This is a genomic window from Nonomuraea sp. NPDC002799 (assembly GCF_053592075.1).
This window is the reverse complement of record NZ_JBSFVA010000005.1, coordinates 1984-59654: the sequence shown is the minus strand read 5'-3', so window position 1 is coordinate 59654 and position 57671 is coordinate 1984. Positions and strand designations below refer to the sequence as shown.

At 70.5% G+C, this 57671-nt stretch carries 53 protein-coding genes and 1 pseudogene (1 of these 54 running past the window's edge); 15 read left to right on the top strand and 39 right to left on the bottom strand.

Going from position 1 to position 57671, the window contains the following annotated elements; genetic code table 11:
• The 5 genes in view from tal to pgl are tightly spaced (at most 58 nt apart) and all read left to right on the top strand, a layout consistent with a single transcriptional unit that may run on beyond the window.
• On the top strand, nt 1-867 hold the 3' portion of the coding sequence (tal, locus tag ACWD0F_RS11760) for a transaldolase (protein WP_449874384.1). Its footprint begins 225 nt before the window's first position; 867 of the gene's 1092 nt are visible here — the last part of the coding sequence; its start codon lies beyond the left edge, outside the window; it ends in the stop codon at nt 865-867.
• Nucleotides 867-2480 carry a glucose-6-phosphate isomerase gene (locus ACWD0F_RS11755; RefSeq protein WP_449875018.1) on the top strand — a complete coding sequence of 538 codons (1614 nt, stop codon included), beginning with the start codon at nt 867-869 and terminating at the stop codon, nt 2478-2480. The genes tal and ACWD0F_RS11755 overlap by 1 nt, the downstream gene beginning before the upstream one ends.
• A gap of 37 nt (nt 2481-2517) precedes the next feature.
• Entirely contained in the window at nt 2518-4083 is a 1566-nt protein-coding gene (zwf, locus tag ACWD0F_RS11750) for a glucose-6-phosphate dehydrogenase (protein ID WP_449875016.1), read from the top strand.
• A gap of 58 nt (nt 4084-4141) precedes the next feature.
• Entirely contained in the window at nt 4142-5056 is a 915-nt protein-coding gene (opcA, locus tag ACWD0F_RS11745; RefSeq protein ID WP_449874382.1) for a glucose-6-phosphate dehydrogenase assembly protein OpcA, read from the top strand.
• Nucleotides 5057-5088: 32 nt separating this feature from the next.
• Complete coding sequence (gene pgl / locus ACWD0F_RS11740) at nt 5089-5862, top strand: 6-phosphogluconolactonase (RefSeq protein WP_449875014.1); 774 nt, start codon at nt 5089-5091, stop codon at nt 5860-5862.
• A gap of 3 nt (nt 5863-5865) precedes the next feature.
• On the opposite strand, the gene ACWD0F_RS11735 is transcribed toward pgl, so the two are convergent.
• From ACWD0F_RS11735 to add, 4 genes are all read right to left on the bottom strand, one after another.
• Nucleotides 5866-6414 carry a hypothetical protein gene (locus tag ACWD0F_RS11735; protein ID WP_449874380.1) on the bottom strand — a complete coding sequence of 183 codons (549 nt, stop codon included), beginning with the start codon at nt 6412-6414 and terminating at the stop codon, nt 5866-5868.
• Between the two features lie 31 nt (nt 6415-6445).
• Nucleotides 6446-8548, bottom strand: coding sequence for a hypothetical protein (locus tag ACWD0F_RS11730; protein ID WP_449874378.1), 2103 nt, complete (start codon nt 8546-8548; stop codon nt 6446-6448).
• Entirely contained in the window at nt 8545-8796 is a 252-nt protein-coding gene (locus ACWD0F_RS11725; RefSeq protein ID WP_449874376.1) for a hypothetical protein, read from the bottom strand. Before ACWD0F_RS11725 ends, ACWD0F_RS11730 begins: the two co-directional genes overlap by 4 nt.
• Nucleotides 8797-8921: 125 nt before the next feature.
• Entirely contained in the window at nt 8922-9962 is a 1041-nt protein-coding gene (gene add / locus ACWD0F_RS11720) for an adenosine deaminase (protein ID WP_449874374.1), read from the bottom strand.
• Nucleotides 9963-10061: 99 nt separating this feature from the next.
• Between add and ACWD0F_RS11715 the strand changes: the two genes are divergently transcribed.
• Entirely contained in the window at nt 10062-10799 is a 738-nt protein-coding gene (locus ACWD0F_RS11715; protein WP_449874372.1) for a class I SAM-dependent methyltransferase, read from the top strand.
• Between the two features lie 32 nt (nt 10800-10831).
• Here the strand turns inward: ACWD0F_RS11715 and ACWD0F_RS11710 are convergent, their stop codons facing one another.
• The 3 genes from ACWD0F_RS11710 to ACWD0F_RS11700 all read right to left on the bottom strand — a co-directional run bounded on the left by ACWD0F_RS11710 (nt 10832) and on the right by ACWD0F_RS11700 (nt 13264).
• Nucleotides 10832-11410, bottom strand: coding sequence for a TetR/AcrR family transcriptional regulator (locus tag ACWD0F_RS11710; RefSeq protein WP_449874370.1), 579 nt, complete (start codon nt 11408-11410; stop codon nt 10832-10834).
• A 10-nt stretch (nt 11411-11420) separates the two neighbouring features.
• Nucleotides 11421-12290, bottom strand: coding sequence for an oxidoreductase (locus tag ACWD0F_RS11705; RefSeq protein WP_449874368.1), 870 nt, complete (start codon nt 12288-12290; stop codon nt 11421-11423).
• A 215-nt stretch (nt 12291-12505) separates the two neighbouring features.
• Entirely contained in the window at nt 12506-13264 is a 759-nt protein-coding gene (locus ACWD0F_RS11700; RefSeq protein WP_449874366.1) for a hypothetical protein, read from the bottom strand.
• A gap of 74 nt (nt 13265-13338) precedes the next feature.
• Between ACWD0F_RS11700 and ACWD0F_RS11695 the strand changes: the two are divergent.
• Nucleotides 13339-13755: pseudogene (locus ACWD0F_RS11695) on the top strand (Clp protease N-terminal domain-containing protein); the annotation flags it as partial.
• Nucleotides 13756-13947: 192 nt separating this feature from the next.
• Here ACWD0F_RS11695 and ACWD0F_RS11690 read toward each other — a convergent pair.
• Complete coding sequence (locus ACWD0F_RS11690; protein ID WP_449874364.1) at nt 13948-14970, bottom strand: GNAT family N-acetyltransferase; 1023 nt, start codon at nt 14968-14970, stop codon at nt 13948-13950.
• A 293-nt stretch (nt 14971-15263) separates the two neighbouring features.
• Between ACWD0F_RS11690 and ACWD0F_RS11685 the strand changes: the two genes are divergently transcribed.
• Nucleotides 15264-16640: an NAD(P)/FAD-dependent oxidoreductase gene (locus ACWD0F_RS11685; RefSeq protein ID WP_449874362.1), complete on the top strand. Its 1377-nt coding sequence runs from the start codon at nt 15264-15266 to the stop codon at nt 16638-16640.
• 47 nt (nt 16641-16687) lie between these two features.
• Entirely contained in the window at nt 16688-18295 is a 1608-nt protein-coding gene (locus tag ACWD0F_RS11680) for an amidohydrolase (RefSeq protein WP_449874360.1), read from the top strand.
• Between the two features lie 169 nt (nt 18296-18464).
• Here ACWD0F_RS11680 and ACWD0F_RS11675 read toward each other — a convergent pair whose 3' ends face one another.
• The 5 genes from ACWD0F_RS11675 to gap form a co-directional block, all read right to left on the bottom strand.
• Nucleotides 18465-18809: an RNA polymerase-binding protein RbpA gene (locus tag ACWD0F_RS11675; protein ID WP_103961760.1), complete on the bottom strand. Its 345-nt coding sequence runs from the start codon at nt 18807-18809 to the stop codon at nt 18465-18467.
• Between the two features lie 74 nt (nt 18810-18883).
• Nucleotides 18884-19114, bottom strand: coding sequence for a preprotein translocase subunit SecG (gene secG / locus ACWD0F_RS11670; RefSeq protein WP_449874357.1), 231 nt, complete (start codon nt 19112-19114; stop codon nt 18884-18886).
• 99 nt (nt 19115-19213) lie between these two features.
• Entirely contained in the window at nt 19214-19996 is a 783-nt protein-coding gene (gene tpiA / locus ACWD0F_RS11665) for a triose-phosphate isomerase (RefSeq protein WP_449874355.1), read from the bottom strand.
• 1 nt (nt 19997) lies between these two features.
• Entirely contained in the window at nt 19998-21185 is a 1188-nt protein-coding gene (locus ACWD0F_RS11660) for a phosphoglycerate kinase (RefSeq protein ID WP_449874353.1), read from the bottom strand.
• A gap of 136 nt (nt 21186-21321) precedes the next feature.
• The gene (gap, locus tag ACWD0F_RS11655; RefSeq protein WP_449874351.1) at nt 21322-22326 is read right to left on the bottom strand and encodes a type I glyceraldehyde-3-phosphate dehydrogenase; all 1005 of its coding nucleotides are present in this window, start codon (nt 22324-22326) and stop codon (nt 21322-21324) included.
• A gap of 184 nt (nt 22327-22510) precedes the next feature.
• Here gap and ACWD0F_RS11650 point away from each other — a divergent pair, with 184 nt between their 5' ends.
• The gene (locus tag ACWD0F_RS11650; protein ID WP_449874349.1) at nt 22511-23149 is read left to right on the top strand and encodes a hypothetical protein; all 639 of its coding nucleotides are present in this window, start codon (nt 22511-22513) and stop codon (nt 23147-23149) included.
• A gap of 432 nt (nt 23150-23581) precedes the next feature.
• Here ACWD0F_RS11650 and whiA read toward each other — a convergent pair whose 3' ends face one another.
• The 8 genes from whiA to uvrA all read right to left on the bottom strand — a co-directional run bounded on the left by whiA (nt 23582) and on the right by uvrA (nt 34058).
• Nucleotides 23582-24562 (bottom strand): DNA-binding protein WhiA, encoded by a 981-nt coding sequence (whiA, locus tag ACWD0F_RS11645; RefSeq protein ID WP_173526679.1) that lies wholly within the window; start codon nt 24560-24562, stop codon nt 23582-23584.
• Nucleotides 24563-24634: 72 nt separating this feature from the next.
• Nucleotides 24635-25576 carry a gluconeogenesis factor YvcK family protein gene (locus ACWD0F_RS11640; protein ID WP_449875012.1) on the bottom strand — a complete coding sequence of 314 codons (942 nt, stop codon included), beginning with the start codon at nt 25574-25576 and terminating at the stop codon, nt 24635-24637.
• Nucleotides 25577-25932: 356 nt separating this feature from the next.
• Nucleotides 25933-26799 carry an RNase adapter RapZ gene (gene rapZ / locus ACWD0F_RS11635; RefSeq protein WP_449874346.1) on the bottom strand — a complete coding sequence of 289 codons (867 nt, stop codon included), beginning with the start codon at nt 26797-26799 and terminating at the stop codon, nt 25933-25935.
• Nucleotides 26800-27199: 400 nt separating this feature from the next.
• A complete protein-coding gene (gene uvrC / locus ACWD0F_RS11630) occupies nt 27200-29104 on the bottom strand; it encodes an excinuclease ABC subunit UvrC (RefSeq protein ID WP_449875010.1) in 1905 nt (634 codons plus the stop codon).
• A gap of 254 nt (nt 29105-29358) precedes the next feature.
• Nucleotides 29359-29811 carry a Rieske (2Fe-2S) protein gene (locus ACWD0F_RS11625; protein ID WP_449874344.1) on the bottom strand — a complete coding sequence of 151 codons (453 nt, stop codon included), beginning with the start codon at nt 29809-29811 and terminating at the stop codon, nt 29359-29361.
• Between the two features lie 46 nt (nt 29812-29857).
• Nucleotides 29858-30313, bottom strand: coding sequence for a Rieske (2Fe-2S) protein (locus ACWD0F_RS11620; RefSeq protein WP_449874343.1), 456 nt, complete (start codon nt 30311-30313; stop codon nt 29858-29860).
• 107 nt (nt 30314-30420) lie between these two features.
• Nucleotides 30421-30825: a Rieske (2Fe-2S) protein gene (locus ACWD0F_RS11615; protein WP_449874341.1), complete on the bottom strand. Its 405-nt coding sequence runs from the start codon at nt 30823-30825 to the stop codon at nt 30421-30423.
• A gap of 392 nt (nt 30826-31217) precedes the next feature.
• Complete coding sequence (gene uvrA / locus ACWD0F_RS11610) at nt 31218-34058, bottom strand: excinuclease ABC subunit UvrA (RefSeq protein WP_449874339.1); 2841 nt, start codon at nt 34056-34058, stop codon at nt 31218-31220.
• A gap of 217 nt (nt 34059-34275) precedes the next feature.
• On the opposite strand from uvrA, the gene ACWD0F_RS11605 reads away from it, so the two are divergent.
• Both ACWD0F_RS11605 and ACWD0F_RS11600 read left to right on the top strand, forming a co-directional pair.
• Nucleotides 34276-35154 carry a maleylpyruvate isomerase family mycothiol-dependent enzyme gene (locus ACWD0F_RS11605; RefSeq protein ID WP_449874337.1) on the top strand — a complete coding sequence of 293 codons (879 nt, stop codon included), beginning with the start codon at nt 34276-34278 and terminating at the stop codon, nt 35152-35154.
• A complete protein-coding gene (locus tag ACWD0F_RS11600) occupies nt 35151-35807 on the top strand; it encodes an MBL fold metallo-hydrolase (RefSeq protein ID WP_449874335.1) in 657 nt (218 codons plus the stop codon). Before ACWD0F_RS11605 ends, ACWD0F_RS11600 begins: the two co-directional genes overlap by 4 nt.
• Before the next feature lie 140 nt (nt 35808-35947).
• Here ACWD0F_RS11600 and ACWD0F_RS11595 read toward each other — a convergent pair whose 3' ends face one another.
• From ACWD0F_RS11595 to ACWD0F_RS11535, 13 genes are all read right to left on the bottom strand, one after another.
• Nucleotides 35948-36220: a hypothetical protein gene (locus ACWD0F_RS11595; RefSeq protein WP_449874333.1), complete on the bottom strand. Its 273-nt coding sequence runs from the start codon at nt 36218-36220 to the stop codon at nt 35948-35950.
• A 36-nt stretch (nt 36221-36256) separates the two neighbouring features.
• A complete protein-coding gene (pssA, locus tag ACWD0F_RS11590) occupies nt 36257-37081 on the bottom strand; it encodes a CDP-diacylglycerol--serine O-phosphatidyltransferase (protein ID WP_449874331.1) in 825 nt (274 codons plus the stop codon).
• A complete protein-coding gene (locus ACWD0F_RS11585; RefSeq protein WP_449874329.1) occupies nt 37068-37709 on the bottom strand; it encodes a phosphatidylserine decarboxylase in 642 nt (213 codons plus the stop codon). Before ACWD0F_RS11585 ends, pssA begins: the two co-directional genes overlap by 14 nt.
• 108 nt (nt 37710-37817) lie before the next feature.
• Nucleotides 37818-38801: a TerC family protein gene (locus tag ACWD0F_RS11580; RefSeq protein WP_449874327.1), complete on the bottom strand. Its 984-nt coding sequence runs from the start codon at nt 38799-38801 to the stop codon at nt 37818-37820.
• A gap of 175 nt (nt 38802-38976) precedes the next feature.
• Nucleotides 38977-40263: a glycosyltransferase family 4 protein gene (locus tag ACWD0F_RS11575; RefSeq protein WP_449874325.1), complete on the bottom strand. Its 1287-nt coding sequence runs from the start codon at nt 40261-40263 to the stop codon at nt 38977-38979.
• Nucleotides 40264-40312: 49 nt separating this feature from the next.
• Nucleotides 40313-41914 (bottom strand): murein biosynthesis integral membrane protein MurJ, encoded by a 1602-nt coding sequence (murJ, locus tag ACWD0F_RS11570; protein WP_449875008.1) that lies wholly within the window; start codon nt 41912-41914, stop codon nt 40313-40315.
• An 87-nt stretch (nt 41915-42001) separates the two neighbouring features.
• Nucleotides 42002-42865 carry a hypothetical protein gene (locus ACWD0F_RS11565; protein ID WP_449874323.1) on the bottom strand — a complete coding sequence of 288 codons (864 nt, stop codon included), beginning with the start codon at nt 42863-42865 and terminating at the stop codon, nt 42002-42004.
• Nucleotide 42866: 1 nt separating this feature from the next.
• Nucleotides 42867-43838: a copper transporter gene (locus tag ACWD0F_RS11560; RefSeq protein ID WP_449874321.1), complete on the bottom strand. Its 972-nt coding sequence runs from the start codon at nt 43836-43838 to the stop codon at nt 42867-42869.
• Entirely contained in the window at nt 43835-45031 is a 1197-nt protein-coding gene (gene steA, locus ACWD0F_RS11555) for a putative cytokinetic ring protein SteA (protein WP_449875006.1), read from the bottom strand. Before steA ends, ACWD0F_RS11560 begins: the two co-directional genes overlap by 4 nt.
• Before the next feature lie 73 nt (nt 45032-45104).
• Complete coding sequence (gene recN, locus ACWD0F_RS11550) at nt 45105-46814, bottom strand: DNA repair protein RecN (protein ID WP_449874319.1); 1710 nt, start codon at nt 46812-46814, stop codon at nt 45105-45107.
• 144 nt (nt 46815-46958) lie between these two features.
• Entirely contained in the window at nt 46959-47858 is a 900-nt protein-coding gene (locus tag ACWD0F_RS11545; RefSeq protein ID WP_449874317.1) for an NAD kinase, read from the bottom strand.
• Complete coding sequence (locus tag ACWD0F_RS11540) at nt 47855-48667, bottom strand: TlyA family RNA methyltransferase (RefSeq protein WP_449874316.1); 813 nt, start codon at nt 48665-48667, stop codon at nt 47855-47857. The genes ACWD0F_RS11545 and ACWD0F_RS11540 overlap by 4 nt, the downstream gene beginning before the upstream one ends.
• On the bottom strand, nt 48664-49080 hold the full coding sequence (locus ACWD0F_RS11535) for a hypothetical protein (protein ID WP_449874315.1): 417 nt from the start codon (nt 49078-49080) through the stop codon (nt 48664-48666). Before ACWD0F_RS11535 ends, ACWD0F_RS11540 begins: the two co-directional genes overlap by 4 nt.
• Before the next feature lie 126 nt (nt 49081-49206).
• Here ACWD0F_RS11535 and ACWD0F_RS11530 point away from each other — a divergent pair, with 126 nt between their 5' ends.
• The gene (locus ACWD0F_RS11530) at nt 49207-49554 is read left to right on the top strand and encodes an SCP2 sterol-binding domain-containing protein (protein WP_449874313.1); all 348 of its coding nucleotides are present in this window, start codon (nt 49207-49209) and stop codon (nt 49552-49554) included.
• A gap of 376 nt (nt 49555-49930) precedes the next feature.
• On the opposite strand, the gene ACWD0F_RS11525 is transcribed toward ACWD0F_RS11530, so the two are convergent.
• On the bottom strand, nt 49931-50905 hold the full coding sequence (locus tag ACWD0F_RS11525) for an HAD-IIA family hydrolase (RefSeq protein WP_449874312.1): 975 nt from the start codon (nt 50903-50905) through the stop codon (nt 49931-49933).
• 195 nt (nt 50906-51100) lie between these two features.
• Complete coding sequence (locus tag ACWD0F_RS11520) at nt 51101-51523, bottom strand: tetratricopeptide repeat protein (protein ID WP_449874310.1); 423 nt, start codon at nt 51521-51523, stop codon at nt 51101-51103.
• Between the two features lie 109 nt (nt 51524-51632).
• Here ACWD0F_RS11520 and ACWD0F_RS11515 point away from each other — a divergent pair, with 109 nt between their 5' ends.
• Nucleotides 51633-53141, top strand: a complete 1509-nt coding sequence (locus ACWD0F_RS11515; RefSeq protein WP_449874308.1) for a DUF1015 family protein — start codon at nt 51633-51635, stop codon at nt 53139-53141.
• Between the two features lie 299 nt (nt 53142-53440).
• Here ACWD0F_RS11515 and ACWD0F_RS11510 read toward each other — a convergent pair whose 3' ends face one another.
• Nucleotides 53441-53836, bottom strand: coding sequence for a single-stranded DNA-binding protein (locus ACWD0F_RS11510; RefSeq protein WP_449874307.1), 396 nt, complete (start codon nt 53834-53836; stop codon nt 53441-53443).
• A gap of 109 nt (nt 53837-53945) precedes the next feature.
• Here ACWD0F_RS11510 and ACWD0F_RS11505 point away from each other — a divergent pair, with 109 nt between their 5' ends.
• A complete protein-coding gene (locus ACWD0F_RS11505; RefSeq protein WP_449874305.1) occupies nt 53946-54872 on the top strand; it encodes an MBL fold metallo-hydrolase in 927 nt (308 codons plus the stop codon).
• 144 nt (nt 54873-55016) lie between these two features.
• Here the strand turns inward: ACWD0F_RS11505 and ACWD0F_RS11500 are convergent, their stop codons facing one another.
• Together ACWD0F_RS11500 and ACWD0F_RS11495 are read right to left on the bottom strand one after the other, a co-directional pair.
• Nucleotides 55017-55889 carry a hypothetical protein gene (locus ACWD0F_RS11500; RefSeq protein ID WP_449874303.1) on the bottom strand — a complete coding sequence of 291 codons (873 nt, stop codon included), beginning with the start codon at nt 55887-55889 and terminating at the stop codon, nt 55017-55019.
• A gap of 53 nt (nt 55890-55942) precedes the next feature.
• Nucleotides 55943-57671: hypothetical protein (locus ACWD0F_RS11495; RefSeq protein WP_449874302.1), on the bottom strand; the 1729-nt coding region annotated here is incomplete at its 5' end.

The following is a 57671-nucleotide window of genomic DNA, read 5'->3' as shown; positions in this document are numbered from 1 at the left end:
GCCGTGCGCGCCATCACCACCTACGACATCCGCTGGGCCGCCGACGTGCTGCGCCCGGTCTTCGACGCCACCGGCGGCGTGGACGGCCGCGTGTCGCTGGAGGTGGACCCGCGCCTGGCCCGTGAGAGCGAGAAGACGATCGCCGAGGCGCGCGCGCTGTGGTGGAGCGTGGACCGGCCCAACCTGTTCATCAAGATCCCGGCGACGCGGGAGGGCCTGCCCGCGATCACGCAGGCGCTGGCCGAGGGCATCAGCGTGAACGTCACGCTGATCTTCTCCCTGGAGCGTTACCGCGCGGTCATGGACGCCTGGATGGCCGGCCTGGAGGCCGCGCAGGCCAAGGGCCTCAACCTGGCCACGATCGAGTCGGTGGCCTCGTTCTTCGTCAGCCGCGTGGACACCGAGATCGACAAGCGGCTCGACAAGCTCGGCAAGCCGGAGCTCAAGGGCAAGGCCGGCATCGCCAACGCGCGCCTGGCGTTCGCGGCGTTCGAGGACGTGACGAACTCCGAGCGGTGGCAGCGCCTGCGCGCGGCCGGCGCCCGTCCGCAGCGTCCGCTGTGGGCCTCGACCGGCGTGAAGAACCCCGAATACTCCGACACCATGTACGTCGACCAGCTCGTCGCCCCCGGCACCGTCAACACGATGCCGGAGAAGACGCTGGACTCGGTGGCCGACCACGCCAACGTCACCGGCGACACCATCCGCCCGTTCTACGAGCAGGCCTGGAACACGATGGCCGCGCTCAAGGAGGCCGGTGTCGACTACGACGACGTGGTGCGGGTGCTGGAGGACGAAGGCGTCGAGAAGTTCGAGGCGTCCTGGAAAGAGCTGCTGGAGAGCGTCACCAAGAACCTGGTTCCGTGATGGAGGTCTCCTTCCGCGAGGAGGGGGTGGCCGCGGCCGCCTCCTCCCTCGCGGGGCGCCTCGTCGCCGACGGCGTGCCCGCGCGGCTCGCCGGCGGCGACCCCACGCTGTGGGGTGAGGACGCCGAGGCGGAGGCGGCGGTCAGGCTCGGCTGGCTGACTCTGCCCCGCACCTCGCGCGAGCTTCTGCCCGAGCTGGGCAAGCTCGCCGAGCGGGCCCGCGCCGAGGGCCTGAACAACGTGGTCCTGGCCGGGATGGGCGGCTCGTCGCTGGCGGCGGAGGTCATCTGCGCCACCGGCGACGTGCCCCTCACCGTGCTGGACACCACCGATCCCGCTCAGGTCCGCCGCGCGCTGACCGACCGGCTCGACGCCACGATCGTGGTCGTGGCCAGCAAGAGCGGCTCGACCGTGGAGACCGACTCCCACCTGCGCATCTACGAGCGGTTGTTCGAGGACGCGGGCATCGCGCCCGCCGACCGCGTCGTGGTCGTCACCGACCCGGGCTCGCCGCTGGAGCAGCGGGCGATCGACAGCGGCTACCAGCTCGTGCTGGCCGCGCCCGACGTGGGCGGACGCTACTCGGCGCTGTCGGCGTTCGGGCTGGTGCCCAGCGCGCTGGCGGGCGCCGACGTGGCGAAGCTGCTCGACGAGGCCGAGCAGGTGCTGCCGCTGCTGTCGCTCGACAGCGGCAACCCGGGCCTCGACCTGGGGGCGGCGCTCGGCGGCGCGGCGCTCGGCGGGCGCGACAAGCTGGTGCTGGAAGACCAGCTCTCCTCCATCGCGGGCCTGCCCGACTGGATCGAGCAGCTCGTCGCCGAGTCCACCGGCAAGCAGGGCAGGGGCATCCTGCCCGTCGTGGGCGCCGACCCCCGGCTCACCGCCGACGAGCTGATCGTCGCGATCGAGTCCGACGACGGCGACGTGCGCGTCGACGGGCCGCTGGGCGCGCAGTTCCTGGTCTGGGAGTACGCCACCGCCGTCGCCGGGCTGCTGCTGGAGATCGACCCCTTCGACCAGCCGAACGTGGCCGAGTCGAAGGAGAACACCGGGGTGCTGCTGGCCCTGCCGGACCTGCCGACCGGCGCGCCGGCGTTCGTGGACGGGCCGGTCGAGGTCTACGGCGCGGCCACGGCGACGGACCTGCCCGGGCTCTTCACCGAGCTGCTGCGGGCCGTTCCCGGCGACGGATACCTGTCGATCATGGCCTATCTCGACCGGCTGGCGGCGTTCGACGCCCCGGTGCCCGAGGGGGCCGACTTCGAGCAGATGACCGACGCCTGGATGATGGCCGATCCGGCGACGTTGCGGGCGCTGCTCGCGCTGCGCACCGACCGGCCGGTGACGTTCGGCTGGGGGCCGCGGTTCCTGCACTCGACCGGGCAATATCACAAGGGCGGGCCGCAGAACGGCGTGTTCCTGCAGATCACCGGGGCGGTGGCGGAGGACGTCGCGGTTCCCGGCAGGCCCTATTCGCTGGGCCGGCTCCAGCTCGCACAGGCCCTCGGCGACCTTGGGGCGCTGGAGACCCGCGGGCGTCCGGCCGTACGCCTGCATCTGACCGACCGCGCGGCTGGCGTCGCGCATCTGCTCGCAGCCGTACAGGAGGCTTGAGATGACAGACCCGGCCGCACCCGCCGAGGAGGCCGCCATGGTGGCGGCCGCCGTCGCGGGCATCTCGACCACGGAGGAGGTGGCCGCCGCCAACCCGCTGCGCGATCCGCGCGACAAGCGGCTGCCGCGCGTGGCGGGGCCGTGCGTGTTGGTGTTGTTCGGCGTGACGGGAGACCTGGCCAAGCGCAAGCTGCTGCCGGCGATTTACGACCTGGGGAACCGGGGGCTGCTGCCGCCCGGCTTCTCGCTGGTCGGGTTCGCCCGGCGCGATTGGAAAGACCAGGATTTCGCCCAGTTGACGCACGACGCCGTCAAGGCGCACGCGAGGACGCCCTTCCGCGAGGAGGTCTGGAAGCAGATCCGCGAGGGCATCCACTTCGTGCCAGGCGAGTTCAACGATGACGGCGCGTTCGACGCGCTGGCCATGGCGCTGGCCGAGATCGACGAGACGCGCGGCACGGGCGGAAACTACGCTTTCTACCTGTCGGTGCCGCCGAAGTTCTTTCCCACGGTGGTGGAACAGCTCAAGCGGACCGGCCTGTCCGAGGCGCCCGACGGCTCCTGGCGCCGGGTGGTCATCGAGAAGCCGTTCGGGCACGACCTGAAGTCGGCGCACGAGCTGAACGAGATCACCACGTCGGCCTTCCCCGAGAGCTCGATCTTCCGGATCGACCACTACCTGGGCAAGGAGACCGTCCAGAACATCATGGCGCTGCGGTTCGCCAACAACCTCTACGAGCCCATCTGGAACCGCAGCTTCGTCGACCACGTGCAGATCACGATGGCCGAGGACATCGGCATCGGGGGGCGCGCGGGCTACTACGACGGCATCGGCGCGGCCCGCGACGTGATCCAGAACCACCTCCTCCAGCTTCTCGCGCTGGTCGCGATGGAGGACCCGACCTCCTTCGAGGCCTCCTCGTTGCGGCGGGAGAAGGAGAAGGTGCTCAAGGCCGTGCGGCTGCCGTCCGACCTGGCGCTCAACACGGCGCACGGCCAGTACGCCGCGGGCTGGCAGGGTGGCGAGAAGGTGGTCGGCTACCTGGAGGAGGACGGCATCTCGCCCGAGTCCAAGACCGAGACCTACGCCGCCATCAAGCTGGAGATCGCCAACCGGCGGTGGGCGGGCGTGCCGTTCTACCTGCGCACCGGCAAGCGCCTGGGCCGGCGGGTGACGGAGGTGGCCGTGGTGTTCCAGCGGGCGCCGCACCTGCCCTTCAGCAAGGACGACACCGAGATCCTCGGCCAGAACGCGCTGGTGATCCGCGTCCAGCCGGACGAGGGCATCACCGTGCGCTTCGGCAGCAAGGTGCCGGGGACGGCCATGGAGGTGCGCGACGTCTCCATGGACTTCGCCTACGGCGAGTCGTTCCTGGAGTCGTCGCCGGAGGCGTACGAGCGGCTGCTGCTCGACGTGATGATCGGCGATCCGCCGCTCTTCCCGCACCAGCGGGAGGTGGAGCTGTCGTGGACGATCCTCGACCCGATCGAGGAGTTCTGGGCCACGCAGGGCCAGCCCGAGCCCTACGAGGCCGGCTCGTGGGGGCCGCCGACGGCCGACGCGATGATGGCCCGTGAGGGCCGCGTGTGGAGGAGGCTCTAGTGACGACAAGCACCGGACGCGGCACGGTCGTCGTCGCGGGACCGACGGAGGAGGGGCCGTGACGACGTTCATGTTGTCGGACACGACGGCAGGCAAGATCTCGGCCCAGTTCACGCACCTGCGCCACCAGATGGGCGCGCCGGCCATCGGCATGGTGCTGACGCTCGTCGTGGTGTGCGAGGAGCGGCACCAGTACGACGCGCTCCGCGCGGCCACCGATGCGGCCCGCGAGCACCCGTCGCGCATCATCGTGGTGATCAAGCGCGAAGAGGAGGAGGCGATCCGGCTCGACGCGGAGCTGCGCATCGGCGAGAACACGCCGGGCGAGGTCGTGGTGCTGCGGCTGTACGGCGAGCTCACCGAGCACGCCGACTCCGTGGTCAGCCCGTTGTTGCTGCCGGACACGCCCGTGGTGGTGTGGTGGCCCGGCTCGGCCCCCGACGCGCCCTCCAAGGACGCGATCGGCGCTCTGGCGCAGCGGCGCATCACCGACGCCAAGGGTTTCGACGACGGCGGCGTCAAGTCGCTGGTGACCCGGGCCAAGGGGTACGCCAGCGGTGACACCGACCTGGCGTGGGCGCGGCTGACGCCGTGGCGCAGCCTGCTGGCGGCGGCGTTCGACCAGCCGGTGGGCAAGGTGCGCAAGGGCGTCGTGGAGGCCTCCGCCGGGCATCCCAGCGCGTCGCTGCTGGCGGCGTGGTTGTCCGACCGGCTCGGCGCGCCCATCAAGGTCACCGAGTCCGCCGGCCCCGGCCTGACCGCCGTACGCCTGCAACTCGCCGACGGCGAGCTCCGCGTGGCCAGGACCGACGCCCGCCTGGCGACGCTCTCCCGGCCGGGGCAGCCCGACCGGAACGTGGCCCTGGCCAGGCGGCACACCTCGGAGCTGATGGCCGAGGAGCTGCGCAGGCTCGACAGTGATGAGATCTACGAGGCGGCGGTCAAGCGGTTCGCCCGGACCTACAAAGGATGACCGAGACACCCGTGCCTGAGAAAGTAGTGGCCGTGAGCGCTCCTGGCGTGGTCGTACACCGCAACGCCGACATCCTCGCCAAAGCGGTGGCCGCGCGGATCATCACCCGGCTGGTCGACACGCAGTCGGCCAGGGGATCGGCGTCGATCGTGCTGACGGGCGGCACGGTCGGCATCGCCACGCTGGCGGCCATCGCCGCCACGCCCGCGCGCGACGCGGTCGACTGGCGGCGCCTGGACGTCTGGTGGGGCGACGAGCGCTTCGTGCCCTCCGGCGACCCGGAGCGCAACGAGACCGGCGCCCGCCAGGCGCTGCTCGACCACGTCGACCTCGACCCGGAGCGGGTGCACGTCATGCGCGGCCCCGACTCGGGGATGACGGCGGAGGAGTCGGCCGACTCCTACGCGGCCGAGCTGCGCGCCGCCGCCCGCCCCGAGGACCACGGCCCCGTGCCGAGCTTCGACGTCATGCTGCTCGGCATGGGTCCCGACGCGCACGTGGCCTCCCTCTTCCCGGGGATGCCCGCCCTGTACGACACGCGCCCGGCGGTGTCCGTGCACGGCTCCCCCAAGCCGCCGCCCACCCGCATCACGCTGACGCTCCCCGCCATCCAGGCCTCGCGCGAGGTCTGGCTGATCGCGGCCGGTGAGGAGAAGTCGGGCGCGGTCCGGCTGGCCCTGTCCGACTCGGGCCCGTTCCAGGTGCCCGCTTCCGGGGCCAGGGGGCGGTCGCGGACGTTGTTCCTGCTCGACCGGGCCGCCGCCGGCAAGATCCCGCCGGAGATGGGGCGCCTGTCCTCGCCGTGAGGCTCAGCCGGGCGGCGCGCCGCCGAGCTCGCACGAGAACATCTCGGCGAAGCGCCGCTCGGCTATCTCCATGAGCTGGATCAAATCCCGATCCTGGTCCCGGGCCGGGTTCTTCTTAATGTAGATGGTGATGAGCGAGTTCTCGTTCCCGCAGCGGAACCAGGCGCCGCCCGAACGAAACGCATAACCCCGGACGTCATAGTCGCCCATGGATCCGGTACCGAGCTCCGCGGGGAGCCTCGCCTGACCGTCGTCCGCCCCGTTTCGCCGCCATTTCTCGAAGACGGCGCGCGGCGCGGATCGCTCGTAGCCCGTGAGCAGAATGCTCTGCGTGTCGTTCATGATCGCGCAGCTGCCCGAAGCGGCACGCCGGCTGCCGGGACCCGCGGTGTAGGCCCCCGTGTACCCGGTCAGAGCGGCGACCTCCGCCTCCGGAATGAATTCGCACACATAAGGCGGCCGGTCGGCGACGGCCTGCCACGCGGGAACGGGCGCGGGGGTCGTGGAGACGGCCGATCCGTTCGCCGTGCAGGCGGTGGCCGACAGCACCACGGCGGCGACGCAGCACCAGAGCGGCATCGGGCTATCCATCGCGTTCGTCCTCCGGTGGCGACCCGCCGACATTGGCGGTGAACTCGTCCGCGCCTACTTTGACCTTCGTCTGAGCGTTGCCGAAATCGTCCGGCACCTTGGCATGGGCGTCCATCCACCGCACGAAGTTGTCATATTCGTATCTGGTCATCTTGAGCGGAGACTTGATCCGCGGCGGATCGCCCTCGACGAACGGCTGACCCTTGAGATCGCTGTGCTCGTGGTAGCCGTAGGTGACGGCGGATGATTCGAGCATCTGTTTCACCATCTGCTCGGCGGCTATCTGATCGGACGCGGCGGCGGCGAAGTTCTTGACCGTCTCACCGCCGCCATGCCCGCTCTGCTCTATCAGCCAGTCGCCGGCCTTCGCGTAGCCGTCCTTGACGAAGTTCTCGTAGATGCCGTCGACGATCTTGACCCCCGCCTTGCCCACCTGCTGGGCGAAGGGAATCGGGACGAGGCCGATCCCGTCCTCGACCATCTTCCCGAACGCGGCGTCCGCCTCGTCCGACTCCTTGCCCATGGCTACGAGAGCCTGCTTGCGCGCCTCGAAGAGGTGTCCGAGCGCCTTGGAGTCATTGGTGATCACGTTCTGCAGAAGCGTGTTGTCGCGCGCCGCGACCGCCTCGTCGACCTCGCCTCGCATGTGCGCGACCTGCCCGGTGAGCAGAGCGTGGTAGCCCCGGTCATCGGTCGCCACGTCCAGCATGACGAGATCGACGTCGGCCGCGCTGAACTGCCCGATGGGCAGCCCCTCGACGACGCCCGTCAGCTCTCCGCCCTGCGCTCTCGCGTAGTTCTTGTAGAACGCGCTCACGACGTCGTCGGAGTGCTCGGCGAGGACGCGGCCCATGTTGTCGCGGATGCCGGAGAGCTTGTCGAGCTCCGAAGGGTCCTTGAAGCTGATCTTCCCGTTCTCGTCGAACGACACGTGCGGCCGTACGTCATCGGCGATGATCTGCGTGGCCAGGACGGCCAGCCGTTTGGAGTCGGCGTCGGCGCCCTTCATCCCGGCCTCCATCGCCTCTCCGAGTGCCTCTCCCCGGTCGCTCATCCCCCACTGCGCTCGCCGGTCGTGCAGCAGGTACTTCAGCGTGTCCCCGGGCCGCAGCAGCGCCTGGGCGCTCTCCCTGGACGTGCCCGCCACGCGCGTCAAGGCCGCGATCGGATCCACCGTGCTGATCGCGGACGAGCCCGCGAACGGCTGCGTGGCGGTGGGCGCGGCCAGCGGGTGGCGCTGGCTGCCGTCGCGCACCAGGCCGTGTACGCCGTGCTCGCGCAGGTAGTCGCGATCCCACCGGATCATGTCCCGGCCGATCGTGCTCATGAACCAGGCGCTGTAGCGCTCCTTCGGCGTGGCCGCCAGAAGCTGGCCGAGCGCCCAGTACCCCGGGTAGGTGGCTCCCTCGTGTTCCGGCACCGGGATGGACTTCCTGCCCTGTCGCTTCAGCTCTTCCAGGAAGCGGAGGCTGACCCGCGGGCCTGTCGGCGTGGTCGCGGTGGCGAGGGCCTTGCTCAGCAGCGCCAGCACCTCGCCGTTCTCGCGCCGCGTCCGCGCGGCCGCCTCCGGGCTGACGCCGAGCGCGTCGCGGGTCCGTGTGCCCATCACGGCGGGAAGGGTGACCATGGCCTCGGGGCCGAGCTCTTCGAGCAGGGCGGTGGCGAACGCCGGGTCGGACATCCGCCTCTTGTAGGCGGCCAGCCGCTTGAGTGCGTCGGGATCACCACGGGAGGCGGCGTAGAACAGCGGTGCGGCGAGCGCGGCCTCGGCTCTGGTCTTGGCCGGGATCAGCCGGGACTCCTCGATCCGGATCATGCCCGGCGGGACGACGGCGCCGGCCGCCGGCCGGCCGAACACGTCGGTCGCGACGTTCTGCGCCTCATAGGCCAGGTCCCGCCGCCGGTACAGGTCGGGGGCCTGGTCGGTCAGCCAGCGCCCGGCCCGGTCGATCGTCGTCACGCCGGGATGGGTGATGCCCAGCATGTCCATCAGCCCGCGCAGCTGGGCGGCGCAGTCGGCCAGGCCCCTGCCCGCGCTCTGCACACCGTCGCCGAGCCGGTGCATCTCCCGTGGATCGATCGAGGAGTAGCTCATGGGGCCGCCCCTCCCTCGGGAGGCATGCGGGCGAGCATGTCGCGGAGCTCGCCGATGACGTCGCGCAACCCCTGCCACGTCTCCGACCGGCGCTGGATCAGCTCGCCGGCGAAGGCGTCGGCGGTCGAGCCCGTCCAGGCGCTTCCGCCGGAGAGCAGGCGCACCGGCTGTTCCAGGCAGTGCCAGTATTGGTCGGAGAGCTCCTGGGCACGCCGCAGGGCACTCACGACATCGGCTCGTGTCGCCATCGTGGCCTCCCACCGACGTGTACGGGCCGCCGGCCTCCCCGGGTTCAACGCCGCCTCAACGGTGACACGCGGGAGACGCGAGTGTCAGGTCTTCAGACGGAGACGGCATCGCGCCGCCCCGGGGTTCAGCCTCCGGTCGCGAGCAGGTCGTCGATCTCGCGCAGCAGCGCCCGCTTGCGCTCCTCCGCCTGGTACGAAGCCCGGACGCCGTTCCTGGCGAGCCCGGCCAGCTCCTCCCGTCCGAGCCCGAACACGTGCGCCGCCACCCGGTACTCGTCCGCCAGGGTGGTGGCGAACATGGGCGGGTCGTCGCTGTTGAGCGTGACGTACAGGCCCGCCGCCAGCAGCCGGGGCAGCGGATGGTCCTCGATGCGGGCGATCTGGCCCGTGCGGAGGTTGGAGGTGGGGCAGACGTCCAGCGGGAGCTGGGTCTCGCGCAGGTGGGCGACCAGGCGGTCGTCGGCGAGACAGTTGATGCCGTGGCCGATGCGCTCGGCGCCGTACCCCTCGATGACCTCCCAGATCGTCTCGGGGCCGCTCATCTCGCCGCCGTGCGGGACGCTGTGCAGGCCGGCGGCACGGGCGGCGGAGAAGGCCGAACGGTAGGCGTCGCGGTATTTCGCCCGCTCCTGCTCTATGCCGCCGATGCCGAAACCTACCAGCGCGGCGGGAGGTTCCTGCAGGGCGTGCTCGACCGTCACCTTCGCCGCCTCCTCGCCGTACTCGCCGGGGATGTCGAAGATGTAGGCCATCTCCACCCCGTGCTCGGCCAGGGAGCGGCGGGCGGCCAGGTCCAGCGCCTCGGTGACCTCGCGCATGGGCAGGCCCGTGACGTGGTGGGCGTATGGCGTGACCTGGAGCTCGACGTATCGGGCGCCCTGAGGTGCGAGGTCCCGCGCCAGGCCGAGGACCAGCGTCGCCACGTCCTCCGGCTCGCGCACCAGGCGGTTGACCGCTCCGTACACCTGCGCGAAGTGCGGGAAGTCGCGAAAGGTGTAGAAGCGGCGCAGCTCCTCCTCCGTGCTGGGGACCTCGGTGCCGGGGTGGCGGCGGGCGAGCTCCAGGACGGTGGGGACCGAGGCGGAGCCGACCAGGTGGACGTGCAGCTCGGCCTTGGGGAGCGCGTCGATGAAGGCGTCGACGTCGCCGGAGTCGTCGGTGGTCATGGCGATGACCTTAAGGCGGACATATCCGCATTTAGTAGAGTACGGAGGCCAATCTCACAGGGAAATGTCAGATTACCTGGCTGGGTTACGCTGACTCCCGTGACCGACGCCGAAGCGTACGACCGCGGCTTCGCCCGGCTCAGCTCCCACACCGTCGGACCCCTGCTCGACCGGGCCTGCGCGCCGCGCCTGCTCGACGTGGGCTGCGGGACCGGCGTGGTCACGGCGGCCGCCCTCGCGTCAGGCGCCCGGGTCACCGCCGTGGACGCCGATCCGGACATGCTGGAACTGGTGGCCCGGCGCCACCCCCACGCGTCGATCCGCCGGGCGGCGCTGCCGGAGTTGCCGTTCGAGGACGCGGCATTCGACGCTATAGCGGGAAATTTCGTCATTAATCATGTGCAGGACCCGGCCGAGGCGCTCAGAGAGCTGCACCGCGTGCTGCGCCCAGGCGGTGCCATCGCGCTGACCTGGTGGAAGGCCGACGAGATGACCGCCACCAACGTCTTCGCCGACGCCATCGCCGCCGCCGGGGTGCCCTACGAGCCGCCGGTCCGGCCGTTCGCCGCCCACAGCGCCCCGGACCGGTTCATCGGCCTGCTGACGACGGCGGGGTTCGAGGGAGCGGCCGTGCAGACCCTGCGGTGGCGGCACCAGGCCGACCTCGCCCGCTGGTGGACGGACATCGTGCGGGCGGGCGGCCCGCGCTTCGCCGTCATCGGCCGCCAGCCGCCCGAGGTCGTGGCGCGGATCAGGGCCTGCTACACGCGGCTGGCCGCCCCGTACGCGCGGCAGGGCTTTCCCGTCTGCGCGTACCTGGCGCATGCCACCCGCTGACCGGCCCCGTACTCGAACGCGCCGTCCGAGCGTCAGCGCGCCGCGGACCAGGCGGTCACGAGCGGCAGCAGCACCTCGGTCACGGAATCGCCGATGAAGCCCTCGTCGAACGGCGGCCCGGTGAAGATCATGCGATGCCACACCAGCGCCTCCGCCACCGCGAAGAGCCGCCCGGCCGCCACCGGCCCGGACAGCTCGCCCCGCTCCCTGGCACGCTCCAGCAGCGCCGCCACGTCGCCCAGGTTCTTCGTCGGCATGTGCGCCCGCAGCGTGCGCGCCAGCTCCTGGTTGGACACCAGCGTCGAGGACAGCCCGATGACCAGCGTGTGCTTGCGTTCGACCGCCTCGCACAACCCGCGGAAGATGGAGGCCAGATCGCCGCGGAGCGACCCGGTGTCCTCCCCCGGTGGCGTGTCCATGTCGAAGCGCCGGCAGATGACGTCGACCACCAGGTCCGGTTTGCCCGCCCAGCGCCGGTAGATGGTCGCCTTGCTGGCCCGGGCCCGCTTGGCGATCTGGTCGACCGACATCCGGTCGTAGCCGACCTCCGACAGCAGCTCCATCGTGGCGTCGAGAATGGCCCTGTCACGCTCAGGGTCGAGTGGAGCCACTACACGTCCTTCAGCTATAGGCGATCTCATCGAATCGTACGCCCGTCAGCTCGCTCGACACGTCCCAGAGCCGCGCGGCCAGAGCCTCGGACCTGGCCGTCTCCGACGGGGTGAGGATCTTGAGCTTCGGCCCGACGAACTCGCCGCCGTGGATCTCGGGCGACGTCGCGGCGTAGAGCGAGGACCGCGCGCCGGCCTCCGCCGACTGCAGGAAGACGCCGAGGAGGGGCTGCAGGGGGCCCAGCTTGACGATGCGGGTGGCCGTGGCGCCCGGGTGGGTGGCCACGCTGGTCAGATCCGCACCGGCCTTGGCGGCGCGCCGCTGGAGCTCCAGCGCGAAGAGCAGGTTGGCGAGCTTGGACCGCCCGTACGCCCGCATGCGCCCGTAGCCGCGCGACAGGGCCAGGTCGTCGAAGTCGATCCTGCCGACGGCATGGGCGTCGCTGGAGACGGTCACCACGCGGGCGCCCGGGGAGGCGAGCAGCCGCGGCAGCAGCAGTCCCGTGAGGGCGAAGTGCCCCAGATGGTTGGTGCCGAACTGCATCTCGAAGCCGTCCTTGGTCTCCTGCCGGGCGATCATGCCGATGCCCGCGTTGTTGATCAGCAGGTCGACCTTGTCCACACCCTGGGCGAACCGCCTGACGGAGGCCAGGTCGGCCAGGTCCAGGGCGCCGTACTCGACCCGCGCGCCCGGCACGGCCCGCTGGATCTCGGCGACCGCGGCGCCGCCCTTGCCGGCGTCGCGCGCCGCCACGACGACACGGGCGCCGTGCCTGGCCAGCTCCAGCGCGGTGGGCAGGCCGATGCCGCTGCCGGCGCCGGTCACGATGGCCGTCTTGCCCGTGAGATCGGGGATGTCGGCGGCGGTCCAGGATGTCATCGTCACTCCCAGGTGTACGGAACCGTTTCGTACACCCTAGCGCAGCGCAGATCGTCGCGCACCACTCTGCGACCGCCTGCCCTTGATGGCACTTGCGTGCCCGCCTGAGCCGCCCAACGTGGCTCGCGTTTCGCGCCGCCCCGCGTTCGCGCCGCCCTACGTGCCCGGCGTTCGCGCCGCCTTGCGTTGCCGGGCGGGCGCGCTGCCCTGCGTGTCTAGCGTTCGAGCCGCTGTCGCGCGTGCCGCTCCTCGCGCCGGGTCACCTCCAGCCGGGCGCGCGTCTCGGCCAGCCTCTTGCGTGCCTTGGCCAGCTTCTTCTCCAGTCGGGCCACCCGCTCCGCCCGCTCGTCGTGCTCCGCGTCAACCGCCTCCAGGACCCGGCTCCACTCCTGGTGCGCGGCCTCGGCCTCCGCGCGTTCCCTGGCCTTGGCCTGCTCGCGCTCCCGCGCCTCGGCGGCCGCGGCCGCGTCGCGCTCCCCAGCCCGCCGCGCGGCGGGCCGGGCACGGGTGACGGGAGCGGGCGCGAAGCCGCTGTAGCTGAGCGGCCTCGCCAGGTGACCACGGCGTACCTGCCCGGCCGCGTCCGCGTCCACGACGGCGGCGTCCAGCGTCTGGTCCACCTCGGTGCCGGCGGCCGCCGACAGCCCGCCCGCCCGCCGGATGAGCCGGCCGACCTTGTGTGTCACGTCGGCGCGCCGCTGGGTCAGCTCGGCCAGCGCGTCGGCGTCCTGCTCCGCCCAGGCCGCACGCAGGCGCTCCCCCAGGTCGAGCAGCTCGGCCAGCTCGCGGGGGTGCTCGCGGGCGGCCCGGTTCACCGCCCAGGCGGACACGGTGGGCTTGCGCAGCTTCGCGACGTCGCGCGAGAGCCGTACGTCGCCGGCGTCCTTCGCCGCACGGGCCTCGGCCTCGCGCGCGGCGGTGAACTCGGACGGCGGCAATCCGTAGAGCCTGTCCGCCACCTCGTCAAGATCCACACAGGACAAATACCCCACATGCGCGCGTTTCTAGCGCATAGTGGAAACAACCCCGGCCGAACGGAGGGTCTCCGGTGTTCGAACGCTTCACCGACCGTGCGCGCAGGGTCGTCGTCCTCGCCCAGGAGGAGGCGCGGACGATGAGCCACAACTACATCGGCACGGAACACGTTCTGCTCGGCCTCATCCACGAGGGTGAGGGATTGGCGGCCCTGGTGCTCGACAGCTGCGGCGTCGAGCTCGACCACGTACGCGCCTTCGTCGAGCGCGAGGTGGGCCGCGGCGCGAAACATCCGGGCGGGCACATCCCCTTCACCCCGCGCGCCAAGAAGGTCCTGGAGCTGTCGCTGCGCGAGGCGCTCCAACTGCGCCACAACTACATCGGCACCGAGCACATCCTGCTCGGCCTGATCAGGGAGGGCGAGGGGCTCGCCGCCCAGGCGCTCGTGGACACCGGCGCCGACCTCGCCGACGTACGCCAGCGCCTCCTGGACCGGGTGGGCCGCGGCTCCAGGGACCGCCCGACCGAGATGTTCTTCGCCGGCGGCTCGGTGCTGGGCGAGCGGCTCACGCAGATCCAGGAGAGCCTGGAGCGCATCGAACGCCACCTGGGCATCCACCGCCCGGCCGCGGACAAGCCTGCTGACAAGCCCGCGGACGAGGGGAAGCAGGACGAAGAGGGCCTAGGCTGACACCATCATCCCGACCGGCAGCCGGGCCTCGACGACACCGGGGTCCTCGGTGTAGCCGAGGGTGGCGCCCAGCGAGATCAGCAGCCTGCGCATCCGCATGTTGTCCGACAACATGGTGGCCCTGACCTCGGCGTACCCCAGATCGCGGGCCGCCCGCACCAGCATCCTGGCCAGCACCGCGCCCAGACCGCGCCCCTGCCAGCGGTCCTCGACCAGGAAGGCCATCTCGGCGATGCCGGGGTCGGGGGTGAACATCAGGTTCGCCATCCCCACGACCTGCCCGTCGTGTCCGGCGACCAGCGAGTATCCCCGGCTCCTGTCGCACAGTTTGTCGAACATGCGCGGCGGCAGCGCCGGCATCGAGGTGAAGTAGCGGAACCTGCGCGACTCCGGCGAGCACCTGTCGTGCAGGTCGCGCACGGCCTCGCGGTAGATCGAGGTGAGCGGGCGGACCGAGAGCTCCGCGTCGTCGGCGAGCTTGACGCCGCGCTCGGCGCCGGTCTGCTCCGTGGCCGGCTGGGCGAGCCGGGCGAAGGACGCCGCCCTGGCCGCCTCGGTCAGCGTGAACGGCAGGTCGGCGCGGCGCAGCCGGACCGCGCGGCGCGGGGCCACGGGCACGACGAGCTGGGTCGGGTCGGGAAGATCACTCACGGCCTCACCATAGATCCACCTGGCGTCGTCCGCGCGCAGCAGCTCGGCCAGGAGCTCCGGCAGCCGCCACGGCATCGAGCGCAGCCGCGAGGCCAGCAGCAGCGCCCGGGTGGGCTCGTCGGTCAGCTCGTGCGCGGTGGCGGCGACCACCTGGACCCGGCGGCCACCGGCCGCCTCCAGGGCCTCGCGCACGGTCTCGGGGTTGGCGGGGATGTCGGCGACGAACTCGTCGACGGTGCCGTCGGCATCGGACTGCACGCTCAGCCCGAGGATGTTGCCGCCCCGCTCGGCCAGCGCCGAGGCGAGGGAGGCCAGCCGTCCGGGCCGCTCGTCCACCGTGGTGCGAATGCGCAAGAATCCCATGTGTCCGAGCATGGCTGGTGGCTGTTACACGCCCGCTAACGACGTGTTTCATCCTGAAATGATCCCCAATTTCCGGAAACAGCCCGCATGGCCACCCGAGCCCCACCACCGTCCCGCCCCCGGGACGCGACACTCGCCCACGGGTGTGTCCGGTGGCGCTCAGGACGGCCCGGGAGCCCCGGGTTCCGAGCACCTCCCGCACCTCGGCGCACACCATCGGATCATCAAACAGACGGTCACGAATTTCGTCGCGAGATGCGCCACCAGGTCCGGATATAGCAGGATACGGGGCCATGAGCGTGCGTGTTCCCTTGTCTTCGAGTTACGTCAACGGCGACGTCTCCTTCTGGTACCGGTCCGCCGGCGTGCCCACCCCTGCTCCCCGTCTCGACGGCGACCTCCAGGCGGACGTGGCCATTGTCGGCGCCGGCTACACCGGCCTGTGGACCGCGTACTACCTCAAGCGGGCCCGCCCGTCACTCCGCGTCGTCGTACTGGAGCAGGAGTTCGCCGGATTCGGCGCCTCCGGCCGCAACGGCGGCTGGCTGACCGGTGACCTGGCCGGCTCCCACGAGCGCTACGGCGCGGACGCCCGGCGGCTGCAGCGCGAGATGTACGCCTCCATCGACGAGGTGATCGCCGTCTGCGACAAGGAGTCCATCGACTGCGACCTGGTCAAGGGCGGTGTGGTCAACGTGGCCCGCACCCCGGCGCAGGTCACCCGGCTGCGCGAGACCGTGGCCTCAGCGCGCGCCTGGGGCATCGAGGAGCCCGATCTGCGGCTGGTGAACCCAGAGGACCACCTGCGGGTCTCCGGGGCGCTGGAGGCATCCTGGAGCCCCCACTGTGCCCGTATCCAGCCGGCCAAGCTGGCGCAGGGCCTGGCCAGGGTCGTTCGCGACCTCGGCGTCACCATCTACGAGCGCACGCCGGTGACGCGGATCGCACCGAACCGGGCCGTGACCCCGTTCGGCACGGTCTCGGCCGGGCACGTGATCCGCGCCACCGAGGGCTTCACCTCGCGGCTGCACGGCCTGCGCAGGCAGTGGCTGCCCATGAACAGCTCCATGATCGTCACCGACCCCCTCCCCGCGTCCTTCTGGGACGAGGTCGGCTGGCGGGGCGCCGAACTGCTCGGGGACATGGCGCACTACTACATGTACGCCCAGCGCACCGCCGACGACCGCATCGCCTTCGGCGGGCGCGGCCGGCCCTACCTGTACGGCTCGCGCGTCGACGCCCGCGGCCACACCCACGAGTGGACGGTCGAGGCCCTGTGGCGGCTGCTCACGGAGTTCTTCCCCGCCGCCCGCTCCTCCTCGGTCGCCCACGCCTGGTCGGGCGTGCTCGGGGTGCCCCGCGACTGGTGCTCGACGGTGCACGTGGACTCCGCCACGGGCCTGGGCTGGGCCGGCGGCTACACGGGCCACGGCGTGACCACCACGAACCTGGCCGGCCGCACCCTGCGCGACCTGATCCTCGGCGAGGAGACGGAGCTGACGTCGCTGCCGTGGGTGGGCCGCCGGGTGCGCTCCTGGGAGCCGGAGCCGCTGCGGTGGCTGGGCGTGCACACGATGTACCGCCTGTACCGGGCGGCCGACCACCGCGAGCGCTCCATGCCGCGCACCTCCGTCCTGGCCCGCGTCGCGGACCGCATCACGGGACACTGAGGAACGCTGAGGAACGCTGAGGAACGCTGATCGAGAAAGGCACACCCATGAACATCCTCTTCCGCGGCGGGCGCGTCCTGGCCCCCGGAGGGGTCCTGACCGCGGCCGTGCTGGTCAGCGACGGCGTGATCAGCGCCGTGGGCCAGGAGGGAGAGCTGGCCCGCCGGGCGCCGGCCCACGAGACGGTGGACCTGGACGGCGGCCTGCTGGTGCCCGGTTTCACCGACGCCCACCTGCATCCGGTCCAGGCGGGCCTCGAACGAGCGAAATGCGACTTGTCCGAGATCTTCGGCCTGGACGCCTACATCGCAAAGATCGCCGACTATGCCACGAAAAATCCGGAAAAAGAGTGGATTGATGGTGGCGGCTGGGACATGTCGGCCTTCCCCGGCGGCCTCCCCCATCGCGACCAGCTCGACTTCCTCGACCGCCCCGCCTACCTGATCCAGCGCGACCACCACGCCGCCTGGGTCAACACCCGCGCACTCGAACGAGCCGGCATCACCCGCGACACCCCCGACCCCGCCGACGGCCGGATCGAGCGCGACGCCGCGGGCGTCCCCACCGGCGTCCTGCACGAGGGCGCGATGGACCTCGCCGGCCTGCTCACCCCGCGTCCCACGGCCCAGGACCTGCAGGACGCGCTGGCGGACGCGGAGCGGCACCTGTTCTCGCTGGGCATCACCGGCTGGCAGGACGCCATCGTGGGCTCCTACGCGGGCTCGGAGGACCAGTTGCCCACCTACGTGGCGGCGGCCCGCTCAGGACGGCTACGGGCGCGCGTGGTGGGCGCTCTGTGGTGGGACAGGACGCGCGGCCTGGACCAGATCGGTGACCTGGTCGAACGCCGGGCGGCCGCCGAGGGCCTGGACCGCTTCCGCGCCACCTCGGTCAAGATCATGCAGGACGGCATCACGGAGAACTTCACCGCCGCCACGCTGGAGCCCTACTGCCTGTGCGGCGGCACGGGCCTGTCGTACGTGGACCCGGCCAAGCTCAAGGAGTACGTGGCCGAGCTGGACCGGCACGGCTTCCAGGTGCACTTCCACGCCATCGGCGAACGCGCCGTGCGCGAGGCCCTGGACAGCTTCGAGGGCACCGACCCCGCCCACCGCCACCACATCGCCCACCTGCAGATCATCGAGCCCTCCGACGTGCCGCGCTTCGCCGCGCTGGGCGTCACGGCCAACCTGCAGCCGCTGTGGGCCACGCATCACGCCCAGATGGACGAGCTGACGCTGCCGTTCCTCGGGGAGCCGCGCTCGTCGTGGCAGTACCCGTTCGCGGACCTGCTGGCGCACGGCACCCGCTTCTGCGCGGGCAGCGACTGGCCGGTCTCGAACGCCGACCCGCTGCACGGGATGCACGTGGCGGTCAACCGCACGGAGCCGGGCGACTCGGTTCACGCGGGCTATCCCACCGCCCAGACCCCGTTCCTGCCCGGCCAGCGCCTGGACCTGGCCACCGCCATGACGGCCTACACGGCGGGCTCGGCCTGGATCAACCGCTCCCCCGCCGGCGTCATCGAGCCGGGCCGCCCGGCCGACCTGGCGGTCCTGGACCGCGACCCGTTCGACCTGCCGGCGGCGGACATCTGGACGACCGGGGTGCGCATGACGTTCGTGGACGGCGTGGCGGTCTACGACCGCGGATAAGGGGTCCGCGAACCCGGAAAACGGGGCCAAGAGGACGCCGTCACGGCGGCGAGCCGGTGAGGCGGGTAAGCGTCCCCCTGGATGGCCCCTGGCCACGGTCGGCGGGTGGAGCCGGCCGGGGCGGAGCCGTAAAAGAGAAAGAGGCCCTGAAAAGGGCCTCTTCACTCGTCTACCAGGGGGACTTGTTGTTGCGCAGACGCTCCAGTGCCTCCTCGAGGATGGCCTTGCCGTCCTTGTCGCTCCTGCGCTCCTTCACATAGGCCAGGTGCGTCTTGTACGGCTCGTTCTTGGGCGGGGCAGGCGGAGCCTCCTCGTCCTGTCCGGCTGGGAGGCCGCAACGGGGGCAGTCCCACGTTTCCGGGACCGCCGCGTCGCTGGCGAAACTGGGGCGCGTCTCGTGCATGTTGGCGCACCAGAACGAGACCCGCACTCTCGGAGCTGCCTCGCCGCGCTCGGCCTCCCCCATAGGGCCGGCGCCGACTCGGCTGCCACGGATCGCGTTGCCACTACCCACGGATGAACTCCTCGCTCGATCGCCCCGCGCGCAGGCACGGGGGGAGAATCACTGTCACGCGTTGACGTTGTTGCTCAGGACCGCATGAGCAGGCCGAGAGCGATGATGCAGACGAACCAGACGGTGCCCGTGATCACGGTCAGCCGGTCGAGGTTGCGCTCCACCACCGAAGAACCACCGAAGTTCGACGAGAAACCGCCGCCGAACATGTCAGACAGGCCGCCACCCTTGCCCTTGTGGAGCAGGACGAGCAAGATCATGAGACCGCTCGCCAGGATGAGGGCGATGGAGATTCCGAGTTCCACGGTATGCCTGTTCCTTCAGTGCTCTGTTACGCGTGACGATTCAAACTTGCTTCTTGAGGGTACGGCCTGATGTCAAGTCGCACCCCCAGAACGACTCAGTTAGCCGGGCATATCGGAGAAACGACAGATCTTCGTGAACTCCGCGGCGTCGATGCTGGCCCCACCCACGAGCGCGCCATCGATGTCGGGCCGAGCCATGATCCCCGCGATATTGCCGGACTTGACCGAGCCACCGTAAAGGATACGGACCGCCGAGGCCACCTCGGGGTCGTAGAGCTCCGCGAGTCGGACTCGCAGCGCTCCGCAGACCTCCTGGGCGTCCTCGGGGGTGGCCACCTCGCCGGTGCCGATCGCCCACACCGGCTCGTAGGCCACCACTATCGATTTTGCCTGCTCGGCGCTGATTTTGCGCAGTCCCCCGTCAAGTTGACCGAGACTGTGCGCGATGTGACCGCCCTCTTGGCGCACCGCCAGGCCCTCGCCCACACACAAAATAGGCGTCACCGAGTGCCGGTAGGCGGCGTGCACCTTGGCGTTGACCAGCTCGTCGTCCTCGCGGTGATGCTGCCGGCGCTCCGAATGGCCGACGGTCACGTAGCTGCAGCCGAGCTTGGCCAGCATGACGCCGGAGACGTCGCCGGTGTAGGCGCCGCCGTCGTGCTGGGACAGGTCCTGGGCGCCGTAGACGATCCTGAGCTTGTCGCCGTCCACGAGCGTCTGAACGCTGCGCAGGTCGGTGAAGGGCGGCAGGACGGCGACGTCGACCTTGTCGAAGTCCTTGTCGCTGAGTGCGAAGGCCAGCTTCTGGACCAGCGCGATGGCCTCAAGATGGTTGAGGTTCATCTTCCAGTTGCCGGCGATCAGGGGCTTTCGCTGCGTCAACTCAGTCCTCCAGCGCGGCAAGGCCGGGAAGGGCCTTGCCCTCAAGGTATTCGAGACTGGCTCCACCGCCGGTGGAGATGTGCGAGAAGCCGTCCTCGGGGAGCCCCAGCTTACGCACGGCAGCCGCCGAGTCGCCGCCGCCGACCACGGTGAAGGCGCCGGAGGCGATCAGCGCCTCGGCCACCGCCCTGGTCCCGCCGGAGAACGCGTCGAACTCGAACACGCCCATCGGCCCGTTCCAGAACACGGTCTTGGCGTCGGCCAGCTTGGCGGCGAACAGCTCGCGCGTCTTGGGCCCGATGTCCAGACCCTCCCGGTCGGCCGGGATCGCCGTGGCCTCGACCACGTCGTGGTCGGCGTCGGGGGCGAAGCCGGCCGCCGCCAGCACGTCCACGGGCAGCACGAGCTCGACACCGCTGCCGGCCGCCTGGTCGAGGAAGCCGCGCACCTTGTCGAGCTGGTCCTCCTGGAGCAGCGAGTTGCCGACCTCGTGACCCTGGGCCTTGAGGAAGGTGTAAGCCATGCCGCCGCCGATCAGCAGCCTGTCGACCTTGGTCAGCAGGTTGGCGATGACGCCAAGCTTGTCGGAGACCTTGGCGCCGCCCAGCACGACCACGTACGGCCGCGCGGGGTCCTCGGTCAGCTTCTTCAGCACCTCGACCTCGGCCACGATCAGCCCGCCCGCCGCGTGCGGCAGCAACCTGGGCACGTCGTAGACGCTGGCGTGCTTGCGGTGCACCGCGCCGAACCCGTCGCCCACGTAGAGCTCGGCCAGCCCGGCCAGCCGCTGCGCGAACTCGCCGCGCACGGCGTCGTCCTTGGACTCCTCGCCGGGCTCGTAGCGGAGGTTCTCCAGCAGCGCGACCTGACCGTCCTGAAGGGCGTCGACGGTGCTCCGCGCGCTGTCGCCGACCACGTCGGCGGCGAACGCCACGTCCTCGCCCAGCAGCTCGGCGAGCCGCGTGGCGACCGGCCCGAGTGAGTATTTCGGCTCGGCCTTGCCCTTGGGCCTGCCCAGGTGGGCACAGACGACGACCTTGGCGCCCCGTTCGAGCAGGGTCCTGATCGTCGGCACCGACGCCCGGATGCGGCCGTCGTCGGTGATCGTCTCCCCGTCGAGGGGAACGTTGAGGTCGGCGCGCACGAGCACGCGCCGGCCCTTCACGTCGAGATCGTCGAGCGTACGCATGCTCATGCTCCTGTTCCCGCGGGACGCGCCTGCCGCGCGTCCCGGCACCTGTTGCTCGCCGCACGCCGTGCGGCGGTCCGGCCGCCATCCGCCGCGCCCGGCTCCGGGCGGCGGCGCGTCCTCACGGGACCTCGCATCAGAGGTCGCGGCCGACCAGCTCGACGAGGTCGGCGAGGCGGTTGGAGTAGCCCCACTCGTTGTCGTACCAGCCGACGACCTTGACCTGGTTGCCGATGACCTTGGTCAGCCCGGAGTCGAAGATGCACGAAGCCGGGTCGGTGACGATGTCGGAGGAGACGATCTCGTCCTCGGTGTAGCTGATGATGCCCTTGAGCGGGCCGTCGGCGGCGGCCTTGACCGCGGCGTTGACCTCCTCGACGGTGACGTCGCGGCTGAGGTCGACGGTGAGGTCGGTGGCCGAGCCGGTGGGGATCGGCACGCGCATCGCGAAGCCGTCGAGCTTGCCCTTGAGCTCGGGCAGGACCAGGCCGATGGCCTTGGCCGCGCCGGTGGAGGTCGGCACCACGTTGAGCGCGGCGGCGCGGGCGCGGCGCAGGTCCTTGTGCGGGCCGTCCTGCAGGTTCTGGTCCGCGGTGTAGGCGTGGATGGTGGTCATCAGCCCCTTCTCGATGGTGAAGGAGTCGTGCAGGACCTTGGCCAGCGGCGCCAGGCAGTTGGTGGTGCAGGAGGCGTTGGAGATGATCGTGTGCTTGGCCGGGTCGTAGGCGTCGTCGTTGACGCCCAGGACGATGGTCACATCTTCGTTCTTCGCCGGGGCGGAGATGATGACCTTCTTCGCGCCGTTCTCGGCGTGCACCTTGGCCTTGGCGGCGTCGGTGAACAGACCGGTGGACTCCACCACGACGTCGACGCCGAGGTCGCCCCAGGGCAGCTTGCCCGGGTCGCGCTCCGCGAAGACCTTGATCGCCTTGCCGTCGACGATGATCTCGTCGCTCGTGGCCTTCACCTCGTAGGGCAGGCGGCCCAAGATGCTGTCGTACTTCAGCAGGTGCGCGAGGGTCGCGTTGTCGGTCAGGTCGTTGACCGCGACGATCTCGATGTCCTTGCCGCTGGCGGCGACAGCGCGCCAGAAGTTGCGGCCGATGCGGCCGAAGCCATTGACGCCTACGCGGATGCTCACGGGAACCGATCTCCTCGAACCAGATGGCGGGCTGAACCTCAACCACGAACCTTATCGGACCCAAATTGGTTTAGACCACTGCAGGTCCCGTGCCGTGAATCGCCGTTCCGGCGACACGTTTTGCGAGCTTCGAGTAAAGTGCCCGACTCGTCGGAGTAAATTCGTGCATTCTCTGGGGGCTGAGATGTCACATAACAGGTCCGGCCTGCTTCCCGGACTGATCGCAGGCCTGGTGGCCGCGCTGATCTGCGCGGCGGGCCTGGGGGCGGCCGTCCTCTTCCAGCAGCGCATGCCGAGCGCCATCACGACGTTCGGCAACGGTTTCCCTCTCTCTCTTGCGCTGTCCCTCGTGATCGCCGTCGCGGTCGCGCTCGCGATCGGCGGCGTGCGCCCGCGCAGCTTCGTCCTGCTGCCCGTGTCGCTCCTGTACGCGGGCGGGGCCGTGGCCGCCGGCCAGGTCGCCGGCTCCTCCCTCATGATCGGCGCCGCCCTGCGCACACCCCCCGCCGAACACGGCCCGGCCGATGTCACCGACATCACTCTGGACAACTTCTGGGCGGGCCTCCCGTACGCGCCGTCCCTCTACCAGGACCCGCTGACGGAGACCTGGTCAGCCTGGCTCTACATCGCCGTGGCGGCCGTGGCGGCCGTCGCCCTGGTCGCCCTCCGCGTCGTCCGGGTGCGCCGCGCAGAGCGCGCTCAGGCGGCCCAGGAGGAGGAGTCGCAGGAGCCGGAGTACCGGGCCCCGTTCGAGCCGGCCCAGCAGCCGCCCCCGAAGCCGGGATCCGACCTCTTCACCCCCCACAAGCCGGCCCGGGACTGACACCACCCGCACAAGCCGCCCCGGACCAACACCACCCGCCCCACGGCGCCCCACCCCAACCGGCGCCCCTGGGCACCCCTTCCAGCCCCACCTGGATGGGGCACCCCATGACGCTCCGGCCAGCCGTCACACCTTCACGTCCCGCGCTCTGGACGCGCCTACGTGCAACGGCATCCTGACTGAGCACCCCACGCCATCCTGGCCGAGCACACCCCGTCCAACGGCACCCTGGACGGGCGCCCGCGTCCGATGCCACCCATCCAGCAACTCCCACCCGATACCCGCAGCAGGGCCTGGGCCGACCACGGAACCCGGCCGGCCATGCGCTCGTCACGGCGAGCACCCCGTGAGCCTTCACAACCGGCCATGACAGACGCCCACCCACGTCGGCGCGTGCGGTGCCGCCGGCTCCGCCGTAAAAGAAGAAATGCTCTAGGGGGCGAGCATGTCCACGGTGAGGTTGGCCTCGGTGTTGGGGATCCCCATGTCGGACGCGCGCTTGTCGGCCATGGCCAGCAACCGCCGGATCCGCCCCGCGATGGCGTCCTTGGTCAGCGGCGGATCGGCGATCTGCCCCAGCTCCTCCAACGACGCCTGCTTGTGCTCCACCCGCAGCCGCCCGGCCACCACCAAATGGTCAGGTGCCTCCTCGCCGAGAATCTCCAGCGCCCGCTGCACCCGCGCCCCCGCCGCCACCGCGGCCCGGGCCGAGCGCCGCAGGTTGGCGTCGTCGAAGTTGGCGAGGCGGTTGGCCGTGGCCCGCACCTCGCGCCGCATCCGTCGCTCCTCCCAGGCCAGCACGCTGTCATGCGCCCCCAGCCGGGTGAGCAGCGCGCTGATCGCGTCGCCGTCGCGCACCACGACCCGGTCCACGCCGCGCACCTCGCGCGCCTTGGCGTGGATCTTCAGCCGCCGCGCCGAGCCCACCAGCGCGAGCGCCGCCTCCGGGCCCGGGCAGGTGACCTCCAGCGACATCGAACGCCCCGGCTCGGTCAGCGACCCGTGCGCCAGGAACGCCCCGCGCCAGGCCGCCTCGGCGTCGCAGGCGGCCCCCGCCACCACCTGACGGGGCAGGCCCCGCACCGGGCGGCCGTGGTTGTCGATCAACCCCGTCTGGCGGGCGAGCGCCTCTCCGTCACGATAGACGCGCACCACGTAGCGCGAGCCCTTGCGCAGCCCCGCGGGCGCGAGCACGAGCACCTCCGCCTTGTGCCCGAACACCTCGCCGATGTCCTTGATCAGCCGCCGCGCGGTGGCATTGGTGTCGAGCTCTGCCTCGATCACGATGCGGCCGCCCACCAGATGAAGCCCGCTGGCGAACCGCAGCAGCGTCGAAACCTCCGCCTTGCGGCAACACGGCTTGAGCACCGGCAGGCGGCTCAGTTCGTCCTTCACCACACCTGTCATCGCCATGCGTTTAGTCCTCTCCCCCATTCAGACCGGCTCACGTCAGTCTCTCGCACCTTCGCGCCACGCCGACCAGGATCAACGCTTCTGGAGGAAAATCTCGTCCAGGACGGAGGCAAGACGTCGTGGGTCATGCCTCGCGGAGCCGTCGGAGGCCGCGACGTCCGCCATGACGAGCCGCGCGCCGAGCGCGGCCGCGGCCTTCTCCAGCGCGTCGGGGTCGTCGACCACGTCCGTGTCCGCGAGTACGACGTCGATCGCCAGCTCGGGCGCGTGCTGCCGGAGCACTTCAAGATGTTGCTGGGGGGAGAAGTCGTCGGTCTCGCCAAGCTGGGGGGCCAGATTGAGGGTCACCAGCCGCTTGGCCCTCGTCTCATGCAGCGCCCTGGCCAGCTCGGGCACCTTCAGATGCGGCAGCACGCTGGTGAACCACGACCCGGGCCCGAACACCACCCAGTCGCTCTCCAGAACCGCCGCGATCGCCTCGGGGCGCGCGGGCGGGTCCTCGGGCACCAGCGAGATGGCCTGCACCCGGCCAGGGGTCAGCGCGCACGCCACCTGCCCCCGAATGGTCGACACGACGCCGTCGAGCTCCACCGTGGCCACGATGTCGAGCGGCACCGACGCCATCGGCAACACCCTGCCGTGCGCGCCCAGCAGCCGCCCCACCCAGTCGAGCCCCGCCACCGAATCGCCGAGCAGCTCCCACAGCGCCACGATGAGCAGGTTGCCCACGGCATGCCCGTGCAGCTCGCCCTCGCTGCGGAAGCGGTGCTGCACGACCTCGCTCCAGGTGCTGCCCCACTCGTCGTCACCGCACAGCGCGGCCAGCGCCATCCGCAGGTCGCCAGGGGGCAGCACGCCGAGCTCGCGCCGCAACCGCCCACTGGAGCCGCCGTCGTCGGCGACGGTCACCACGGCGGTCAGCCGGTCGGTGACGACCCGTAAGGCCGACAGCGAGGCGAACAGCCCGTGCCCGCCGCCCAGCGCCACGACGCGCGGCCCGGACGCGGCGAACAACTCACCCGGGTACGAACCCAGCTCCGCGGACCCCGGCCCATCGCCCTCATCCTCAACCGGCCGCGACCCGCCCACCCGCTCCAACCCACTTTCAGCCGATTGTGAACCCGCCACGGCACCACCTTCAACCACCCACGAACCGGCCATACGCTCCGGATCGCCCCCAGCCGAGCACGAACCCACCACCGACCCGTCTTCAACCGACCGCGAACCCGCCGCAGACCCGCCACCGAGCGGCCCGTCGATCAACCGCGCCAGATCCACCCAGCCCGGCCCACCATCGGACCCACCCGGCCGGGCCGGCCGCGAGGAGTCGTCATCCGCATCCGGCGTCGCCTCCCCGAAACCCTCATCCGTCACTCCCGCCCCACATCCCGGTGACTCACCTGGACCTCCATCCCGCGGTCACGCAGGCGGGCGGCGACCTGTTCGGCCATGGCGACACTGCGGTGCTTGCCGCCCGTGCACCCCACCGCGAGCGTCGCGTAGCTCTTGCCCTCGCGCGCGTAACCGGCGGCGATCACCTGCAGGACCTCTTCGTAGGCGTCCAGGAACTCCTTGGCCCCCGGCTGGCCCAGCACGTAGTCGCGCACGGGCGCCTCCAGCCCGTTCATCGGCCGCAACTCGGGCACCCAGTGCGGGTTGGGCAGGAACCGGCAGTCGACCACGAGATCGGCGTCGACCGGCAGCCCGTACTTGAACCCGAAGGAGACCACGTTGAGCCGCAGCCCCGGCCGGTCCTCTCCGCCGAAGTACGCGACGATCTTGTTGCGCAGGTCGTGCACGTTGTGCGAGGACGTGTCGATCACCAGGTCGGCGTTGGCGCGGACCTCACGCAGGATCCCCCGCTCCCGGGCGATCCCGTCGACCAGGCGCCCCTCGCCCTGCAGGGGATGGGGTCGCCGGACGTTCTCGAACCTGCGCACCAGCTCCTCGTCGCTGGCCTCCAGGAACACCACCCGCACCCGTACGCCGCGCCCTTCGAGCTCCTCGATGGCCGCGTTCAGATCGGTGGTGAAGGCCAGGCTGCGCACGTCGACGACGGCCGCCACCTTGTCGGCGGCCAGCTTGACCTTGCCGGCCTCCTCCGCCATCGCGAACAGCAGACCGGGCGGCAGGTTGTCGATCACGAACCAGCCCAGGTCCTCGAGCGCTTTGGCCGCTGTGCTGCGCCCCGCCCCGGACATGCCGGTGACGATGACGAACGCCGGCTCGGTGCTCATCGCCCTGCTCCGTCCGCAGGACCGGCGTCGAAGATCTTCATGTCAAGCCTCTCCCAGACGACCGGCAACTCGTCCCCAGCCGGGGAACCCACCGGCACCCGCCATCCGCCGTCCCCTGCCCCCGGTCCGGCCGATGTCACCGGCCTCCGGAGCCACGCGGCCGGAGCCGCCGGCGAGCACCCGCGCACCCCACTGCCCTGAACAGCGCGAACACGCCGCGGACCACCTGCCCCGACCAGCGCACCACCCACGCCGTACATCGGCGCACCACCCACGCCGAACCGCACCGCGTCACTCACGCCGAACATCGGCGCACCATCCACGCCGAACGTCGGCGCACCACTCACGCGGAACGAACGTCCGGCACCATCGATCACATCACCCTGGCATCTTGGCGAGATCAAGGTGACTCTCCCTTCAGCGTCGACACGATGACCTCGGCGATGGACGGGCCGATGCCGGGAACCTCGCAGATTTCAGCGGCAGTGGCCTCACGTAGCTTCTTCACGGAGCCGAAGTGTTTGAGCAACGCCTGCCGGCGTGCCGGGCCGAGGCCGGGCACGCTGTCGAGCGCGCTCTCTTTCACCGTCTTGGACCTCTTGGATCGATGGTAGGTGATGGCGAACCTGTGCGCCTCGTCGCGCACCCGTTGCAGCAGGTAGAGACCTTCACTTGAACGAGGCATGATCACCGGCTGGTCATCGCCGGGCAGCCACACCTCTTCCAGCCGTTTGGCGAGGCCGCACACGGCCACGTCGTCGATGCCCAGCTCGTCGAGCGCCCGCTGAGCGGCCGCCGCCTGGGGCCCCGCACCGTCGACGACCACCAGGTTGGGCGGATAGGCGAACTTGCGCGGCCTGCCCGTCTCAGGATCGATGGGCCCGCGCCCGTCATCGTCCTCGGCGGCCAGCTCGCCGGTGGCCGAGCGTTCCTCGAGATAGCGGCGGAAGCGCCGGATGATGATCTCGTGAATCGAGGCGACGTCGCCCTCTTTGGTCTTGACCGCGAACCGCCGGTATTCGCTCTTGCGCGCCAGGCCGTCCTCGAACACCACCATGGAGGCCACGACGTTCTCGCCCTGCAGGTGGGAGACGTCGTAGCACTCGACGCGCAACGGCGCCTGGTCGAGGTCGAGCGCGTCGGCGATCTCCTGCAGCGCCTTGCTCCGCGTGGTCAGGTCGCTGGCACGGCGGATCTTGTGCTGAGCGAGGGACTCCTTGGCGTTGCGCTCGACGGTCTCCATCAGCGACTTCTTGTCACCGCGCTGCGGCACGCGCACGTCGACGCGGGCGCGGCGCTGCTCGGTCAGCAGCTCGGCGACCGCCTCGCTGTCGGGCGGCAGGACCGGCACGAGCACCTCACGGGGCATCGTCTCGGGGCTCGCCTCGGCGTACATCTGCAGCAGGAACTGCTCGACGAGCTCGCCCGGCGAGTTTTCCTCGACCTTGTCGACCACCCAGCCGCGCTGACCCCTGATGCGGCCGCCGCGCACGTAGAAGACCTGTACGGCGGCTTCGAGCGGATCCTCGGCCAGCGCGATCACGTCGGCGTCGGTGGCCTCTCCGAGCACGACCGCCTGCTTCTCCAGCGCCCGCTGGAGCGCCTGGATGTCGTCCCTGAGCCGGGCAGCGCGCTCGTATTCCTGCTCGCCGGCGGCGTCGCGCATGTCCTTCTCCAGCCGCCTGATGAAACGGCTGGTGTTGCCGGCCATGAAGTCGCAGAAGTCCTCGGCCAGCTCGCGGTGCTCCTCCGGGGTGACCCGGCCGACGCAGGGCGCCGAGCACTTGTCGATGTAGCCGAGCAGGCACGGCCGGCCGATCTGCCCGGCCCGCTTGAACACGCCCGCGCTGCACGTCCGCACCGGGAAGACCCGCAGCAGCAGGTCGACGGTCTCGCGGATCGCCCACGCGTGCGAGTAGGGGCCGAAATAACGGGTGCCCTTGCGCTTGGCCCCCCGCAGAACCTGCACGCGCGGGAAGTCGTCGCCCATGGTGACCGCGAGGTAGGGATAGGACTTGTCGTCGCGGTACTTCACGTTGAAGCGCGGGTCGAACTCCTTGATCCAGGAGTATTCGAGCTGCAGCGCCTCGACCTCGGTGCCGACGACGGTCCAGTCGACGTCGGCGGCGGCCTTGAGCATCGACTGGGTGCGCGGGTGGAGGGCGGTGAAGTCGGCGAAGTAGGAGTTGAGCCGCTGCCGCAGGCTCTTGGCCTTGCCGACGTAGATCACCCGGCCGTGCGCGTCCCTGAACCGGTAGACCCCTGGGGATTCGGGGATCGAACCCGGTTTGGGCCGGAAACTCAAGGTGCTGCCCGCTGATCTCGCCACGTTCAAAGAGTAGTAGCCCGCACCGACAAGGTGGCCCGCCGTACCATTTCGCCAGGTACGGCGGGCTCGACCACCAGGACGTCCCGCTGCGCGAGGCATCCCGACCGCTCCGCGACGCTCGCGGAACCGCCCGTCATTTCCGGAACCGTCCTGTCATTTCCGGGACCGTCTCATCACTCTCCGGTACCGTTCCCCGGCGCGCGCAGCCCTCCGGAACGATCCGCCGTCGGCTAGACGAGCGTGATCTGGTCGCCGTCGACCTTGATCTCCTGCGCCGGCAGCGGCTTCTCGGCCGGCCCGCCCGTGACCGCACCGTCGGCGATGCCGAACTTGCTCATGTGGCACGGGCAGACGATGGCGCCGTCCTCGACGCCCCCGACGACGCATCCCTTGTGCGTGCAGACCGCGCTGAACGCCTTGAACTCGCCCGCGGTGGGCTGCGTGACCACGATCTTCTGGTCCTTGAAGACCGCCCCGCCCCCGACCGGGATGTCGGCGGTCTTCGCCAGCGCCCCACCGGCTTGCGGCGCGCCGGCCTCAGGAGCGCCGGACGCGTTCGGATCGCTGCCGCCGGAGGTCTGTGCGGTGTCGGTGCCGCCGCCGCAAGCGCTGATGGCCAGCGCCAGGCCGCCCACCCCGACACCGGCGAACACGGCCCGACGGCTCTGAAGGTCATCTCCCATGCGACCCACCCAACCGCACGTAGGTGAGAAATTCATGAGACGCGGGCTAAGCCAGTCTGATCTTATCTCCGTCCACGGTGATCTTCTTCTCTGCGAGCGGCTCTCCGGCGGGTCCATTCGCCACCGAGCCGTCGTCTATCTTGAACTTGCTGCCGTGACACGGGCAGTTGATCGTTTGGTTGGAAACGGTGGCGACCGTACACCCAGCATGGGTGCAGACCGCCGTAAAAGCCTTGAATTCGCCGGCGACCGGCTGCGTGACCACGACCTTCTGATCCTTGAAGACCTTCCCACCCCCCTCGGGGATGTCGCTGGTGTCGGCCAGCGCCTTGGCCTTCGACCCCGATTTCTTCTTCGGCGCCGCGGACGACGACTCCTCCGCGGGCGGCTCGGCGCTCGCTTCCGTCGTCGGCGACCCGTAGCTCGCACACGCCGTCAGAACCGCTGCCAGCCCGGCGCTGCCCGCGCCGAGTACCACCGTACGGCGCGTCGTTTCCGTCATGGTGCGTTCCTCCCAGTTGGTTCTCTCTTCAGGTACGGCCAGCGCCCTCGCGCCGGTTCAGCGTGCCTGACCCCAATCCGGGTGACTACGCACATTTACCGCTTCGTTCAGACCACCACGATGCCGTCGCCCTCGACCTTGACCTTGAACGAGGCCAGCGGAGCCGTCGCGGGCCCCTTGGTGGCCGCGCCACTGTCGGCCGCGAACTCACTGCCGTGGCACGCGCACCTGATGACGTTCCCCTTGGGTGTGCTGACCGCGCAGCCCTTGTGCGTGCAGATCGCGCTGAACGCCTTGAAGACGCCCTGCACCGGCTGCGTCACCACGACCCGCAGGTCCTCGATCAGCTTGCCCCCGCCCACGGGCACGTCCGCCGTCTTGGCGATGACCTTGCCCTTGAGGCTCGGCTGGGCCTTGGCGTCGCCCGCGCCGCATCCCGTCAGCGCCAGCCCGCACGCCGCGACCCCGGCCGTCCCCAGCATCTCGCGCCGCCCGAACCCGTTTCCGGGCATGGCTGCGCCCCGCTCCGTAACCGTCATGTGTCGCCGACCCTCCGCGTACCCGCTGACCCCCTGCAGGTCAGGCCGTTACCCACCATCAACTTTATGGGCGGGACCCCTCGGTCCGGTGGGCGGGTGGCAGGCTCCCGGCCGGCGGGCGGCGAGCTCCCGGCCGGCGGGCGGCGAGCTCCCGGCCGGCGGGCGGCGAGCTCCCGGCCGGCGGGCGGCGAGCGTCCGATCGGCGGGTGGCGAGCGTCCGATCGGCGGATGGCAGACCCCCGGGTCAGCGGCGGGCCTCAGGCCGTGGCGACGCTTTCGACCGGAAACGCCCGCCCGCCGCCCCCGAACAGGTTCGTCCCCGCGCCACTCACACCCGGCGCGGGGACGAACCATCGAACGACGCCTCAGACCTCAAGGATCTTGCGCAGGAACCGCGCGGTATGACTCTCGTCCACCAGCGCGATCTCCTCAGGCGTACCGGCGGCGACCAGCGTCCCGCCACGCGACCCGCCCTCGGGCCCCATGTCGATGATCCAGTCGGCCGTCTTGATCACATCGAGGTTGTGCTCGATGACGATCACCGTGTTGCCCCCGTCGACCAGCCGCCCGAGCACCCCCAGCAGCCGCCGGATGTCCTCGAAGTGCAGCCCGGTCGTCGGCTCGTCGAGCACGTAGATCGTCCGCCCGGTCTGGCGCCGCTGCAGCTCGGAGGCGAGCTTGACCCGCTGCGCCTCACCACCGGACAACGTCGTGGCCGGCTGGCCGAGCCGCACGTAGCCCAACCCCACGTCGTTGAGCGTCTGCAGGTGCCGCTTGATCGCCGGAATGGCGTCGAAGAAGCCCAGCGCCTCCTCGATCGGCATGTCGAGAACCTCGGAGATCGTCTTGCCCTTGTAGTGGACCTCCAGCGTCTCCCGGTTGTAGCGGGCGCCGTGGCAGACCTCGCAGGGGACGTAGACGTCCGGCAGGAAGTTCATCTCGATCTTGATGGTGCCGTCGCCCGCGCACGACTCGCAGCGCCCGCCCTTGACGTTGAAGCTGAAGCGCCCCGGCATGTAGCCGCGCACCTTGGCCTCCGTCGTGGCGGCGAACAGCTTGCGCACATGGTCGAACACGCCGGTGTACGTGGCCGGGTTGGAGCGCGGCGTGCGCCCGATCGGCGACTGGTCGACGTGGACGACCTTGTCCACCTGATCCATGCCGTTGATCCGCGAGTGCCGCCCCGGCACCGTACGGGCTCCGTTGAGCTCCTTGGCCAGCGCGTTGTAGAGAATGTCGTTGACCAGCGTCGACTTCCCCGACCCCGACACACCGGTCACCGCCGTGAACACGCCCAGCGGGAAGTCGATGTCGACGCCCTGCAGGTTGTGCTCGCGCGCCCCCTTGACCGTGATCTGCCGCTTCTTGTCGCGCTTGCGGCGCTTGGCCGGGATGGCGATGCTTCTGCGCCCGGACAGGTACTGCCCGGTCATCGACTCCTCGCTGGCGAGGAGGTCCTGCACGGTCCCGGACACGACGACCTGACCGCCGTGCTCGCCCGCGCCCGGCCCGATGTCGACCACCCAGTCGGCCGCCGCGATCGTGTCCTCGTCGTGCTCGACCACGATCAGCGTGTTGCCCATGTCACGCAGCCTGATCAGCGTCTCCAGCAGCCGCATGTTGTCGCGCTGGTGCAGCCCGATGGACGGCTCGTCGAGCACGTAGAGCACGCCGACGAGGCCGGAGCCGATCTGCGTGGCCAGCCGGATCCGCTGGGCCTCGCCGCCGGCCAGCGTCGCCGCGGCGCGGTTCATGGTCAGGTAGTCGAGGCCGACGTCGAGGAGGAACCCCATGCGGGCGTTGATCTCCTTGACCACCTGCTCGGCGATCTGCATGTCACGGTCGGACAGCTTGAGCGCGGCCAGGAACTTCGCGCACTCGCCGATCGACATGCCCGACACTTCGGCGATCGACTTCCCGGCCACCGTCACCGCCAGGGTGACCGGCTTGAGCCTGGCCCCCTTGCAGGTGGGGCAGGGGATCTCGCGCATGTAGCCCTCGAACCGCTCGCGGCTGGAGTCGCTCTCCGCCTCGGCGTGCCGGCGCTGCACCCACGGGATGACGGCGTTGAAGGTCGTGTAGTAGGAGCGCTTCCTGCCGAACCGGTTGCTGTAGCTGACGTGCACCTGCTCGTCGTGGCCGTACAGCAGCGCCTTCTGCGCCTTCTTCGGCAGCTTCTCCCACGGCGTGTCGAGCGTGAACCCGATCGTGTGGCCGAGCGCCTCGATCAGCCTGACGAAGTAGTCGCTGGTGTGACCGCCGGACCACGGGTGGATCGCGCCGTCGCCGAGCGTCCGCTCCGGGTCGGGCACCACCAGCTCGGGGTCCACCTCCATCTTCGTGCCCAGGCCCGTGCAGTCGGGGCAGGCGCCGAAGGGCGAGTTGAACGAGAACGAGCGTGGCTCCAGCTCCTCGAACGACAGGTCGTCATAGGGGCAGTAGAGGTGCTCGGAGTAGAAGCGCTCCCGATTGGGGTCGTCCTCGGGCAGGTCGACGAACTCCAGCGTGATCGTGCCACCGGACAGTTGCAGCGCCGTCTCCACCGAGTCGGTGAGCCGGCGCCGCGCCGACTCCTTGACCGACAGGCGGTCGACGATGACCTCGATGTCGTGCTTCTCGTATTTCTTCAGCGTCGGCGGCTCCTCCAGCCGCACGATGGTGCCGTCAACCCTGGCCCGCGCGAAACCCTTGGTCTGCAGCTCGCGGAACAGCTCGCCGTATTCGCCCTTGCGGCCTCTGACGACGGGGGCGAGCACCTGGAAACGGGTGCCCTCCTCCAGGTCCATCACGCGGTCGACGATCTGCTGCGGCGACTGCCTGGCGATCGGGCGCGAGCACACCGGGCAGTGCGGCTTGCCGATGCGCGCCCACAGCAGGCGCAGGTAGTCGTAGACCTCGGTGATGGTGCCGACGGTCGAGCGAGGGTTCTTGCTGGTGGCCTTCTGGTCGATCGACACCGCGGGCGACAGGCCCTCGATGAAGTCGACGTCGGGTTTGTCCATCTGCCCGAGGAACTGGCGGGCGTACGCCGACAGCGACTCGACATAGCGCCGCTGGCCCTCAGCGAAGATCGTGTCGAAGGCCAGGCTCGACTTTCCCGAGCCGGACAGGCCGGTGAAGACGATCAGCGAGTCTCGCGGCAGGTCGAGCGAGACGTCCTTGAGGTTGTGCTCTCGTGCACCACGCACGATCAGGCGGTCTGCCACGGTGATCCCGGAAGTCGAAAGGCGGATAGGTCCACGGGGGATGGTAGACGGCGGCTCCGACAATTTCGGCGACCCGCTTCGCGGCTCCCGAAAAACCGTCCCTCACAGGTTACGGCCATCTCCCACCCAAGCAGGAGGCCTTTCACGGTCAACCCGTTGACCTGCAGTTTTATGCCCAAGCTCCCACCAAGCACCCTAAATGATGAAATATCGAGACATGACCGTCCTCACCGCGCTGCAGGGCGAGCTGGCCTCGGCCACCGACCGGCTGCTGGCCACGGCGGCGACCCTGTCCGACGCCGACGTCACCGGCCCTTCCCTCCTGCCAGGCTGGACGCGCGGCCACGTCCTCGCCCACGTGGCCAAGAACGCCGACTCCCACCTCAACCTCCTGACCTGGGCGAAGACCGGCATCAGAACCCCCCAGTACGCCTCCTTGCCGGCCAGGAGCGCGGAGATCGAGGCCACGGCCGCCCAGCCGGCCGCCCGCCACCTGGCCGGCCTCGCGGACAGCGCCGCCCGTCTGGCCACCGCCATCCGCGACCACCCCGTGGCGGCCTGGTCCGCATCGGTGCAGGGCATGCACCCGCCGCCCCATCCCGCCTGGTACATCCTGGTACGCCGCCTGCGCGAGATCGGCCTCCATCACGTGGACCTGGACACCGGGTACGGCCCCGCCGACTGGCCGCCGTCGTTCGTCCTGCGCGAACTCCACGACATCCGCACCTGCTGGCCACACCCGCACTGCACCGTCTCCGAGATCGTCCTCAAACACCCGCCGGACACCGCCCTCCCGCGCCCACGGGACGAGGCCCCGCCCTGGCACACGCCCGGCAGCACCACCGCCGGCCACACCCCGGGGGAAGACCTCACCAGGTGGCGTGACCTGGGCATCGGCCCGGCGGTGGAGGGTGCCCCGGCCGACATGCTGGCCTGGCTCACCGGCAGGTCGGGGGGCAAGGGCGTTAGTCTGGTGCCCGCGGGGCAGTCGTTCATGTCAGTCCCCGGGGGCACAGGGCTTCCAGAGCCGCCGCCGTGGCTGACGATGCCGGCCCCCGCTGATCTGCCCGCGACACCCCCAGAGGACTATCCATGACCTATACAGGTGACGTGCGGGTCGGCGGTCCCGCCGACGTGCGCGAGCTGCCCGCCCTCACGATCCGCAAGCTCGCCGTCGGCCCCTACGACAACAACGCCTACCTGCTGCGTTCCACGGAGACCGGCGAGGGCCTGCTCATCGACGCGGCCGCCGACTCCGACCGCCTGCTCGCGCTGATCGCCGACGAGCCGGTCCCGTGGATCGTCACGACACACCAGCACGGCGACCACTGGCAGGCGCTGGAGCAGGTGACCAAGGTCACAGGCGCCCAGGTGATCGCCCACCCCCTCGACGCGCCCGCCCTGCCGCTCCCGGTGGACCGCACGGTCGAGCACGGCGACACCGTCGAGATCGGCGGGGTCACCCTGGAGGTCATCCACCTGCGCGGGCACACGCCGGGCTCGATCGCCCTGCTGTACGACGGCGGTGCGGCGGGCCATCACCTGTTCACCGGCGACTCCCTGTTCCCCGGCGGCGTCGGCAACACGTGGAAGGACCCGGAGCGCTTCACGCAGCTCTACCACGACGTCGTGGAGCGTGTCTTCGACCGTCTCCCCGACGAGACGTGGATCTACCCGGGCCACGGCAAGGACACCACGCTGGGCGTCGAGCGCCCGGCCCTGCCCGAATGGAAGGCCCGCGGCTGGTAGAAGGCCAGGCGGGCGAGCGCGCCGGCGCGCCACCGCCAACCGCCCGTGCTCGCGGGCGGTCCGACCGCCTGTCCTCTTGGGCGGTCCAGCAGCCCGTTCTCGGGGCGGTCACCCGAACGCGGGCCCCGGGCGCGGACTCATCACCGCGCCGCCAGCACGTGCACGATCCGCTCGGCCGCTCGGGCGGGATCGTCGGCCTGCCCGACGAGCTCGCCCCACGACCACCGGTAGAACCACCCGTCGGAGAGCGGGACGCAGTCGATCGTCTCGGCCAGCAGCACCGTGTCGGGATCGTTGATGCGCAACGCGGGCGGGTAGGCCCTGAGGCTGGCCGTCAGCCCGCGCTGCTCAAGCTCCGTCGCCAGTTTGCCGAGATAGTACGTGCGCGTGTGCTCGCGCGGCGTGGCCGACATGGCTCCATCAAAGCCGAAGTAAGACGAAAAATCCTGTCAGTGATGGATGCGCTCGGCCTCGCGACGCTGCTCGCGCTTGTAGAACAACACCCGCAACGGAATCGCCGCCACGAGCGCGATCTGCATGGTCGCACCGATCTTGATCGGCAGATCGCCGCCTTCGGGCCAGGCGACCCAGAAGGTCAGGAACGCCACGTTCACCATGATCCAGGCGAGCACGACCGCGGCGAGCTGCCCCTTCGGCTTCGGGTACTCGATGCGGCTGACCATCAGCCACGCCACGCCGAGCACGGCCAGCAGCGCCCAGATGCTCGGCTGGAACAGCAGCACGATCGAGATCACCGTCATGGCGCCCATCGGAATGGGCAGACCCATGAAGTCACCGCTCGTCGTCTTGACGCAGGCGAACCTGGCCAGCCGGACGACCCCGGCCACCAGCACGGCCGCCGCCGCCGACACCACGGCCGGGAACGGCACCTGATCGGTGAACCCGCCCCAGATCACCACCATGAACGCGGGCGCGAACCCGAAGCTGATGACATCGGCCAGGTTGTCGAGCTCGGCGCCCATCGCGGAGGCGCGGAAACGCCGCGCGACGAGGCCGTCGAACAGGTCGCACGTCGCGCCGATGAGCAGCAGCACGATGGCGGTGGCGAAGTAGCTGGGCGCGGGTGTGAACCGGCCGCCGTCACCCTGGAGTTCCTGGATGGCGGAGTAGGCCAGGACGCACACCGCGAGAAAGCCGCAGACCGCGTTGCCCAGTGACAGGGAGTCCGCAGCCGACAGGCGGAAGGCCTTGCCGACGGGACCGCGGGGCTCTTCGTCCTCCGCCTGCCAGCCTCCGGCGTCAGCCGTGGTCAATTCTGGTCACCCCCGCAATCGTCTTCTCCCCCACGGAGACCGCGGGAGATATCCCTTCCGGAAGGTAGATGTCGACGCGCGACCCGAACCTGATGAGCCCGATGCGCTCGGTCTGCTCGACCTTGGCGCCGGCACTCAGGTATGGCACGATCCTGCGCGCCACCGCGCCTGCGATCTGCACCATCTCAACGTCGCCCAGCGCCGTCTCGAAATGCCACACCACGCGCTCGTTCTGGTCGCTGTCCTTGTTGAACGCCGGCAGGAACCCACCTGCCACATGCTGCACGGAGGTGACATTTCCCGCAAGAGGGGCACGGTTGACGTGCACGTTCAGCGGGCTCATGAAGATCGCGACCCGGATGCGGCCGTCCGGCCATGGGTCGATGCTCTGCACCACGCCGTCGGCGGGCGACAGGATCCGCCCCTCGCCCGGAGTGCGGTCGGGGTCGCGGAAGAACCAGAGCATTCCGCCGGTGAGCGCGCTCAGCGGCACGGCCGCGAGCGCCCATCGCCGGTCCCGGCGCGTCAGCAGCGTGGTGGCGGCCGCCGCGGCCACCGTCGGGAGAAGCCACGGGGAGACCCCGCGTGCGAGCCTGACGCGGCTCGACTTAGCAGAATCGTCTGACACGTACAACCTTTGATGGTGACTGGACTGGGCGCTTTGCCGTGATGTTACAGAACGAGTAACTATTACACGGCACAACTACACAAGCAAAGCGCCTCGAAGCCCTTTTCGCTAGACCTGCTCTGGATGCGTTTCCTCGCCCTTGCGCGCGTCGATGCGGGCTTTGATCAGGCTCGCCACGGTGGTGATGACCATGGTCGCGCCGATGACCGAGAGCGACACCCAGATGGGAATTTCGGGCGCCCAGGAGACCTCGCTGGCGTGCAACGCCTCCAATATCAGCTTAACCCCGATGAACCCGAGGATGAACGCCAAACCGTAGCTGATGTAGACGAGCCGCTGGAGCAGCCCCCCCAGCAGGAAGTAAAGCTGACGTAGCCCCATCAGGGCAAATGCGTTGGCGGTGAAGACGATGAAAGGGTCTTTGGTGAGCCCGAAGATGGCGGGAATCGAGTCGAGCGCGAACAGCAGGTCGGTGCTTCCGATCGCGACCATCACGATGAGCATGGGCGTCACCATGCGCCTGCCGTCGATCTTGACGGTGACCTTGGAGCCGACATACCCCTCGGTGGTGGGGAACGCCCTGCGCACCCACCTCAGCAGCACGTTCTCGCTGAACTCCTCCTCATCGCCCTTGAGGTGCTGGCGGACGAGGTTGACCGCCGTGTAGACGAGGAAGGCGCCGAACACGTAGAAGAGCCAGCTGAACCGCTCCAGCGCCGCGGCGCCGAGCGCGATGAACGCGCCGCGCATGACCAGCGCGAGCAGGATGCCGACGAGCAGCACCTTGTGCTGGTACGCCCGGGGCACCGCGAAGCGGCTCATGATGATGAAGAAGATGAAGAGGTTGTCGACGCTCAGGCTGTATTCGGTGATGTAGCCGGCGAAGAACTCACCCGCCTTGGCACCGCCCGCCGTCATCCACAACACCACGCCGAAGACCGCTGCCAGGGCGACGTAGAACGTCACCCAGTAACCGGCCTGCCGCATGGAGAACTCGCGGGCTTCACCGCGGTCGACGATCCACAAGTCAATGGCGAGCACAACAAGAAGACCACCGATTACGGCAATCCAGGCCCACACGGGTACGCCCACTCAAACCCTCCGGCATGCACGACTCAGTGCCGGAGGTCTCTCCCGCCCGCGCAAACCTGCGGACCGGCAGCCCCGGGGGCCCCGTGGAGCGGGGCTGCACCGTGATGACGAGGCTGTCGCGAAGGGATACTCCCCTCCCTAACCCACGCAGTATACGAGAACGCCCCCAGCGCACCTAATCATCCGCTGCGCCGTCGCACCTGTATACGCCCATGACACTCCGCACGGCATCGTCTCCGCCGGGCATCTCCCGCCCTCGCCGGGTGGCCGCCGCGGCGAGTCTTTCCGCAGTTCCCGGCTCTCTCAGCAGCTCGTGCAGGGCCCCGCGCAGCACCTCCACGTCCCCGTACGGCACCAGGATCCCACCATGTCCCAAAATTTCTGGAATCCCACCTACGGCGCTGGCGATGGCCGGCCGCCCCGCCATGAGTGCCTCGCGCAGGGTGAGCGGCTGACCCTCCCAGCGCGACGGCATCACCAGCGCGACAGCCGCCCCCAGCAGATCAGGCACATCGTCGCGATTGCCGAGCAGCACCACGGGAAGCCGCTCGGCGTCGATCCTCTTCTGCAGCTCCTTCCGCAGTGGCCCCTCGCCGGCCACCACGAACAGCGGCCGCACGCCGCCCTCCCAGGGGCCGGCGGCGACGTCGAGGAGCGTGTCGAGCCCTTTCTGCTGCGCGAGCCGGGCGATCGTCAGCAGAACGGGCCGCTCCCCGGCCGCCAGCTCGGCCCTGACCTCCTGCGGGGTGCGCTTCGCCGGGCCTGGCGCCGGCGCCGCCACCACGGCGGCCCGCACGTCGCGAGCGCCCAGCTCCCGCATCCGCTCCCCCAGGTCGGGTGACACGACCAGCACGTGATCGGCCCGCCGGGCCACGATCCGCTCCAGCACCCCGTAGACGACCCCGACGAACCCACCGGCGGTCAACGCGTTATGCAGCGTGACGGCCAAAGCCGCCCCACCACCCCGCCCACCTTCGGGCACCCGCTCGCCTTCGGGCACCCGCCCACCCTCGGGCACCCATTCGCCTTCGGACGCCCGCCCACCTTCGGACGCCCGCCCACCTTCGGACACTCGCGGACCCGCTGTCCCTTCCAGCTCCCCCGCACCCTCCAGCGTTCCTCCGCCCTTCGACGGATGTCCGCCCTTCTGAGCCCGGCGACCGCTCCTCCCCAGCGCCGCGAGCGCCCCGGCCCTCAGTCCGTGGGCATGCACCACGTCGGCATCTCGCGTCAGCCTCCTGATCGCGAGCACCGCGCGGAGGTCACCGGCCGGATGCGGCCGATCCGAGACGGCCACCTCCGCGAAACGCGCGCCGGCCGCGGCGAACGAGAACTTCTCCTCAACGCTCCCTGGCCCTGCGACGAGCACCTGATGCCCGCGCCGGACCAGCCCCTCCACCAGCATCAGGACATGCCGGCCCGTGCCGCCGGACGTGGTGCCCAACACGAAAGCCACCCGCATCAACCTGCTCCTCGCACCCCTGCGCCTGAACCCACTTGCCGAACCGCCCTCAGCCCGTCCCACCCCGACGCAGCAGCCCCATCACCGCCTCGGCGTCCGGCCGATCCACGACCGCCACCACCACGGCCCCGACCGCCAGCGCCACGACGGCGGCCAGCACGGTGGCCCCCACGTTCGGCCAGATGCCGCCGGCTCTGAGCCATCCCGCCACGCCCGACCCGGCCAGCCATCCCAGCAGCCCGCTCGCAGCCGCCGCCGCACCGGCTCTGAGCAGCCCGGCCGCGGCCGCGCGCCCCCGGGCCCGCACCACGGAGGCCAGCAGCAGCGCCCCGCCCACGCTCATGCCCACGCTCATCCCGAGCGCCATCCCGCCGACCTTCCACCCGTCGGGCAGCACCAGCACGAAGACGATCTGCGCGACCAGCACGACCCCCCAGCCTGCCACGGTCGCCGTGGCGGCCTCCCGGCCGCGATCCGCGGCGTACAGCACCCTGCTCAGATGCGCGATGAGCCCGTATCCCACCAGTCCCGGCGCGAACAGCGCGATCGCCGCCGCCAGCTCGGGCGCGGGCACCTCGGTCTTGAGCCCGAGGAAGACCACGGCTCCTGGCGAGGACGCGGCCGCCAGCACCCCCGCCGCCAGCCCTGACACGAGCACGACGGCCCGCGTGGTGCGCGCCGCGAGGGCCGAGAACGCCTCGGGCTCGCCCGCCAGCGCGGACAGCCTGGGGAAGGCGCTGGTGGCGATGGGCACGGCCAGCACCGCGTAAGGCACCAGGTAGATCGCCCAGGCGTAGTTGTAGACGGTGATCGCGCCGTTGCCGATCCGCTTGTTGGACAGCAGCAGCACCACGATCATGGCGGCCTGCTGCGCGAGGAGCGCCGCCATCCCCGCCGCCGCCAGCCGTCGCACCTGCCCCGCCACCCCGTCGGGGAAGCGCAGCGCAGGGCGCCAGCGGATCCCGAGCCGGGCCGTGGGGCCGATGACCGCCAGCACCAGGGACAACACGCCCAGGCTCGTGCCCACCGACAACGCCAGCTCCGCGGGCCTGGGCACCGCCGCGGGGTCGCTCACCCCGCCGCTGAACGGCACGAACAGCAGGTAGGCCACGATGACCACGATGCTGGACACCAGGGGCGCGACCGCGGGGCCGGCGAACCGCTGGTGCGACTGGAGCACGCCGTAGAGGACCACGGCGACGCCGTACAGGGGGATCTGGGGGGCGAAGACCACCAGCATCCGGGTGGCGAGCGCCGTCACCGCGCCGGCGTCGGCGCATCCGTCGATGGCCCCGCCGAAGAACAGGCCGATGATCGGACCGGCGAACAGCGCGATGAGCGCGGCCAGCGGCACCAGCACGACGACGACCCACGTCAGCAGCGCGGAGCCGATCCGGCTCACCCGCTCGCGCCCGGCCGCGGACTGCGCCGCTCCGGCGAGCACGGGAACGACCATCCCGGCGAGGGCCCCGCCGACGACGACCTCGAACACGATGTTCGGAATCTGATTGGCCGTCATGTAGGCGGTGGACAGGCAGTTGGTCCCGACGGTCTGGGCGAAGGCATACTGCTTGGCGAAGCCGGCGATGCGCGCCAGCACGGTGATCGCTCCGATGAGCAGGGCCCCGCCCGCGACGCCACGCGCCGTCATCGCAGGCACCCGGCCTCCTCAGGCTCGCACCCGGTCACGTTCACGCAGGACATCCTGGCAGGCCGCACCGACAACGCGCGAAGCCGATCACGCAGAGGCGACGGGACGGCGGCCGAGCATGTCGAGGCGGTTGAGGACGGGATTGGCGGCGATGACCTTGGTGAAGCTGATCTTCTCGGCGGCGGCCGTCAGGGCCACGACGGTGCCGAGCACGGCGTAGCGGCCGGGCCGCCCCAGCGTGGTGACGGCGGCGAGTCCCAGCAGGGCGCCGAGAGAGTTGGCTCCGGCGTCGCCGAGCATGGCCCGCTCGCCGAGGTCTTGGGGCAGCAGCGCGGCCGCGGCGCCCAGCGGAACGGCGGCCAGCGCCGCCGCGGCGGGCGAGCCGCGGAAGACGGAGGCGGCGAGCAGCGGGCCGCCGGCCAGCAGGCCCACCTTGATGGCCCGGCCGGGACGCAGGTCGAAGAGGTTGGCGAGGTTGGCGGCCCCGGCGATGGTGGCGCCGTTGACCAGGGTGTCTCCCGGGCTCCGGGAGATGAGGGCGGCGGCGGCGAGGCCGGTGGCGCCGATGCCGAGGATCTTGACGGCGCCGCTGGTGACCTCGCCGCGGGCGAGCGCGGTCAGATGTCCCTTGAAGCCCTTGGAGGACGTACTGCCGTAGAGGTCGTCGTAGGCGCCCAGCGTGCCGCTGCCGACGCCCGCCACCAGTGCGGCCAGGCGCAGCCGGCCCGGCAGGCCGGGCGTGAGCGCGGCCGCCGCGCCGGCGCCCGCCACGAACGCGGGCCCTTCGAGCAGCGTGATGGGCTCGCCGCGGTGGTTCTTGCGGGTCCAGCGGCCGCTCAAGTCGGCCTGCCGGTCGCGGGTGAAGGCGGCATAGGCGGCACGGGCGGCCACGGCGCCGATCGCGGCGCCGGCGAGGGCGCAGAGCAGGCCACGAGCCCGGCTGGCAGGCATGTCAACTCCCTGACTGGGTGGGTGCCGGGCTGGGGGTCGCCACCGGAGGCATCGGCGCCGAGGCGCCCTTGCCGATGCCGTACTGGCCGGCCCGGCCGTTCAGTTGCTCCCGGAGAGAGTAGACGATCACGACGCGTCCCACCGGCATATCGGCGGTATCCACGGTGGAGACCCGTTTGGAGATGTCGCCCTCGTCACGTACGGCGCTGACCGCGTCGCCCGCGACGGCGGTGGCGTCGGAGCCGGCGAGCACCGTGCCCTTGCCCGCGGCGTCGAAGCCGTCGGCCACCGACACGAGCGCGCGGGCCTGGACTTCGGCGTTCTCCCCTTCGTACGGCTTCTCCGGCGCGAACATCACCGCCAGCGTGGACCGTTTGGTCACCTCGCCATCGATGCTGAGCAGCCCGCCGGTCTCGAAGGTGTCGATGACGTCGGCGGTGGCGGGGTTAGGGGTGTTCATCTGGGCCGGGTCGTTGGTGAGGAGGGCCGCGCCCAGCAGCGCGGCGGCCCTGTCCCAGCTCGTGGCCGTGGACGGGAAGACCATGTTGACCGGTTTGAGCTGATTGACCAGGCCGTCGAGAACGCCCTTGCCCTTGGGGTCGAGGAATTTCTCCGTCAGCGTGACCCGGCCTGTGAACTCGGCGCCGGCCTGGTCGAGGACCTGCTGGGTGCTTTCGCGGATCGACGAGCTGGAGCCGGGCGTCTCGATCAGGACCACCCGCTGGCCGGTGAGCGAGCCCGCCACCATCTCCGGCGTCGCGCTGGTGATGAACGCGTCGTTGCCCGCCTCCCTGCCGCGCAGGGTGTCGAGGTCGGCCCGCAGGCCGTTGTTGGTGCTCGTCAACTCGTCGCTGGTGCGCTTGGCCAGGTCGATCGCGGGGTCCTGGAGCAACGTCGTGCCCAGGAGGATGCCCACGGCCAAGGCCAGGAAGACGGCGACGATGGAGACGAGGTGATAGCGGAAATCGATCACGAGAAAAGTCCGACCAACCAGAAGATGAAGGCGTTCCAGGCGTCTTGCAGGCCGTTCAGCCAGGTGAGGCCGATCGGCGAGGAGATGAGCGCGACACTCATGGTGATCAGCGCCGTGACCACGAGCAGCAGGAGCTGCGGAGTGGAGATGCGGCTGCGGTAGAGCCGGCTCACGCCCTTGGCGTCGATGAGCTTGCTGCCGATGATCAGCCGGGTGAGGAAGGTGCTGGCCATGCCGGAGCGGCCCTTGTCGAGGAACTCCTCCAGCGTGCCGTGGGTGCCGACCGCGACGATGAGCTCGGCGCCCTTGTCGTCGGCGAGGATCATCGCGATGTCCTCGCTGGTGCCGGTGGCGGGGAAGATCACGGCTTCGCGGCCGAGCTGGTGCACGCGCTCCAGGCCGGGCGCCCTGCCGTCGCGGTAGGCGTGCACGATGAGCTCGGCGCCGCAGGTCAGGGCCTTGGTGGAGACCGAGTCGAAGTCGCCCACGATCACGTCGGGCAGATAGCCGGCCTCCAGCAGCGCGTCGGCTCCGCCGTCGACGCCGATGAGAACGGGCCGGTATTCGCGGATGTAGGGGCGCAGGGTGGCGATGTCTTCCTTGTAGTGATAACCGCGCACCACGATGAGGGCATGTCTGCCCTCCATGTGGGTGCGGATCTCAGGCACGCCGACTCCGTCGATGAGGAGCTTGCCTTCACCACGAACGTACTCCATCGTGTTGACGGCGAAAGCCTCAATTTGCACGGAGAGCCCGGCGCGGGCCTCGGCCATGGCGGCCTCTACGGCCTCGGCGGTCTGCTGGTCGCCCTTGCCCACCATGTCGTCGTCGAGGTAGACGACGCCGTCGCAGAGCCGGATGACGTCGCCGTCCTTGACCCGCTCGAACAACTCCGGATTGACGTTGTCGACGAACGGCACGCCCGCCTCGACCAAAATCTGGGGCCCCAGGTTGGGATAGCGCCCGCTGATGCCGGAAGCGACGTTGACCACACCCGCCGCGCCGCATGCCACCAGCGCCTCCGCGCTGACCCGGTCAACGTCAACGTGATCGATAATCGCTATTTCTCCGGGCTTGAGGCGTTTCGTAAGCCTCTTGGTGCGCCGGTCGATTCTCGCCACTGCCGTTACGCCGGGAAGGTCACCGACCTTCCTACCGCGGAGGCCCGGCAACCTGCTCCCCGGAACCTTCATCATGACCATCCTGCCAGAGCGAAACAGCACACAGGCCACGCATGACGCGGCGTGTCCACTTTGTCACCCAGGATCACCGGTCTGCCGCTGCCAGCCCCAGGAGTTCCTCCGCGTGCGCGCGGCCCAGCTCGGAGTCCTCCAGCCCGGCCAGCATGCGGGACAGCTCGCGCACTCTGCCCTCGTGGTTGAGCGTGACGACGCCGCTGCGCACGACGCTGCCGTCGCTCGCCTTCTCGACCACCAGATGCTGGTCGGCGAACGCGGCGACCTGCGGCAGGTGGGTGACCACGATGACCTGCGCGGTGCGGGCGAGCCTGGCCAGCCGGCGCCCGATCTCCACCGCGGCCTTGCCGCCCACCCCAGCGTCGACCTCGTCGAACACGAACGTCGGCACCGGGTCCGCACCGGCGAACACCACCTCGATCGCGAGCATGACGCGGCTCAGCTCGCCTCCGGAGGCGCCCTTGTTGAGCGGCAGCGGCGGCGCGGCGGGATGCGCCGCCATCCGGAGCTCCACCTCGTCACGGCCCTCGGGACCGAACTCCTCGCTCTGGGCGAGTTGCACGATGACCCGGGCGTGCGGCATGGCCAGCGCCGTCAGCTCCTCGGTCACGGCCTGCCCGAACCGCTCGGCGGCGCTCTCGCGCACCCCGGTGAGCTCGGCGGCCAGATCGGTCAGCCGGGCGGTGAGCTCCTCGTGCTCGCGGGTGAGCTCGCCGATGCGGTCGTCGTCGCCCTCCAGCTCGCCCAGCCGGGCGGCGGACTGCTGCGCCCAGGCCAGCACACCGGCGCTGTCCGCGGCATATTTGCGGATCAGCCCGGTCAGCAGCGACCGGCGTTCCTGCACCGCCGCCAGCCGCGCGGGATCCGCCTCGATCGACTCGGCGTACGCCGCCAGGTCGGTGGCCACGTCGGAGATCAGATAACCGGCCTCGGCCAGCCGGTCGGCGGCGCCGGCGAGGTCGGGGTCGAAGTCGCGTACGGCGTCCACGGCCACCCGTGCCTCACCGAGCAGCGAGATCACGTCGTGCGGGCCGCCGGTGGCCTCCATCGGATCGCCCAGCAGCGCCGTGTGCGCGGTGGTGGCGGCGCTGCGCAGGGCGTCGGCGTGCGACAGCCGCTCCTCCTCGCCACGCAGCTCGACGTCCTCGCCCGCCTTGGGATCGACCTTCTCGATCTCCTCCAGCCCGAAGCGCAGCAGGTCGGCCTCCTGCGCGCGCTCTCTGGCCCTGGTGGTGAGCTCGTCGAGCAGCGCACCGACCTGCTTGTGCCGTTTGTACGCCACCGTGTAGGCCCGCAGCGGCTTGACCAGCTCGTCACCGGCGTAACGGTCGAGCGAGGCCCGCTGCCTGGCGGGCTGGAGCAGCCGCTGCTGGTCCATCTGCCCGTGCACGGCCACCAGATCGTCGGCCAGGTAGGTCAGGGTGCCGACGGGCACCGTGCGCCCGCCCAGCCACGCCCTGGACCGGCCCTCGGCCGAGACGGTGCGCGAGATGATCAGCTCGCCGTCCTCGATCTGGCCGCCGATGTCCTCGACCTGCTGGGCGACGCGGCCGCCCGTCTCGATGACCAACGTGCCCTCGACACTCGCCTTGTCCGCCCCCGGGCGGATACGCGAAGGATCGGCCCGGCCGCCGAACAGCAACCCGAGCCCGGTGACGACCATCGTCTTGCCCGCGCCGGTCTCGCCGGTGACCACGTTGAAGCCCGGCGAAAGCTCGAGGACGGCCTCATCGATGACGCCGAGCCCCTGGATGCGGACCTCCTCGACCCTTGGTCGCACTGCCCACTCCCGTTCACTGCCGTGTCTGTCGGTCACGCGGATCGTCTCCGAACACCTGCGGGCGCAGACGCCGCCGCCCGTGAGGGACCGCTGGGCGCGGCCCACCATGCTCACGTGATCCTACGCGGTCTGCCCGCCGTTCAGTCAGGGCCGCACCCTTCCGCGCCAACCCTGAACAGGAAGCTCGAACTTGGCCACCAGCCTGTCGGTGAACGGCGCGCCGGTGCTCTCCACGCCGTGCAGGCGCGCCAGGCGTACGGGCTCGGCGCCTCTGCGGACCTCCACCCGCGTGCCCGAGGGCACCTCGAAACTGCGGCGGCCGTCGCACCACAGAAGGCCCCCTGGCGTGTCCGGCAGAATCTCGACGGCCAGCGTGGAGCGCGGCGAGACCACCAGCGGCCGCGCGAACAGCGCGTGCGCGCTGATGGGCACCATGAGCAGCGCCTCCACCTCCGGCCACACCACGGGGCCGCCCGCCGAGAAGGCGTAGGCGGTGGAGCCCGTCGGAGTGGCGCAGATCACGCCGTCGCATCCCCACCGCGACAGCGGCCGGCCGTCGATCTCGGCGACGACTTCGAGCATGCGCTCCCGCTTTTCGACGCTGACCTCGTTGAGCGCCCACGTGTCGGCGAGCACCCGGCCGTTCTGCCTGGCGACGACATCGACCGTCATGCGCTCCTCGACGTCGTAGCGCCCGGCCACGACGCTGTCGACCGCCGCCGACAGGTCGGCGACCTCGGCCTCGGCCAGAAACCCGACGTGCCCGAGATTGACGCCCAGCAGCGGCGTGCCGGCGGGCTTGGCGAGCTCGGCCGCGCGCAGCAACGAGCCGTCGCCGCCCAGCACGATCATGACCTCGGCGTCCTTGGCCGCACTCGGATCGCCCGGCACCGCAGCGGCGCCGCCGCAGTTGATCTCGCCGGCCTCCGAATCCAGCACCCTGACGGAGATGCCGGCGTCGACCAGCCGCTCGATGACCAGGCGAGCGCTCTCGACGGCGGCGTACCGCCCGGTATGGACGACGACCAGCACGGTCCGGTTCATTGCGGCCCTTCCGCGACGGCCCGCTGGATCTCGGCCTCGAGGTCGGCGACCGGCGGCTCGCCTTCTCCCTTGCCCAGCCAGAGCAGGTATTCCACATTTCCCGACGGTCCCGGCAACGGGCTCGCGGTCACACCGCGCACGGACAGCCCCAGCTCCCGCGCCTTGGCGGCGGCGTCGCGCACGGAACCGGCCCGCAACCCCGGATCGCGTACGACACCGCCCGCGCCCACGAGGTCCTTACCCACTTCGAACTGCGGTTTGACGAGCATCACGAAATCGGCCCGCGGCGCGGCCACCGAGGCCAGGGCGGGCAGCACGAGCCGCAGCGAGATGAACGACAGGTCGCCCACCACCAGTGTGGGCGGCTCGCCGACCATGCCGGGCGTCAGATCGCGCACGTTGAGGCGTTCCAGCACGGTCACCCGCTCATCGGTGCGCAGGGACCAGGCGAGCTGGCCGTAGCCGACGTCGACGGCGAGCACGTGCGCGGCGCCGTGGCGCAGCAGCACATCGGTGAACCCGCCGGTGGAGGCGCCCGCGTCGAGGCAGCGGCGGCCCTCCACCGACAGGCTCTCGAACGTCTCCAGCGCGCCGAGCAGTTTGTGCGCTCCGCGCGAAACGTAGTCGGGCCCGTCCGCCGATGCGGCCACGACGATGGCGGAGGCGGTGTCGACCTGGGTGGCGGACTTGTGAGCCTGCTGGCCGCCGATGCTGACCCGGCCGGCGTCGATGAGCTGGGCCGCCTGCTCACGCGATCTGGCCAGGCCCCGGCGCACCAGCTCGCTGTCGAGGCGGACCCTCCGGCTCACGGGCGGCCCATGGGAGGTCCGGGAACGGGCCGCCCACCTGCGACCGACCAGGGCGTGGGACGCTCACCGCCGCCCTGTCCGCCTCCGGCGCGCTCAGCGGCACCGTGCCCTGAACCGGCACGCCCACCACCACTCTGCCCGCCTCCGGCGTGCTCAACGCCGCCCTGTCCTGAACCGGCACGCTCACCTGACGCCTGTCCTGAAGCGGCACGCTCACCTGTGAGCGGCCCTGTAGCGGCGTGCTCACCTGTGGCCTGCTCGTCCGCGGCGTCCGCGAGCGTGCTCTCCAGCCCCGAGAACGCCTCGTCGAAGACGGCCACGTGCTCGCTCACCGGCAGCTCGCCCAGCCGGGCGAGGCCGGCCACGATGGCGTCGACCCGTTCATCGCCGCTCTCCTCCGGCAGCTCACTCATGACTCGACCGTAACGCCTCACGCGAGCAGCCGGGACCTTGGCAGGCGTGTCAAGCGTTGAAGCTCATACGGGGGTGCTGCTGATGTGGAACGCTACCGTCCGCAAAGGGAAGAAGGGATACGCATCATGGCAAGCGTCGAGGAGTGCCGGACGGCACTGGCCAAGCTCGTCGCCCAGTTCGACGAGATCGACGAGACCGACCGTGCCAAGCACGTGGTAGAGCGTACGGTTAGCTGCCGGGTGCCCGACCTCGACGTGATCTTCCACGGCCGGCTGCACCATGGGGGGCTCGACCCGTTCACGGTGGAGCCTCCGGCGGACGGCAAGCCGGCCGACGTCAAGCTCACGATCGCGAGCGCCGACCTGGTGGCACTGGTGGACGGGGAGCTGGACCTGGCACGGGCATTGCTCGGGGGACGCGTGAAGATCGACGCGAGCTTCGGCGACCTGCTGCGCCTGCGCAGGCTGATCTGACGGCCCGTCCACCGCCTGGTTCTGGCGATCGCGCCCGAAGAGATGTTCGGCCCGCTCGGCCCCAACGGAGCGGGCAGGACGACCACGATCAGGGTGGCGCCCACGCTGCTCCCGCTGAGCGGGGGCACGGCGCCGGGTGTACGGGTTCGGCGCCCGATGTGCGGGTTCTCGGCGCCGGATGTGCGGGTTCGGCGTGGTTCGGGCGGCCGTGGCGACACGCCGGCGCCTCGCCTACGTGCTGCGGCAGATCTCCCCAGGGGCTACCAGCGGACAAAGGAACCCGCGTCGTGACGAACAGCTTGATCGGCCCGGCACGGCACCCACGTCGTGACGAACAGCTTGATCGGCCCGGCTCGGCACCCGCCCCGCAGAGATCTCAAGACCCCAAGCGCTGCAATACCGGCTTGACCGCGTCCTCATCGATCCGCCCGTCACCGGCCACCGCCCAGGCGACGTCGCATGCGGCCCGCAGCCCGTCGGCACGACTACCATCCCCGTCGAGCCTCAGCGTGCCGTCCTCCCACCAGGCCCGCCATCCTCCGCAGGAGCCGTCCCGCACCTGGGGATAGGGCAGCAGGAGCGTGCCCAGATCCTCTCCGACGTAGGTGGGCCGGTGCCGCGGCCCTGCCGTCAGCGCGTCGGCCGCCGAAGCCACTCCCGTCAGCACGAGCAGGCTCTCCACTCCCGCGTTGGACGCCCCCTCGATGTCGGTGTCCAGCCGATCGCCCACGACCAGCGGCCGCCGCGCACCCGTACGGATCATCGACTCGCGGTGCAACGGCGGATCCGGCTTACCCGCGTACACGGGCTCGATTCCGGTGGCGGCGGCGATCACCCGCACCATCGCGCCGTTCCCCGGCAACTCGCCTCGTCCGGTGGGCATCGTGCTGTCGCCGTTGGACGCCACGAACAACGCCCCCTGCCGCACCGCCAGCGCCCCTTCCGACAGCAGCCCGTACGACAGCCCCGGCGCGATGCCCTGCACCACCGCGGCCGGCGACTCGGCGGCGGTCGACACAGGACGCAACCCCTGGTCCCGCAGGGCCAGCCGCAACCCGGACCCGCCGACCACGAGCACGTTCGAATCGGGCGGCACCCTCTCGGCGACCAGCCGGGCGGCGGCCTGCGCAGAGGTGACCACATCGGCGGCCGTCGCGGGCGCCCCCAGCTCACGCAGATGCGCCGCGATGGCGGCGGGCGTGCGCGAGGCGTTGTTGGTCACATACGCCAGCCGTACGCCATGCCGCCGCGCATCCTCCAGCGCGGCCGGAGCCCCGGGCACCGCATGACTGCCCAGGTAGACCACGCCATCGAGGTCGAGCAGCAGGGTGTCAAAGCCGTCGATCAGCACAGCGCCTCTTCCTGTTCGACTCGCACGCCGCGTGTGACTCTAGCGTCGCCCTCGTACCTCTCAGCAGAGAGGATCACCATGTCGCCCCCTGAACCTCACCGACTGAGAACGCGATCCGACCCCATCCCACGACGACGGCCCTGCCGGTCAGGCCCTGACGTGGGGTGATCGGGAGGTGTCCCTCCGACCTCACGTCTACATTTCCCGCCGAGCCCGCAAAGTCGCGCGCACGCTCTTTAACGCCGACACGTAATGCCGCTCATCCGGCCGCATGGCCACGGCGATCGCCAGCGGCTCCTGAGCCCCCTCGACATCTCCCGTCCGCCACAACGACAACCCCAGCCCGAAGTACGCGTAATCCTCCGCCGGATTGGCGTCGACGATCTGGCGAAAACTGACCGCGGCCTCGGAGTACTGCCGTGAGTTGAACTGCGCCCGGGCCAACGCCTCCAGAATGCTGCGCGAGTCGGGCTCGGCCGCGGCAGCACGCTCCAGCAGCGCGGCGGCAGCGGCGGGGCTGCCTTCTTTCAACAACTTCACGCCACGCTGATACCAGTCATAAACCCCACCGCCGGGAGCGCCGGGGGTTTCGTCGTGGACGTTTCCTTCGTGAGCCATGCGTGAGGACTCCTTCATCGTTGAACGACCGTCGCGTCCGCCCTGCTGTGGAACGGGGACGACTACAACCACGAGGCGACTTCCGGGAGGCGCGCGCACTTATGGGAGCATGCCCGGTATGGGGATTCCTGAACTGCCGGTGCCGGATGGACTGGTGCTACGGCCTTTCCGAGGCGTACGTTTCGCTGTCGAAGATCCCGCCAAGGTGACCTCCCCACCCTACGATCTGATCTCCGACGCCGACGTGGGCGCCCTCCTGGACTCCCACCCCAACAACGTCGTCCGGCTCATCCTTCCCTGCGCCTCACCCGCGCCACTAGCCGAAACACCGGCCACCGCACCCCCATCAATATCGATCAGAACCGCACCAGGAGCACCGCTCGGGACACCGGCCAAGGCACCGGCGGAGGCACCGGCCGAGGCACCGCTCGATACCCGGTACGCCGCGGCTCGGGACACGTTGAGAGCCTGGCTCGACTCACACGTCCTGGTGCCGGACGACGTGCCGGCCCTCTACGTATACGAGCAGAGCGGACCGGGCGTCCTGCAACGTGGCCTGATCGGCGACGTGGGCCTGGCCGACCCGGGACAGCGCATCATCCTCCCCCACGAGGATGTCCTCCCGGGCCCGATCGCCGACCGGCTCGCCCTCATGAGCACCACCCAAGCCAACCTCGAACCCATCTTCCTTCTTTATGACGGCGCAGGCGGCGCGGCCACCCGCCTCGTGGACGAGGTGGCCGCCAAACGATCTCCTCTCGTGTCCGCACACACCGAAGACGGCCTCAGCCACCGCCTTTGGGCGATCACCGACCCGGCGGAGATCGCCATGATCAACGCGGACCTCCATGACCGCCAGGCCTTGATCGCCGACGGCCATCACCGGTACGCGACGTACCGCGTCCTCCAGCGTCAGGAACACGCCAGGCACGGCGGCGACCCCCGTCGCACCCGGCCCGCGGAAGATCATCGAGCGGACGGCTCCCCGGAAGGACGCTCCGGCCAGGACCGCAGGGCGACCGGCGAGCCCGGCGAACCCTCCCCCGCGATCGGGCCATGGGACTCCGGGCTCGCCCTGCTCGTCGACTCCACCGCCTACCCGCCCGACCTGAAGGCCATCCACCGAGTGATCCCCGGCCTCCCCCTGCCGGAGGCGACGGCCAAGGCCAGAGGATCGTGGCGCGTTCAGGACTACGGCGACCTGGCTGAGGGCCTGGCCGCGCTCGACGAGGCCGCGGAGCCGGCATTCCTGCTCGCCGGCGAGAGCGGGACGCACCTGCTCACCGATCCCGACCCGGTGCAACTCGCCCAGGCCATGCCGGCCGACCACTCCGACCGCTGGAACTCCCTGAACACCTCCGTCCTCACGCAGTTCGTGCTGCCGAAGGTGTGGGGCATGCAGGACGACGAGCAGGCCGTGCGTATCGTCCACCACGACACGGAGGCCGCAGTACGGCTGGCCGTGCGCACCGGCGGCACCGCTGTCATCCTGAAGCCGCTGTCCGCCACGGCTGTGCTGGCCGTGGCCGCAGGCGGTGAACGAGTCCCCCGCAAATCCACCTCCTTCGGTCCCAAACCCAGGACCGGCCTGGTCCTCCGCACGTTCGCCATCGACTGACCGCGCCTCCCGAGCCGCGACCCGTCAGACCCGCCCGCTCCGAGCGCCCGACGCGACGCCGAAGGCGAGACTCGTGCCCTGACGCCGCCTCGCCCTGGACGAGCCGGCCGTTCCTGGTCGCGGGCGGCACGACCAGCGCCCCCGACCCCCTGGAGGCTCAGGCCGTCTTCCCCCACCTCATCGGAGCCGCACCCTGCCCGCAGGCAGGAACCCGCCGACCGAAGGAGCACCGTCTCGAAAGTCCCAAAGGCACCAGCGCATGGGTCACGTGCATGCCCGCATGGATGTCCGGCCAAAGCTCAGCTCGCCGGCTCCAGGTAGGCCACCTGCGGGGGAACCATGACGGTGAAGGGCTTGGCGGGGTCGCCGGGCGCGGGGAGCTCGGCCTCGAACGGTTTGGCGCCGCTCACCTCCACCTCATATCGCCAGATCTTGGCCGCCGTCGGGCCGAACACCCGGCAGCGGAAGGCTCCCGTCACCTCGATGTAGTCGCGCGGTTTGAGGCGTCGGACCACGGCGGCCGTCTCCGGGTCGAAGGTGACGCACGGGATGCTGTCCGTCAGAGCCGCCCCACGTCTGTGCCGGCGGCGGCGCACGATGATGCGCCACTTCGTCACAGTGTCGCCGCTCGGCAGATCGAGCTCCTCCACCGCGCCTGACAGCCGCCCCACCAGCGAGACTTCGTTTCGGTCCACTGCCTGTCCTCCTATCGGTGCTCTGTTGGAGATCACTCTCTACGATGAGGGGGAGGCCGGATCGGCTGGAACGCCGTTCTGGGGATAACGGCTGAACGCGGGAGTGCCTGTGGACAACATCACCGCTCTAGGCGGCGACGTCTATGAGATTGACACCAGAATGGCCGGATATACCGGCATCACAGCCGGCTACCTGATCCTGGGCGACCGGCCGTGCCTGGTGGAGACCGGCACATCCACCTCCGCCCCCGTCGTCCGTGACGCGCTCGCCTCGCTCGGCGTCGGACCGGAGGACCTGGCCACCGTCGTGGTGACGCACATCCATCTGGATCACGCCGGTGGTGTGGGCGACATGGCCGCGTTCTTCCCGTCCGCGCAGATCGTCGTACATGAAAAGGGCGCGCGCCATCTGGCCGATCCGTCACGGTTGATGGCCAGCGCGCGGATGGTGTGGGGTGATCGGCTCGACACGCTGTTCGGCGAGTTGTCCCCCACGGAAGCTGAACGCATCGTCGCCCTCGGCGACACCGGAGCCATCGACCTCGGCAACGGACGCACCCTGAACAGCCATTACTCTCCCGGGCACGCGAAACACCACGTGGGCCTGGTCGACTCCGCCACGGGCGATCTGTACGTCGGCGACGCGGCCGGGGTGTATCTGCCTGATTCGGGTGATCTGCGTCCCGCGACGCCTCCGCCGGACTTCGACCTGGAGACCGCGCTCGACTCGATCGCCCTGTTCGCGGCGCTGGGGCCGCAACGGCTGCTGTTCAGCCACTATGGGCCCGTTGAGGCCGTCCAGGAGACTCTTGAACGTTCTGCGGAAGAGCTCCGCGTCTGGGTTGATCTCACGCGGCAGGCGCATTCCGAGGGCATGGACCTCGACCACGCCGTGGCCATGGTCCGGGACCGCACCAAAGAGCGCTACACCGCACTCGAATCCGGCGACGAGAGAGGCGAGCAGTTCGAGTTGCTGAGCGGGGCGCCGTCGAACGTCGCAGGCATTCTTCACTGGCTCGACCGCGTCTCACCGTGATCGCCAGGGTTCGCGCCTGAATCCCGGAGTCTCATCAACCGGAGGCGTCTCACAATGCCCGGGCGTCGTAACCCCCTGGTCAGCAGGCCACGCAGACGACCAACTCCGCCGCACCGGAGCGATCCGGTGCGGCGGAGCACGACATCAGTTGTCGGTCTTGCGCTTGTCCTCGGGTGCTGCGTCGGACTCGTCCAACTTGTCGCCGAAGTCAGGCTCGATGAACGCCGGCGTGATGCCCCGGATCTCCGGCTGCGCCGGCGCCGCGGGGACCTCGGAATCGTCAGCCGTACCGTTCTGAGCAGCGCTGGAGTCGGATTCGGCGACTGGCCGGGTGTCCTCGTCCGAAGCATCGGCGCGCGCCGGTTCGCCGCTCAGGAGATCGCCGGCCTCAGCGAGAGCAGCGGCGTCGTCCGCCTCCTCGTCGTCCTCAGACTCGTCGTCCTCAAGCTCGTCGTCTTCTTCTTCGTCCTCGTCGTAGTCGGCAAGGTTGTCGCCAAGGTCCTCCTCGGAGTCCTCGGAGTCCTCCTGCAGATCTCCGTCGAGGTCCTCGCGCTCTCCTTCGGTAGCCTCAAGATCCCGCTCGGAGACCTCAAGGTCGTCCTCGGAGTTCTCGGAGTCCTCGTCGGAAGCGTCGTCGAAGTCCTCTTCCAGGTCCTCGATGACTGCTCCGGTGAGCTCGGCGTACCGCTCGGCGGCCTCCGTCTCACCTTCCTCGTCGAACGCCATCGCCCTGCCGAACCAGTCGGTGGCCGCGTCCTGATGCCCGGCTTCGGCCAGTGCGTCCGCGTATGCGAACGCAAGCCGCGCCGACCAGGGCTTGGGCTGCGGGTCACGCAGTTCGGGCAGACGCTGCAACGTGATCACGGCGGCATCGTGCTGGCCGAGATCGCGGCGGGCGCCCGATTCGACGATGGCCAGCTCGATGCGCCCGGCCCGGTCGAGGCGTTCGGCCTCGGGCGTACGTACGAGGTCGATGGCCCGCTCCGGACGGCCGAGGCCGCGCTCGCAGTCGGCCATGACCGGCAGGTACGCCTCCGAACCCGTCATCCGCCTGGCAGCCCGCAGATCGCTCAACGCTTCGGAGAAGTGCCCCGCGCGGTAGGCGACGATGCCGGCGGCCTCGCGTACGACACCGATGCGAGCCGCGAACCTGCGTGCCACCTTGGTGTGCTCGTGTGCCCGCTCCGGTTCGTCTTCCGCGAGCGCGCGCTCGGCCGCCACCAGGTGCCGGGCGACCAGCTCGGCGAGGTCCCCAGGCAGCGCACGCAGCTCCTCGAAGACCTCCTTGTCGAGTTCCTCGGCGGTGATGTCGGGAGCGACCTCGGGCAGCGGCTCCCGCTGCGGGGCCTCAGCCTCGCGGTCGGGCCGCCCGAACCTGGCGCGAGTCCCCTCTCCGGAGCCCTCACGGCCTTCCCTGGAGAACGGACGCGAGCCACCCTCACGACGGTCGGCGTAACCGCCGCCTTCGCGACGGGGACCACGATCGCCGTAGCCGCCACCCTCACGGCGCGGCCCACGGTCACCACCGGCGCTGTCCTCACGACGCGGCCCACGGTCACCGCTGAAGCCGCCCTCACGGCGGGGTCCGCGGTCACCGCTGAAGCCGCCCTCACGGCGGGGTCCGCGATCACCGTAGCCGCCGCCTTCACGACGGGGACCACGGTCACCACCGAAACCGCCCTCACGGCGCGGCCCACGATCACCGTAGCCGCCACCCTCAGTACGGGGCCCGCGATCACCGAAGCCACCCTCGCGGCGCGGCCCCCGGTCACCGCCGAAGCCACCCTCACGGCGCGGCCCACGATCACCGTAGCCGCCACCCTCAGTACGGGGACCGCGATCGCCGTAGCCGCCACCCTCACGGCGCGGCCCACGGTCACCGCTGAAGCCACCCTCGCGGCGCGGCCCCCGGTCACCACCGTCACGACGGGGACCCCGGTCATCCCGGAAGCCACCCTCGCGCCTGGGCCCACGGTCGCCGTAACCACTCTGAGGCCGCTCGCTTGAACCACTCTGAGGCCGCTCGCTTGAACCACTCTGGGGCCGGTCACTCGAACCGCTCTGAGGCCGCGCATAACCGCCCTCACGACGAGGACCACCACGGTCATCGCGCTCACGGAACGGACGGCGTTCCCCGCCTTCACGCGGCGCACCGCCACGATCGTCACGGAACCCACCCTCGCGCCGAGGGCCGCGGTCGCCGAAACCACCCTCACGCCGCGGGGTGTACCCCTCGCGCCGCGCACCGTAGCCGCCCTCACCGCGCGGGCCGCGATCATCACGGAACCCACCTTCGCGGCTCTGGCCACGATCGCCGGACCCGCCTTCGCGGCGGTCACCGTAACCACCCTCACGACGAGGACCACCACGGTCATCCCGCTCACGGAACGGACGACGCTCCCCGCCCTCACGCGGCGCACCGCCACGATCGTCCCGGTCCCTGTACGGACGGCGCTCGTTGCCGCCAGCCCCACGATCGTCACCGTCACGTCGGGGACCGCGGTTGTCGCGGAATCCACCCTCAGTACGCGGACCACGATCGCCGTAACCGCCACCCTCACGGCGGGGTCCGCGGTCGCCGTAGCCGCCACCCTCACGGCGCGGGCCACGGTCACCAGATGCACCCTCAGCACGCGGACCACGGTCACCATAACCGCCACCCTCACGACGAGGACCGCGATCACCGTAGCCGCCACCCTCACGACGCGGGCCACGGTCACCAGATGCACCCTCAGCACGCGGACCACGGTCACCATAACCGCCACCCTCACGACGAGGACCGCGATCACCGTAGCCGCC

Bases quoted from the DNA above. Each gene is read 5' to 3' on its own strand.
- ACWD0F_RS11690 (WP_449874364.1), bottom strand. From the start codon at position 14,970: ATGGGATTCTTGCGCATTCGCACCACGGTGGACGAGCGGCCCGGACGG.
- ACWD0F_RS11705 (WP_449874368.1), bottom strand. From the start codon at position 12,290: ATGACATCCTGGACCGCCGCCGACATCCCCGATCTCACGGGCAAGACG.
- add (WP_449874374.1), bottom strand. From the start codon at position 9,962: ATGACCACCGACGACTCCGGCGACGTCGACGCCTTCATCGACGCGCTC.
- ACWD0F_RS11500 (WP_449874303.1), bottom strand. From the start codon at position 55,889: ATGGCCGACTGCGAGCGCGGCCTCGGCCGTCCGGAGCGGGCCATCGAC.
- ACWD0F_RS11530 (WP_449874313.1), top strand. From the start codon at position 49,207: ATGGCAAGCGTCGAGGAGTGCCGGACGGCACTGGCCAAGCTCGTCGCC.
- zwf (WP_449875016.1), top strand. From the start codon at position 2,518: ATGGTGGCGGCCGCCGTCGCGGGCATCTCGACCACGGAGGAGGTGGCC.
- ACWD0F_RS11650 (WP_449874349.1), top strand. From the start codon at position 22,511: ATGTCACATAACAGGTCCGGCCTGCTTCCCGGACTGATCGCAGGCCTG.
- ACWD0F_RS11600 (WP_449874335.1), top strand. From the start codon at position 35,151: ATGACCTATACAGGTGACGTGCGGGTCGGCGGTCCCGCCGACGTGCGC.
- ACWD0F_RS11660 (WP_449874353.1), bottom strand. From the start codon at position 21,185: ATGCGTACGCTCGACGATCTCGACGTGAAGGGCCGGCGCGTGCTCGTG.
- steA (WP_449875006.1), bottom strand. From the start codon at position 45,031: ATGAAGGTTCCGGGGAGCAGGTTGCCGGGCCTCCGCGGTAGGAAGGTC.
- ACWD0F_RS11515 (WP_449874308.1), top strand. From the start codon at position 51,633: ATGCCCGGTATGGGGATTCCTGAACTGCCGGTGCCGGATGGACTGGTG.
- ACWD0F_RS11605 (WP_449874337.1), top strand. From the start codon at position 34,276: ATGACCGTCCTCACCGCGCTGCAGGGCGAGCTGGCCTCGGCCACCGAC.
- ACWD0F_RS11565 (WP_449874323.1), bottom strand. From the start codon at position 42,865: ATGCCTGCCAGCCGGGCTCGTGGCCTGCTCTGCGCCCTCGCCGGCGCC.
- ACWD0F_RS11575 (WP_449874325.1), bottom strand. From the start codon at position 40,263: ATGCGGGTGGCTTTCGTGTTGGGCACCACGTCCGGCGGCACGGGCCGG.
- ACWD0F_RS11620 (WP_449874343.1), bottom strand. From the start codon at position 30,313: ATGACGGAAACGACGCGCCGTACGGTGGTACTCGGCGCGGGCAGCGCC.
- ACWD0F_RS11680 (WP_449874360.1), top strand. From the start codon at position 16,688: ATGAACATCCTCTTCCGCGGCGGGCGCGTCCTGGCCCCCGGAGGGGTC.
- ACWD0F_RS11685 (WP_449874362.1), top strand. From the start codon at position 15,264: ATGAGCGTGCGTGTTCCCTTGTCTTCGAGTTACGTCAACGGCGACGTC.
- ACWD0F_RS11595 (WP_449874333.1), bottom strand. From the start codon at position 36,220: ATGTCGGCCACGCCGCGCGAGCACACGCGCACGTACTATCTCGGCAAA.
- ACWD0F_RS11535 (WP_449874315.1), bottom strand. From the start codon at position 49,080: ATGAGTGAGCTGCCGGAGGAGAGCGGCGATGAACGGGTCGACGCCATC.
- ACWD0F_RS11520 (WP_449874310.1), bottom strand. From the start codon at position 51,523: ATGGCTCACGAAGGAAACGTCCACGACGAAACCCCCGGCGCTCCCGGC.
- ACWD0F_RS11755 (WP_449875018.1), top strand. From the start codon at position 867: ATGGAGGTCTCCTTCCGCGAGGAGGGGGTGGCCGCGGCCGCCTCCTCC.
- ACWD0F_RS11625 (WP_449874344.1), bottom strand. From the start codon at position 29,811: ATGGGAGATGACCTTCAGAGCCGTCGGGCCGTGTTCGCCGGTGTCGGG.
- ACWD0F_RS11730 (WP_449874378.1), bottom strand. From the start codon at position 8,548: ATGAGCTACTCCTCGATCGATCCACGGGAGATGCACCGGCTCGGCGAC.
- rapZ (WP_449874346.1), bottom strand. From the start codon at position 26,799: ATGAGCACCGAGCCGGCGTTCGTCATCGTCACCGGCATGTCCGGGGCG.
- ACWD0F_RS11545 (WP_449874317.1), bottom strand. From the start codon at position 47,858: ATGAACCGGACCGTGCTGGTCGTCGTCCATACCGGGCGGTACGCCGCC.
- whiA (WP_173526679.1), bottom strand. From the start codon at position 24,562: ATGGCGATGACAGGTGTGGTGAAGGACGAACTGAGCCGCCTGCCGGTG.
- murJ (WP_449875008.1), bottom strand. From the start codon at position 41,914: ATGACGGCGCGTGGCGTCGCGGGCGGGGCCCTGCTCATCGGAGCGATC.
- ACWD0F_RS11725 (WP_449874376.1), bottom strand. From the start codon at position 8,796: ATGGCGACACGAGCCGATGTCGTGAGTGCCCTGCGGCGTGCCCAGGAG.
- ACWD0F_RS11615 (WP_449874341.1), bottom strand. From the start codon at position 30,825: ATGCCCGGAAACGGGTTCGGGCGGCGCGAGATGCTGGGGACGGCCGGG.